We start from the raw sequence: 57,509 nt of genomic DNA, 5'->3' as shown, positions 1-57,509 counted from the left end.
ATCGTCATTTGAGCGGCGAGACACACCCGCTGGCAGCCTGTTGTTCAGTTCGGTATCGACGTAATCGTAGCGCCCGTTCAGCGTTACCAGCCAGCCATCGCCGAAACGCAGCTGGTCCTGTGCATAGATGCCGATCTGCTGCTGCGTCACCACGTTATTGGCGTAGACGAAATTCGTTCCCTGCGTCGAACCATAGACCGGGTTGAGCGCACCGATCGCATTCGATCCGCAGCACGCCTGCACCTGATCCAGCTTGTAGTATTTATAATCGAGACCGAAGAGCAACGAATGGCTGACAGCACCGGTATCGAACTGGCCTTCGACGCGGTTGTCGACGCCGAAACTGTCGACCTTCGACAGGCCGTCATAACCAAAGCGGGTCAGCATATAGTCATTGGTGGTGGCATCGAGGATTGGCTGGCCATTGGCGTCGGTATTGGCCCAGCCGCCCGCATAGGGTCCGGTTTCGTGCTTGTAGAGGTGGCCGTAGCGGGCGTTTTGGCTGATCTTCCAGCCATTGTCGAATTCGTGGCTGACTTCGTAACCCACCATGGACTGGTAGACGCGACCATTGTCGATATCAGGCTCGCCATAAAAGGCTTTGCGGTCGAGCTTGCCAAAAGGTGCGTCAACCACAGTCCCGACATAGGGCAGGAAGCCATTGCCGACATGGACCTGATCCAGCGCCGAGAAATAGCCGTAGAGCGTGGCACTGGTCTGAGCATCCGGCTCGAAGGTGATCTGCGGCATGATGAAGCCACGCAGATCCTCGGAGTAGTCGGTGTAATTATCGCCGCCCGAGACCTTGCCAGTGACGCGGTATTTCCACACGCCCTCACCATCGATCTTGTCGCCGAGATCAAAACCGAAGAAAGCGTTGCCGAAATTGTTGATGCCGATTTCCGTTTCGCGGACTGGCTCATCCTGCGGGCGCTTGCGAACCATCTGCACGATGCCGCCGGGATTGGCGCCGCCGTAGAGCACCGAAGCCGGTCCCTTCAGCACCTCCACCCGCTCCAAACCATAGGCATCCATCTGGAAACCGCCGAAACCGTAGCTGAACAGGTTCAGCCCATCCAGAAACACGCCGGTCTGGGTTGCCTGGAAACCGCGAATGTAAAACCAGTCCGTATCCGGGTCGGTGCCGAAAGGTTCCGCCGTTACGCCGGGCGTGTAGCGCAGTACCTCGTCGATCTTGGTCACGACGCCACGGTCATCCATTTCCTTTCGGCCGACGACCGATACGGACTGGGGAATGTCCTTCGTTTCCGTCTCAGTTTTCGAACCCGTCGCGCTTTTCTTCGCAACGTACCCCCGGACCGGACCAGTGGCGTTTTCCGCGCCCTGCCCCTCGACGGTGATCTCACGCAGGACGGTCGTCTGCTGTGCGTGACCTACCAATGGCGCCATCAAAACAATGGCAGCCGTTCCCAAAGCCAGGCGGCCCAAAAACATCTCATGCAAATTTTTCAAGATATGCCCCGAAACAGATCACGGCCGACGTTTATACACGGCAGGCCGCAGCACCTCAATTAAGCTGAGTATTTACATCAGGATTAAGGCCGGATGCTTGTCATTTTCTGGGGAGATTTGAAGCTTATTGGCTTCTCGCAAAGTTTTGCGCCTGTCATTTATGGTGCAGGCGTCAGCCCTTGCGCCGCCCGATCCTTGCAAGCTGCATGACTGGCAGGATGCCGATGACGACGATCGCCAGTGCCGCAATCGACGCTTCCTCGTAGGTGCCACGCGCCGCCTCACCGTAAAGATGGGTTGCGAAAGTCTCGAAATTCAGCGGCCGTAACAGGAGTGTGGCGGGAAGTTCCTTGACGCAATCGACGAAGATCAGCAAGGCGGCGGCGGCCAGCGATGCCTTTGAAAGCGGCAGATGGATCTGTCTGAATGTCTGTGTTGCGGATCGTCCCAGCGTTCGCGAGGCGTGATCGAAGGATTGCGGGATACGACTCAGGCCGGCATCAACGCCGCCAGCCGCAATGGTGAGGAACCGCGCCGAATAGGCGTAAATCAGGGCCGCACCGCTGCCGATGAAAATGAGACCGGTGGATATGCCGAACCAGTCGCGCATGGTCTGGTCGACAAACCGGTCGAAGCCGCCAAGCGCAATCAGCACACCTATGGCGATGACCGTGCCGGGGGCCGCGTAACCTACCGTGGAAAGCCGGTAGGACCAGAGCGAGAGGCGTCCCGGAGCAAGGCGCATCGCGTAAGCGACCGCAAGGCCGAGGACGAGGGTGATCGCCGTCGCCAGTCCGGCAAAGAGGATGGTATTCAGAGCCTCATCGGCAAAACGGGACGACAGTCCGCTGAACCGGAAACGCTTCCATGCCTCGGTGACGAGATAGCTTGCCGGCGCCACGAAGCCGATCAGAACCGGCAGGCTGCCGAGCGCAAAGGCACCGCAAGCTTTAAGACCAGTGAGACGCACAGGCTCCAGTTCCCTGCTTTTCTGCGCCGACACGGTATAACGCTGCTTGCGCCGCGCCCATCGTTCAAATGCCACGAGGGCAACCACGATGAATAACATGGAAAGCGCGATCTGCGCCGCACCGGGCAGGTCGGATTTCGTGACCCATGTGGTATAGACCGAAACGGTGAGTGTTCGGACACCAAGAAATTCTGATGCGCCGATATCGTTCAGCGCTTCCATCAGGGCAAGGCTGATGCCGACCGCGACGGCCGGGCGCGCCAAAGGCACCGCAACCTTGAAGAAAGCCGCGCGTCTGGAAACGCCAAGCGTGCGTGCCGCTTCAAGCAGGTTGCCCGCCTGCGTGAGGAACATGGCGCGCACGGGAATATAGACATAGGGAAACAGCACGAAACCGAGCAGGATGATGCAGCCCGTCATGGACCTTATATCCGGCAGGCGGAATTCACGCGGGCTGGAATAGCCGAGCAGCCAGCGGATCGCCCCCTGCACCGGCCCGATCGGATGCAGGATATCGAGATAGGCGTAAGCGACGATATAGGTGGGCATGGCGAGCGGCAGCAGCAGCGCCCATTCCAGTATTTTGCGGCCGGGAAAATCATAGGCCGTAACCAGCCAGGCGGCAAATGTGCCGATAACACCGGCCAGCAACCCGACGCCGAGCATCAGAACTGCGGTATCCGGCAAAGCCGTCAAAATCACGCTCGAACCAAGATGGGACCACAGGCCATCAGACCCCTGCACCGCCTGCGAGACGAGTGCCAGAACCGGCAGCATGGCGCCGCAGACCGCTGCCAGAGACAGGCTCAGCCACCAGAAGGAGGATGAAAACCTTGGTCTTGCGCGGGGCATCAATGGCTGGACGGCGTCTGGATTCATGAGCTTCTTGAAAATACAGGGAAGGCGCCCGCGGATGCGAACGCCTTCCAACTTGTTGTCGCCAATTGGCCTTTACTGGTCGAAACCGACCTTGTCGACCAGCTCGCTCGCCTGTTTGCGATGAGAGACGATCTCCGTCAGCGACTTGTTGTCAACCTTCAGGGTGCCGAAGGAGGCAACGATGTCGTTGAGTGCTGCGCCCTGCCTGACCGGATATTCGAAGTTGGCTTCGGCATAGATCTTCTGGGCTTCGTCCGAAACAAGGTATTCCAGAAGCTTGACGGCTTCGGCCTTGTTCGGAGCGTTCTTGGCAACAGCCGCACCGCTGATGTTGACCTGCGTGCCACCATTCTTGAACGTCGGCAGAACGACCTTGATCGCGTCGCCCCACTTCACCTGCTCCTCGCCGCCCTTGCCCGAGCGCATCAGGCCGACATAATAGGAGTTGGCGATGCCGATATCGCAAATGCCACCGAGGATATCCTTGGCAACGTCACGGTCGCCGCCGCCTGCCTTGCGGGCCAGGTTTTCCTTGACGCCGGCAAGCCACTTTTCGGTGTCCGCTGCGCCATAGTGAGCGATGTAGTCGGCAAAGAGAGCCGTATTATAGGGATGCTGGCCGGCGCGAATGCAGATCTTGCCCTTCCACTTCGCATCTGCCAGGTCTTCATAGTTGAAGGAGGCAAGGTCGAGATCCTTCGCCGCATAGAGAACGCGGGCACGCATGGAAAGTGCGAACCAGTGGCCCTTGGCGTCGCGAAGTTCCGCCGGAATAGCCTTGTTCAGCGTTTCGGATTCAACCGGCTGGGTAACACCCTTTTCCGCGAGATCGACGAGATTGCCGGCATCCACCGTCATCAGCACGTCGGCAGGTGAGCTTGCGCCCTCGCTCAGAACGCGCTCTGCAAGGCCATCCTTGAGGAACACGGTGTTGACCTTGACACCGCTGGAGGCCGTGAAGGATTCCAGCAAGGGCTGGATCAGGGCCGGCTCTCTCGTGGTGTAGATATTCAGTTCAGCAGCGCTGACTGATCCCGCTGCAAAGGCGACCGTGCTGGCAAGCAGGGCAAGTTTGGCAAATTTCGTCATGGTGTGTCTCCCTCTTCGATGCGCAATATAGGGGGAGCAAACATCATACATGACGTATCAAATCAAGTTTTATTTGGCCGTTTTCAGACGGGTTTCGATCACCAACAGTTGAAAATGGAGCGAAAATAAACATGCAAATCCGCTCATTCAACTTCAGGTAAATATCAGGACACCCTTCGGATCGATGCCGAAGCGGACGGCCTTGGTCTTGGCGGGTGTGCGCTGCATCGTCCTGACGCGCAGGTCGGCTGGAAGGCCGGGAACGGCTATGCCGAGTTGTTCGATCTCGCCGAGGAACACACGACTTGATATTTCGCCGGCAATCCCGTCTTTCGCAGCGCTGTCCTCGATGATCGAAATCGCATTGGGGCGAACATAGGCGGTGGCGGCAAGACCTTCCGCCAGACCGGACGCATCGCCCAGAGGCCCGAGCGGCGTTTCCACGCGCCCCTCCCTCACCCTGCCCTCGATCTTGTTGAAGGCGCAGAAAAAATCGGCGGCGTAGCGGCTTTTGGGATGATCGTGGATTTCGTAGCCCGTGCCGCTCTGGACGATACGACCGCGCTGCATCAGCACCACACGATCGCCGGCGGAAAGCGCTTCTTCCGGATCATGGGTGACCATGATCGCCGTCGTGCCCAGTTGCCGCAGGACGCCCAGCGTTTCCTCGCGCACAGTGTCGCGCAATCCCCGGTCCAGATTGGAAAAGGGCTCATCCATCAACAGCAGGCCGGGTTGCGGGGCAAGGGCGCGGGCGAGGGCTACGCGCTGCTGCTCACCGCCCGAAAGCGTGTGGGGATAGCGCTTGGCCAACTCCTGCAGATGAACGTGCTCGATCATCTCCGCAGCCCGGCGGCGGGCCTCGGCCTTTGGCAATGACCTGAGACCAAACATCACATTCTGTTCGACGGTGAGATGCGGGAAGAGCGCATAATCCTGAAAGACGAAACCGATATTGCGCTTTTCCGGTTCCACGAAACCAGCCGGACCAGCAACGACTGCGCCATTCACACAAACGCTGCCATGATCCGGCGTTTCCACACCCGCTATAATGCGCAGCAGGGTCGATTTTCCACAGCCGGAACGTCCCACCAGACAAATGATTTCGCCGCGTTCGACGGCCAGATCGATATCGGACAATACATCCGTATCGCCGAATCTTTTTCCGACCGATTTCAGTTCAAGCGCTGCGTTGCCTGCCATTTCCAATCCTGCCCTGCTTTGCGAATTATGTTGATCGCTCAAATCAGGATTAAAGTCAAAAGGCGGGGAAAATAGGTTTCCATTCACGAGGTTGCGAGATGTTCGGCAGGAATATTGACGTTTACGTTAGAGTTAAATAGGCTTTGCCGATACGATGGACGTCAAGTGATTAGACGTCTATCATTCGTCATCGGGGAGCGGAGGAGCAGTCGATCCGGTGACGCCACATGCGGTTCCCTCAATCCGGCCATTACGCCGGTTGATTGGGGGTCTCATGATGATCAGGCAGCTTATGGCGCCTTTCATGCGTTCCATCGAACGCACGGCGCGACAGAGACTCTGGGAGGAGAAGCATGAGTGAATTGTCCCTGGGACATCCGGAAAATGTCAGCGCAGAGAAGCGCTGGCTGGCATCCTACCCGCCGGGCGTACCTTCCGAAATCCCCGCATCCGCCAATACCTCCCTTGTCGAACTTCTCGAAAAGAGCTGCGCGAAATTTGCCGACAGGAAGGCCTTTTCCAGCATGGGAAAGTCCCTGACCTACCGGGATTTGGATATTGAAACCCGCGCGGTGGCCGCATGGCTGCAATCCAGAGGGCTGGAAAAAGGCGACCGGGTTGCGGTGATGATGCCGAATATCCTGCAGAACCCCGTCGCCGTATACGGAATTTTGCGGGCAGGCATGATCGTGGTCAACGTCAATCCGCTCTATACGCCGCGCGAGCTGGAACACCAGCTGAAGGATTCCGGCTCAAAAGCACTTTTCGTACTGGAGAATTTCGCCCATGTGGCGCAGCAGGCGGTGCCGAAAACCGCCGTCAGACATGTGGTCGTTGCGGCCATGGGTGATCTCCTCGGCCTCAAGGGACATATCGTCAATCTTGTGGTTCGCAAGGTGAAGAAACTGGTGCCGGCCTACGCTATTCCCGGCTCCATCAGCTTCAAGGCCGTGTTGAAGGAAGGTCAGGGTTTTTCCCTGAAGGCGGTCCGCCTCCTGCCGCAGGATATCGCATTCCTGCAATATACCGGCGGAACGACGGGCATTTCCAAAGGTGCGATCCTCACCCACGCCAATCTTCTGGCCAACAAGGCCCAGATCAGTCTGTGGCTGGATGCCGCTTTCACCCAACGCAAGGACCGTCCAGAAGTCCTCAACTTCATCTGCGCGCTGCCCCTGTGCCACATCTTTGCGCTGACAGTGAATTCGCTGATGGGCATCGCGCTTGGCGGCCATAACCTGCTGATCGCCAATCCACGCGATATTCCCGGCTTCGTGAAGGAGTTGTCGCATTATCGACCGCATATTTTTCCGGGTATCAATACGCTGTTCAACGCGCTGATGAACAATGAGGATTTCCGCAAGCTCGATCTGTCCTCGCTCATTCTCGTTCTCGGCGGCGGCATGGCGGTGCAGAGGCCGGTGGCCGAGCGTTGGCTTTCCATGGTCGGCTGCCCGATCGCTGAAGGTTACGGGCTATCGGAAACATCGCCTGTTGCCACCGTTAACAGACTCGATGCCACGGAATTCAGCGGCACCATCGGCCTGCCAATTTCCTCTACGGAAATCGACATTCGCGACGAGGAAGGCAAAAGCCTGCCGACCGGCGAGGTCGGCGAGATCTGCATTCGCGGGCCGCAGGTCATGGCCGGTTACTGGCAGAGGCCGGATGAAACCGCGAAAGCAATGACCGAAGACGGCTTCTTCCGTTCAGGCGACATGGGCTTCATGGACGAGCGCGGCTACACCAAGATCGTCGACCGCAAGAAGGACATGATCCTCGTTTCCGGTTTCAACGTCTATCCGAACGAGATCGAGGAAGTGGCCGCCAGCCATCCCGGCGTGTTGGAATGCGCGGCAATCGGGGTTCCCGACGAACATTCCGGCGAGACCGTCAAGCTTTTCGTCGTCAAGAAGGATCAGTCGCTGACGGAAGCGGAACTCAAGGCCTTCTGCGCCAAAAGCCTGACAAACTACAAACGGCCGAAAATCATCGAGTTCCGAACGGAGCTGCCGAAATCGAACGTCGGCAAGATCTTGCGGCGTGAGTTGCGCAATCTGAACTAAAGGACGAGAGCCGGGTAACCGGCTCTTTTCTTTTCTCCCAGTCCATTTCTTTTACCGAAGTCGCCTTGATTTGGTCGCCTGAAAAAGAATAGTTTCCTCATCCTTCCAGGAAGCCGAGGAGCACGAGATGCAGGCCACCATCGAAAAACTGAAAGCAACGGCAAGCAGCACAGCCGCAACCGATCTGCGCGCTGCTTTTGCGGCCGACGACAAACGATTCAGCCGTTTCAGCGCCAAATTCGATGACCTGCTGATGGACTATTCCAAATGCGCTGTTAATGACGAAATCGTCACGCTTCTCGAACAGCTGGCGCGCGACGGTGGCGTCGAGGCAAAGCGCGAGGAGATGTTCTCCGGCAAGGCGATCAATTTCACCGAAGATCGTGCCGTGTTGCACACCGCACTGCGCAATCGCTCCAACACGCCGGTTCTCGTTGACGGCAAGGATGTGATGCCGGATGTGAACGCCGTTCTTTCCGCCATGGGCAAGTTTGCCGACGCCATTCGCTCCGGTTCCCTGAAAGGTGCGACCGGCAAGAAGATCACCGACATCATCAATATCGGTATCGGCGGCTCCGATCTCGGCCCCGTCATGGCGACGCTGGCGCTTGCGCCTTTCCATGATGGTCCGCGTGCGCATTTCGTCTCCAATATCGATGGCGCGCATATTGCCGACACGCTGAAGCTCGTTGATCCCGAGACCTCGCTCTTCATCGTCGCCTCCAAGACCTTCACCACAATCGAAACGATGACGAATGCCGCGACCGCGCGCCGTTTCATTGCCGAAAAGCTGGGTGAAGAGGCTGTGAAGCACCATTTCGCCGCCGTTTCGACAGCATTGGAAAAGGTTGCCGCCTTCGGCATCGAGAGCGATCGCATCTTTGGTTTCTGGGACTGGGTTGGCGGACGTTATTCGATCTGGTCGGCTATCGGCCTGCCGCTGATGATCGCCATCGGGCCGGAGAATTTCGGAAAGTTTCTGGATGGCGCGCATGCCATGGACAAGCATTTCCGCGAGGCACCGATCCGTGAAAACCTGCCGATGCTGCTCGGTCTCATCGGATTTTATCACCGCAACGTGCTGAACTATTCCACGCGGGCGATCCTGCCCTATGACCAGCGCCTGTCGCGTTTCCCTGCCTATCTGCAGCAACTCGACATGGAATCGAACGGCAAGGGCGTGACGATCGACGGGACACCTGTCGAAGGCCAGTCCGGCCCGGTCGTCTGGGGCGAACCCGGCACCAACGGCCAGCACGCCTTCTACCAGCTCATCCACCAGGGCACGAGCGTCATTCCGGCGGAATTCATGATCGCCGCCAACGGTTTCGAACCGGAACTGCGCCATCAGCACCAGCTTCTCATCGCCAATTGCCTGGCGCAGTCGGAAGCCCTGATGAAGGGCCGCACGCTGGCCGAAGCGAAAGCCCAGCTCACCTCCAAGGGCACGGAAGACAGCCAAGCCGATTTCATCGCGCCGCACCGCGTTTTCACCGGCAACCGCCCGTCCATTACCTTCGTCTACGACAAGCTGACGCCATTTGCGCTTGGCCGTCTGATCGCGCTCTACGAACACCGCGTCTTCGTGGAAGGCGTGCTGTTTCGCATCAACTCCTTCGACCAGTGGGGTGTGGAGCTTGGCAAGGAACTGGCAACCGGCCTGCTTCCCGTCGTTGAAGGCAAGGAAAGTGCAGCCGGCCATGACAGCTCGACACAGGGTCTGGTGAAGGCGCTGTCGGGACTGGCGGGGTAAAATCCTTGCTCCCTTGATAATTACGAAAGCCGGAAGGAAACTTCCGGCTTTTTCAATTCAGCATTGATGGAACGCCGATTGGAGGCACATATGGCACTGCGGCAAGGCAAGGATTTTCTGGCGTTTCATGACCTGCCTGAAGATGCGGTGCTGTCGATCATAGACCGTGCAGGCAGTCTGGCGCAGGACTGGTCAAAGGGCACGATGCCACAGCTGCTCAAGGGAAAACGCATCGGGCTGATCGTCGACGACACCGGTTGGCGCAACACCGCTGCCTTCGATCTCGGCATTCAAGCCATGGGCGGTATTTGTGTCACCGTCCCGATCAGCTTTAATGGTCGCGAAGAAATTGCCGACCTGGCGGGCTATCTCGACAACTGGTTCGATCTAGTCATTATCCGCACGAAAGAACTCTCGACCCTCCGGGCGCTTGCGGGCGAAATGCGCGCACCCGTCATCAACGCGCGGACCAAGTCCAATCATCCCTGCGAGACGCTTGGCGATCTTGCCCACATCAAAAGCTTGAGAGGCCGGGTCGACGGTCTCAAGATCGTCGGCGTCGCGCCGGATGCCAATATTTTGCGCTCGTGGGTCGAGGCCTCGATGTCCCTGCCAATTCAGGTCACACAAGTTTACCCCGAACAATGGCACGTCACCGATGCTGCGCTCATCAACCCGAATTTCCGGGCCAGCTCTGATATGGCGGAGTTGCTCGACGCGGATGTGGTCATTACCGATTCCTGGCCCGCCGGTTCGGATCATATCCTGATCGACTACCGTATATCCGCATGCCTTCTCGACAGGATGCAGCCCGAGGTGATCTTTTTACCCTGCCCGCCGGTCGCCCGTGGTCAGGAAGTGACGGCAGACGCAATGACCCATCCGGCCTGTCAAAGCCGGCCCGCAAAGGCATTTCTTTTGCACGCGCAGAATGCCCTGATGGAATTTCTCCTCGCCTGAGGCGGCGCCGGTCGCCTCAGATATACAGCGCCGCCATCTTGCGCCAGGGGCCTGCCCGATGGGCACGTCCCTCCCAGACATGCAACTGATGCCCTATCTGCTTGTCATTAAGAACCCGGCTCAGGTGATGGTTGTTGTCCAAAAACGGATCGGCATCGCCGATGGTGAAAACCATGTCGATGCGGCGGAGGTTTTCAAGCCGCCAGCCGCAGGCGAGGTCCGGCAGAAAGTGGCTCGGCATGTGGAAATAGACATCGTCATCGTAGTAACCGTCGAACAGATCGCCGAAGGATTCCACCTTCATCGTCAGATCGTAGCGGCCGGAAAAGGCGACGAGCTTGCGGAAAAGATGTGGGTGACGAAAAACGAGGCTGGCGGCCTGAAACGCGCCGAGACTGCAGCCCTGCACGATGGTATCGCCATGCGGGTTTTTCTCAGCCATCAGCGGCAGCACTTCATTGAGAATATAATCTTCGAAGGCGGCATGGCGGCGAATGCGCTCGGCCGGGTGATTATAGGTCGCATAAAAGGTCTCTTTGGCCAGCCCCTCGATACAATAGAGCTGAAGATGACCGGCCTCCACTTTATCGGCCAGACTGTCGACAAGGCCAAGTTCCTCATATTCGAAGAAGCGCCCGTCGCGTGTGGGAAACATCAGCACCTTGGCGCCACAATGACCGAATATCAACAGCTCCATATCACGATGAAGCCTTTGACTATACCAGCGGAGATATTCGCGTTTCATGGCACCTTGAAAAACTGTCTGACCTTGTCCCTGTGGACCGCATCTTGGGATGCACTGTCAGCGTATTCGAAATGTCCCGCGTCTAGGATGAAGATTTCATTAAATTTTGAGAACGGCAGGGCATTGGCAACCGCAAACTGGCACGGCGGCGCCACCGCCGGATCGAACAGGGCGGGCGCGACCAGCATCGGCACTTTTATGCGGGAAGCCGCAGAAGCGGCATCGAACAGACGCAGCATTTCCAGCACATTGGCATGGGTCTTCTGATAGGTCTGGACCGCATCCGCGCTGCCGACGGTCGGCAGCGTCAGCCAGAACGGCCGGTGTCCGAATGTCGGTACGACCAGATGGCCCCGGTCTATGCGCGCATCATATGGTATCGCCAAAGCCCCAATCCCGCCGCCGAAGCTGATGCCGCTGTAGCCCACCTGCCCTTCCAGCCATGGATATAGCGTGACGAGCGTGGAGACGGCGATCCACAGATCATCGACACAGCCACCGATGATGTAGTCGTCTTTTCTTTCGATGTTGTAGAGGACATGAAGGGCCGGGTCGGACGAAATCGGCGGACAGGCGCTTAGCGAAAGCCCGCGAAAACAGAGAAACAGCACGGCCGTTTCTTCAACCGGCACATCGAAATCGGGCTCTCCCCGCCCACCATAACCATGGCCGACAACAAGTCCGCGCCGCACCTGTCCTTTGCGCGGCAGAAGCATCCATCCACCGATGCGGAAGCCGCCGGTGGATGTGTATGAGATATCGAGAACATGCCAGCGGGGATGGCTGAGTTTGCTCTTGCGCAGCACCGGTCGCGGATCCGTGGCCAGCGCGCGGCGATAACGCTTCTTCCAGAAATCATCAAAGCCCGGCGGCGCCTCAGGCGGGATAATGGCCTGCAACTGCTCGCGCCGCATGCTATAGGTCGGGTCGAAATCGAAAGGATGGGTTGTTGGAACGCTCATGCGATGCTTGTTTCGTGAAAGACCGGCCGACACAAGCTTCTTGATATCCAAATATCGGTTTTTTACGACCCTGACCCAGGCAGGAGTGGTGAACCGCCTTTTCAAAACGGTTCAACCATATACTTTACAATCCGATTTCATGCGCGAAGGGCGGATTTGCGCCAGCTCGCGAGACGGTCACCGCAGCAGCCTTTGCGCCGAGCGCCAAAGCCTTTCTGATCTGCTCTTCCGTCAGCGAAGCGACCTGCGCCTTCGTCAGTAGCCCCTGCATTTTCAGCGAGGCGAGAATGCCGGCGTCGAAGGTGTCGCCCGCGCCGACGGTATCGACGACCTCCACCCGCTCGGAAGCCACTTCCACCTTGAAATTGGCGGTGTAACCGACCGCACCCTTGGCGCCACGGGTGACGACGACCAGTTTCGCGCCGTGATGCAGCCAGTGGCGAGCGAGCGTGTCCTCGTCACCTTCCAGACCGAACCACTCGAGGTCTTCGTCAGAGAATTTCACGATATCAGACATGGCAGCCATACGACGGATGCGGGCCATATGCGACTGCTTGTCCTTGATGAAACCGGGGCGGATATTCGGATCGAGGGAGATGACTCGGCTTTGATGCTCGCGCACCATAAGCGCCTCATAGGTGCTGCCGCAGGGTTCCGGAATGAGGCTGATCGCGCCGAAATGCAGCGCCTCGCAATCGGCGCCCAAGGCCGGAAGCTCGGCCTCGGTGATCATCCGGCCGGCAGTGTTTTCGTCATAAAAGGCGTAGGTGGCATGGCCATCGACGAGCTTGACGAAGGCGATGGTGGTCGGGCGCGAAAGTGTTGCGCAATAGCTGAAATCCACGTTGCTCGCCCGCAGGGTTGTCCGCAGGATATCGCCCATCATGTCATCGGAAAGACCCGTGAAGAACGCGGACGGGACGCCGAGACGCCCGAGCGCAATGGCCGTGTTGAAGACTGCTCCGCCTGCATAGGGGGCAAAACCCGCCTCACCCAGCGTCGTCTGCCGGGGCAGCATGTCGATCAGGGCTTCACCACAACACAGGATCATTACGGTCCTCCTCAAACAGCAAATCAAATGGACTTAAATCGATTTAGACGAAGATCGATCGGAAGGCCAGCCACAAGCTGGCTGGCCGCATCCGAAATTAAGATTGCGGCAATTCGCTGACGCCGCCGCGCTTTGCAGACCATGGCAACGGGTTATCGAGGAAGGCCTCGACCTCCGACAGGGTCTTTTCGTCGAACAACTTTTCAGCCCGGGCAACAGCCAGAACATCGCGCCACGTCGTGAGATAATGCAGCTTGACATTGCCATTGGCAAAGCGCGCTTCGGCCTGTTCGAAAATGCCGTAATAGAAGAGCGCAATACCGTGATCGACAATGCCGCCTGCCGCGCGGATGGCGTCGATGAAGGTGAACATCGAGCCGCCAGCCGTCGTCAGGTCCTCGATGACGAGCACGCGGGCGCCTTCCGGCATATGGCCTTCGATCTGGGCGTTGCGGCCATGGCCCTTTGGCTTCTTGCGGCAATAGATCATCGGCAGGCCAAGACGCTCGGCAAGGAAAGCCGCGAAGGGAATGCCCGCCGTTTCACCGCCCGCGACACAGTCGAATTTCTCGAAACCGGCCTCGCGCATCACCGCCGCTGCCGCAAAATCCATTGCCGCAGAGCGAATACGCGGGAAGGAAATGAGCTTGCGCATGTCGATATAAACAGGGCTCTTCATGCCCGAAGCGAAGGTGTACGGGCTTTCCGAATTGAAGTGGACCGCCTTGATTTCCCACAACATCTTCGCAACCAGTTCTGCAACGACAGTGCGGTCAGTGAATGTGAAATGGTTCATAGGCGTTCTCCTTTTTCGGCCTTCATAACAAAACCGCCGGCAGTGCCGGCGGTCATTAAAAAAATCAGCTCACGTCCCAATGAAGCGGGAACATCGGATCAAATACGGTCACCGGCCCGGCGCCCGTCTCGATCTTGGCGGGAAACGACACCGGCTCCTCGCGCTTCACCAGCGTGATGGTCTCCTCATTTGGCGCCAACCCGTACCAGGCTGGGCCGTTGAGGGAAGCGAAGGCTTCCAGCTTGTCGAGAGCGTTTTCCTGCTCGAAGACATGCGCAAGACAGCTCATGGTGTTGATCGAGGTATAGATGCCGGCGCAGCCGCAGGCGCATTCCTTCAGCGGATCGACATGCGGGGCGGAATCGGTGCCGAGGAAGAAGCGGGCATCACCCGAAATCGCGGCCGCACGGAGTGCCAACCGGTGCTCCTCGCGCTTTGCGACGGGCAGGCAGTAATAATGCGGCTTGATACCGCCGACCAGAATGGCGTTGCGGTTGATGATGAGATGGTGAGTGGTGATGGAACCGGCGAGATTGGCCTTGGACGACTTGATGTAGTCCACGCCATCGCGGGTGGTAATGTGCTCCATCGTCACCTTGAGTTCAGGCAGGCGCTGGCGCAGCGGCTCCAGAACCGTGTCGATGAAGGCTTTCTCGCGGTCGAAAATATCGACCTCCGGCGTCGTCACCTCGCCATGCACGCAAAGCGGCAGGCCGATCTTCGCCATGCGTTCCAGAACCGGCATCGCCTTGTTGAAATCGCGCACGCCGCCGTGGGAATTGGTGGTCGCGCCGGCCGGATAGAGCTTCACGGCGGTGATAAGGCCACTTTTCTTGCCCTCTTCCACGTCGTCGGCCTGCGTGTCCTCGGTGAGATAAAGCGTCATCAGCGGCTCGAAACGGTCGCCCGCAGGAATGGCCTTGACGATGCGTTCGCGATAGGCGCGGGCATCGGCGCAGGTGACCACCGGTGGCACCAGGTTCGGCATGATGATTGCGCGGGCGAAATGGCGGCTCGTATCCCCGATCACGCCTTCCAGCATGGCGCCATCGCGCAGATGCAGATGCCAGTCATCAGGGCGGCGAAGGGTGAGCGACTTCATCGGGATACCTCGGAGCATGACGGAATTGGCGCCCGCTTAGCATCTTTCGTCACAGGAAAACAGCCGCCGAGAGGCATCGGGCGGCTGTAAATGTCATTTTTTTGAAGCGAGCCTCAGATGCCGCACGCTTCGGGACCCCACACATCCGTCATGGCAAAGCCGTCCGCAAAGGGATCGAAGGGGTCAAGGCCGACCTGGTGCAGCCCGAAGGTGAAACCGCGGCCGGCAATGGTGGGAATGACCGCCGGACGACCTGCCACTTCGGTGACGGCGGAAAGGCCGACATCGAATTCCGAACCGATGATCGAACGGGATTTGTATTCGTCTCCCACCTTCACCTTGCCGCGCGCATAAAGCGTGGCGAGATTGGCGGAATTGCCGGTACCGCAGGGCGAGCGATCCGCCCGGCCCGGCCACATGGTGGTGCAGGTGCGGATGGAACCATCGGCATCCACATCGCGGAACATCACATAGGCCACGCCTGATATGGCGGGGATTTCGGGATGCACGACCGTCATTTCACTGTTGACGAGGTCCTTGAGGATCATGCCCGCAGCAACCAGTTTCGCTGCATTGGCCTTTTCGATGGTCAGGCCGATCTGGCGCACATCGACCAGCGCGTAAAAGATGCCGCCATAGGAAATATCCATCGTCACCTTACCCCATTCGGGCGTGTCGATGGTCACATCCAGCTCATGCACGAAGGACGGTACCATGGTCAGCTTGACCTTTTCGCAGCGCCCGTCGCGGCAGGTGGCGGTGGCCTTGACCAGACCGGCGGCCGTTTCCAGAATGACGACCGTTTCCGGCTCCTGCATCTCCACCATGCCGCTTTCCAGAAGTGCTGTCGTCGCGCAGATGGAATTGGAGCCGGAACTGGCATGCGCCTGATCCGGCTGGAGAATGACGAAGGCTGTATGGGCATCCGGGTGTTTCGGCGGCAGCAGAAGATTGACTGACCCCATGGGCGTGCCACGCGGCTCCAGCGTCAGAAAGCGGCGCAGGGCTTCCCCTTTTGGATCGGTATTCATCCAGTCAAGCTGCTCGGCCACGGTGTTGCCGGGAATTTTCGGCGCGCCGCCGGTGACGACACGGCCGATTTCGCCTTCGCAATGAACATCGAGAAGCTGCAGGGTGCGTTTCCAACGCATGGGATCTTACTCCGGAAGTTGAGCTGTTGACCCGACCATATAGGTAAAAATACAAGCTGTATACAAATCTGCGCGAGCTGGATGGCGAAAATCGCTTATGGTTTTCGCCATCCAGTTCTCATCATGATCTAGCGATTTCGGCACTCCGCCCGGTTACGATTGGCGGCGGCGTCGCAATTCACTCGCGAAGACTGAACTGCCTGATCGTCCACCACGGAGCCGGCCGTATCACCAACCGATCCGACGGTGTTTTCGACAGAGCGACCGAGCCTCTCCACCTGCCTGCCGTAATTTTCACGCGTGCGCGGATCGAACACCGCAATGGGCGCGCTGACCACGACGCTTGCCGCCGTTCCAACCGTTTGCGCGGCACCGATGCTGACCGCGCCCAGCGCCTCCCCCAGACCGACATCGGAATCCGTCACAGTCTGGCCGGCAATGAGGCGGTCGCCGATCAAGCGCACGACTTCAGGGCTTTCTGCAAATTTGCCGTGGTTCAACCGGTCACCGGATTGCAGCTTGGTCAGATCGAGTACAGTGATACCGGCCTTTTCCAGCTGGCTGCGATAGGGTTCGACGGAAGGGTCGATCTGGCCCAGGCGGTCGACATTGCCGGAAATGCGGCGCGACAGGCTGAGCGCACGATCATCCTGCGAGACGAACAGGGTGAATTTCGGCGGCGCCTTGCCGAAGCTGGCGAACTGCCGGCTGAACACGTCCACATCGAGATCTGGTGCTGCCAGAATGACATTGCTGATCTTCGGATCGACGCGGCCGTTGCGGATGGCCATCTGGCGCAGCGCCTCCACGGCAAGCCATGTGCCCATGGAATGCGCCATGACCGTGACCTCGCCGATCGATTTGTCCTTTGCCAGACGGGTCAGCATTTCCTCAAGCGCATCGCGCGAGTAATTGGTGCTTTCCTTGTCGTAATTATAGTCGAAAATACTCGCCCGTGACGGCCATGTGAAAACCACAGGCACGACATCCGAGCCGGAATCATAGACGATCTGCGCAAAGCGATAGACCGATTCCTCGTAACGATTGTTGAAACCGTGCACGAAGACCAGAACGCGGCGGTCCTTATGGATATGTTTGCTGATCCAGCTTTTCGTCTCCGCTTCGGAACGAACAGGCTCAACCGCCACCGTGGTGAAATCCTTCATAGGGTTAGGCGGCAGCTTCTTCGGCCACTGCACCTGCCCGACCTTGCGGTTGGCCTTGGGCGGAATGGAGATGGTGACGGCATCGACCTTCAAGCCGGTTCCGCGTTCGCCGCCGAAAAGCACGGCGGCATTGTCCGAGGGCGCTCGCGTGGTGGCAACCAGGAGATTGACGGGCGTGGTTCCCGCCACGGTCTGCCCTGTTGGCGTCATGACCCCGATGGGACGCCCCCCGCAGCCAGCGAGCAGGGCAACAATCGCGATTATGGCTACGAAGCGGATGGGCATCACATCATTCTCCTGCAACCCAAAGGCAGCCGGATAGCGGCCAGAGGACAGGAATTTCTACCGGAGGCGGAACTGCCGCGCCAGCAACCATCGCGCAAGCGCGGAGATTTCCGCGCCGGTGTGTCCAAACAGACCCAATTTTCCCGCCTTGCGGAGCCGGGAGACGTGATTGTGACGTGCAGGCGAGTTCTATCGCTGCGGCAGCATCGTGCCCCTTTCGCGAAGGGCATTGTGCCAGGACAGCGCCTCTTCAATGAGGTGCGGCGTATGTCCGCCGCGTGCCACCGCTCGCTGGAAATAGTCCGTCAGGGCATCGCGATAGTGGGGATGCACGCAATTTGCGATAATGACAGCAGCGCGCTCACGCGGAGCAAGGCCGCGCAGATCGGCCAACCCGATTTCCGTGACCAGAATATCCACATCATGTTCGGTATGGTCGACATGGCTGACCATCGGCACGACGCTGGAGATGGCGCCGCCCTTGGCAATCGACTTGGTGACGAAGATGGACATGTAGGCGTTGCGGGCAAAATCCCCCGAGCCGCCAATGCCGTTCATCATGTGAGTGCCACCGACATGAGTGGAATTGACGTTCCCGTAAATATCGAACTCCAGCGCGGTGTTGATGCCGATGATGCCGAGGCGGCGGATGACCTCCGGGTGATTGCTGACCTCCTGCGGACGCAGGATCAGCCTGCTCTTGTAATCGGCCAGTCGCGGCATGACCCGTTCGTTCATGGCAGAGGAGAGCGTGATCGATGAACCGGAAGCGAAAGTCAGCTTGCCCGCGTCGAAAAGCTCGAAGGTCGAATCCTGCAGAACTTCCGAATACATTTTGAGATCGTGAAACGGCGTATCGATGAAACCGTGCATGACGGCATTGGCGATGGTGCCGATACCGGCCTGCAACGGCTGGAGTTCGTGGGTCATGCGGCCATGACGGACCTCATTCAGCAGGAATTCGGTGAGATGGCCAGCAATCGCCTTGGTCTCGTCATCAGGTGGCAGCACCGTCGAAAAACTGTCGCTCTTGTCGCTCAGGACGATTGCGGCGATTTTTTCCGGCGGCACCGGAATGAACGGCAGACCGACGCGACTGTCCGTTGCCACCACGGGAATGGGCATGCGGGTCGGGCGTTTTGCGGGGATGAAAATATCATGCAACCCCTCGAGAACGTCGGGTTGCGACAGATTGATCTCAACGATGACCTTTTCAGCCAGAATGGCAAAGCTCGCCGAATTACCAACGGATGTGGTGGGCACGATACCGCCGTCCGCCGTAATCGCAACCGCCTCGATGATGGCCACATCCACACCGTGGATCTGGCCGCCGCGCAATTGCTCGACCGTTTCAGAAAGGTGCTGGTCGATGAACATCACCTTGCCGTCATTGATCGCCTTGCGCAAAGCGGGGTCGGACTGAAACGGCATACGGCGCGCCAGCATGCCCGCCTCCACCATGGTCTTGTCGAGATCATTGCCAAGCGATGCACCGGTCATCAGGGTGATCTTCATCGGGTGCGTCTTCGCACGCTCGGCCAGCGCCAGCGGTACCGCCTTTGCTTCGCCGGCCCGCGTAAAGCCGCTCATGCCCACCGTCATGCCATCCTGAATAAGGCCGGCAGCCTCTTCGGCGCTGACGATCCTGTTCAAGAGGGACGCGTTGCGGATACGCTTTTCAAGCATGCACTTCTCCATGATCTGCATTCCAGATGGCGCGTCACGTGGCTGGCCACCTCACCAGTGACTATGGCGCGGAGTTTCAACGATGAAACTGACATAGATCAAGGGTGTGAACGGGACCATGGCTTTGATCCATCAAATCTGATCGACAGACCGCAAGTGGCGCATCGGCGCGACAGGCTGCAGGGCCATCGCAGCATCGCAGCCGACCGCAACCGCTGATGAGGCGTATGGATCGCCTCGTCGCATACCGGAGGGTTGCCTCAGCTATTGCCCGCAATCAGGGGCCTTCGCATGCGGAGGCCTGACCCAGCACGACCTGCCCTACTTCGACATCATAGGCACGCATGCCGAATGTACCGAGGCTGATCACCCGGTAACAGGGGTTGCCGCCGGTCCACAGGGGATCGACAACCTTGATATCGGTGATGAAGCGATGCGCGCAGGCCTGGCCGGAACTATAGGCGATGCCTTCAGCGCTGGTGCCCGCCATCGGAACGTGGATATGGCCAAAAACAATATGGCGCACGCCGGCCGGATGTCTGCCTAGACGCTGCATAACCGCGCCGTCATCATGCATGCCGATGTTTTCGAAATGCCGGATACCGCAATCCATTGGCGGGTGGTGAAGGAAAACCGTCACGGGAAGGTTGCCAGCGCCTTCAAGCGCCTTGTCCAGCCATGTCAGGCGATCCGCACCGTACATGCCGCCGATGACATCGGCCTCGTGGCTGTCGAGAAACAGCAGCCGGCCGAATTCGGTATCGATAAAGGACTGGATATAGCCGTTTTCATCCCTTGGCTGTTCGGGAAAGGCCGCCACGAATTCCGGACGGCGGTCGTGATTGCCGAGCATCAACCGCACGGGCAAGGACACGGACGCCAAAATGTCGCGAAGGAGTTCATAGGCCTCCGGCTCGCCGTAATTGCAAAGATCGCCCGTCATCACCAGAAGGTCGGCGTCTGCGTGTTTTTCGACAATATCTGATATCGCCGCGCGCAACTGCTTCTCGGGATCCACGCCGTTTATCGCAATGCCTGGCGGCAAAAGATGGGTGTCTGTAATCTGGATGATCTTCATTGTCGGTCTTTCTGCATAAAAATGGCTGCGGGAATGTGGTTCCCGCAGCCTTTTCCATGGTGTCGCTTACTTCAGCAGGGCGTTGGTCTGCTCGACGATCTGCTTGAGGCCAGCTTCCGGCGACACTTCACCGCGCATGACGGTGCCGATGATATCGCGCTGGGTGCGCCAGATGCGGACGGAATCGCCACCGGGATAACCGGCCCACGGCAGAGAACGATCAGCCTGCAGCGAAGCTGTCTTCACATTCGGGTTCTCGGCGTAATAGGGAGCCAGGAAGTCGGCGCCGGTTGCCAGCTTGTTGGTCGGCAGGTAGCCGGTGATGCGCACGATGGTGTTCTGCGCCTCGGGGCCGGTGATCCACTTCAGGTACTTCCAGGCAGCATGCTGCTTGGCTTTTTCCTGCGTCAGTATAACGGCAGAGTTGCCGCCGGTCGGCACGCCGCCCTTTTCCTTGTTGTCGAGCGGGAAGGTTGCCGTCTTCAATTTGAAGCGGTCACCAACCAGGCCGGTGATGGTCTGAACGTGGGCCGGGGTTGAGAAGATGAAGCCGGTAAGGCCTGCACCGAACTGCTGGCGCGACTGGTCCCAGTCGAGCAGGTTCTGGCCACCTTCGGTGACGAACTGGCGGGTCATCTTCAGGGCGTTGAGGCCGATCTCGTTGTCGAACGCAACGGTCTTGGTCTTTTCGTCAACGAGCTTGCCGCCCTGTTCGAAAACAAGCGCCTGCCACAACCAGTCATCCGGCCAGCCATTGATGTCGTAGCTCATGCCCGCAAACTTCGGGTCGAGTGCCTTGATCTTCTTGGCGAGAGCGATCAGCTCCGGGAAGGTCGTCGGCATCTTGTCCGGGTCGCCGCCAGCCTTGGTGACGAGGTCGGAGTTGATGTAGATGATCGGCGAGGAAGCGTTGACCGGCAGGCCGTACTGCTTGCCGTCGATCTGGCCGAGAGCTGCCATCTTCGGGCTGTAGTTCTTGTCGAGGAAGGCCTGACCGCCTTCAGCCTGGATGAATGGGCTAAGATCGGTGATCTGGTTGCGCGGTGCGAGCGTGTGCACCAGTTCCGCCGTCAGGTTGTAACCCGAGAAATAAACATCGGGCAGATTGCCGGTGACGGCCGAGCGCAAGACCTGCTGCTGGCCTTCATTGTAGCCTGCGGCCGGAGCGAGGAAGTTGATCTTCACATCCGGGTTCTTCTTCATGAATTCATCGGCCAGCGGCTGATGGAATTTCGTGAAACCCGGCAGGTTGTAGAGAACGTTCAGCGTGATTTCGTTGGCAAGAACCGGCGTTGCGAGGCCTGCAAACGCCACGCCGAGTGCCAGACCGCCCATCAGAGCGCGTCGGTTGATTTTCATGTCATTCTCCAAAATGGGTTGGGAGGAGGAGTTCGAACGACGTCACTTGACGCCGGTCATAGTAATACCGGCGATGAAATGCCGCCGTGCGAGGAGGAAGCACAGCACCATTGGCGCGGTAATCAGTGTTGCGCCCGCCATCAGGGCACCGTAATTGGCGCCGGATTCGACATCCGCAAAAAGCATCATGCCGAGCGGGGGCGGGGCGAGATTGGTGTCGGAGACCACGATCATCGGCCAATAAAGGTCGTTCCAGTGGGCGACGAGCGAGAAGATCGAGAAAGCCGCGAGCGAAGGCAGCGAGCCGCGCAGCACCAGTCCCCAGCAAATCTCCATTTCCGAAAAACCATCCATGCGGGCCGCTTCGATGATTTCATCCGGGTAGCTGCGGAAGGACTGGTTGAACAGGAAGATGGCGAAGACCGACAGGAAGAACGGCATCATCATCGCGAAATAGGTGTTCAGCAGTTCCGTCTTCGCCAGACCGACGAAAAGCGGCAGGGCAAGTGCCTGAATTGGCACGCAGAGTGCCGCGATGATGAGACCCAGCAGCAGCTTGCGGCCCGGAAACCTGAGCTTCGCCAGCGCATAGGCCGCCGGCACCGATGTCAGGACCTGTACGACGAGGATACCGACGCAGACGATGACGCCGTTCAGCATGAAACGTGCCATCGGCACCTGGCTCGCTGCGCGGGTATAGTTTTCGACGGCATCGAATTTCGCCGGGATCGGCCAGAGCGAGACGTCGAATATTTCCGCAGGCGAGCGGATCGACGTCAACATCATCCAGTAGAACGGCAGGAGCATCACGAAAGCGCCGAGTGCCAGCACGAGATGCGGGAAGTATTTGCGGAGCGCGGCCATCAGTAGTGCACCTTCCGGTCCATATGCAGCGTCTGGCCGATCGAGAGGATCAACACGATCGCGAGGAAGATCACCGTCAGCGCGGCGGCATAACCGGTGTTGGAATATTCGAACCCTTCAAGATAGAGGTCGAAAAGCAGGGTTTCGGAACCGAAGCGGCCCTTGGTCAGCACGGCAACCGTCTCGAACACCTTGAAGGCCGAGATCGAGGTGGTGACCACCACGAACATCGTCGTCGGCCCCAGCATCGGCCAAGTCACCGTCAGGAACCGGTCGATCGGGTTTTTCGCGCCGTCCAGCCTCGATGCCTCGTGCAGATCCTTCGAAATGGCGGTGAGGCCGGCGAGGAACAGCACCATGTTGAAGCCCAGAACCTGCCAGACACCCATCAGCGCCATGGTGGGAATGAGCAGGACCGGGTTGGAGAGGAACGCGACGGGCTCGAAGCCGAACCACTTGATCGCCGCATTCACCGGGCCAAGCGAAGGATGCAGCAGAAATTGCCACACGGTCGCCATGGCGACGAGCGTTGCGGTGACGGGCAGGAAATAAGCGACTTCCCAGAAGGCACGGCTGCGCTTGCGATTATAAACGAGCAAAGCCACGCCGAGCGCCAGGAACACGCCGAAGGGAATGACGATGACCGCATAAATGGCGGTATTCGCCAGCGCGCGCAGGAAGACCGGGTCGTGGAAAGCCTTCACGAAATTGTCGAGACCCACAAAGCGGGTGGAGAGTGCGCCGAGCTTGTAATCTGTGACGGAAAAACCGGCCAGAACGAATATGGGAACGATATAGATCGCCAAAAGCAGCAGACTTGCCGGTGCCGCGAACATAAGGCCACGCCAGATCATCCGCCGGTCCGCCTTCGAGAGGCGCGGGCGAGACTTTGCGCGCGTGGCCGAGGAAAAATCAACCGCCGTCATGCCGGCACCATTTCACGCACCGTCGTCTTGCGACGCAGGCCGTCCGCGGCAAAAAGATGCACGCGCTCCGGCGCAAAGCCGAGGTTCATCACGCCGTTCTCATCGGCGCCCAACACCTCGCCCGCGGCCTGACGCAGGGTAATGGCGACGGTCTCGTCGCTCAGAAGACGGCAGTTCACGAAACGGTCCGCGCCGTGGGTTTCGCTGCGGGTCACCCGCACTGCGAAGCCTTCGGCACCCGGGCGCAAATCCTCGGCGCGAAGACCAAGCGTCGCCGGGCCGGCATCACGACCAGAAGCCTCGACGCCAAGATCGCGACCGAAAGCCGTGACCTTACCTCCAGCATCGATTTCCACCGGCAGCAGGTTGATCGACGGCGTGCCAATGAAGCGCGCAACCGTCAGTGTCGCCGGTTTCCGGTAAAGCTCGTCCGGCGTGCCCAGTTGCTCTATACGACCTTCCGACATCAGCGCTATGCGGTCCGACATTGTCATCGCTTCGATCTGGTCATGGGTGACGTAGATAAACGTCGCGCCCAACCGCCGGTGCAGCCCGGCAAGCTCCTCGCGCATGTGGGCGCGAAGCTTTGCATCTAGGTTGGAGAGTGGTTCGTCCATGAGGAATGCGGCAGGCGAGCGCACCAGTGCCCGGGCTAGCGCCACGCGCTGCCGTTGGCCGCCTGAAAGCTGGGCCGGCTTGCGGTCCAGCAGATGCGCGATCTGCAGGGTCTCGGCCGCCTGCTCGACGGCAGCATCGATCTGGCGCAAAGTTTCGGCAGGCGCCGCAAATCTTCCGATCAGCGGCAAGCGTGCAGCAAGCGGCAGACGTCGCATCCGAAGCGGCGTCGCGATGTTCTGGCGCACGCTCATATGCGGATAAAGCGCGTAGGATTGAAACACCATCGCCAGATTGCGGTCACTTGGATCGATCTCCGTCACATCCTGACCGCCGATCGTCACCGAACCGCGATCCGGCGTTTCCAGCCCCGCGATGATGCGCAGCAGCGTTGACTTGCCGCAGCCGGACATGCCGACGAGGGACAAAAATTCTCCGGGACGGATGGAAAGATCGATCTCTTTCAGAACATCGTCAGCTCCAAAGCCTTTTCCGATACCCGAAAGTTCAAGTGATTGTGGCGTCATTCTGCGCTCCTTTTCTGGAGCGCATATGCTTATATTGTATGACAATATGACGAAGGTTTGCAGAAAGTTCCGTGACACTGAAAAGCCCGGCAATCCCGGCTCATCGCCACGCCTTGCGATGCCGACCTTCACAAAAAACCGCTAATATCAGGGGGCAGTTCGACTATCCGAGTTCGACGCTTGTTCACCGGCCCTGCGAGCCTCGCGGGCCCGGTTTCTAAACGGCTGCAAGAATCACATGAGCCTGAATTTTGGTGACGACTTCGTCGCTGCCATAGCGCGCTTCAATGGCGGATGCGGCGCAGTCCGTCGCGGCTTCAAGTTTTCCCGGCGCTCTGGCTTCGATTTCGGTCCGGAGAACGGTTCCCTGACAATAGGCGATGGCAGGAATGCGCGGTGACGATGCACGGCTTTGCGCCGCTATCGTCTCGATCACCACCCGAGAGAAGCCGGCACTTTCCAGCTCACCACGAATCAATGTCGTATCGTGGTAGCCGTGCGGGGTGCGGACCATGAAGCGCGGCGGATCGTCGGGAAACAGGCTTGCAAGGGCGTTCGTCACCTCATTCGCGAGATGATTCTCCTCGATGCGGTCCCATACGTTGAATAAATAATGGCCGCCGGGCTTCAGCACCCTCTTCGCTTCGCGATAGGCAGACGGGCGGTCGGGAAAAAACATCGCACCGAACTGGCAGATAACGAGATCGAAAGCAGCATTTTCGAACGGCAGCGCCTGAGCGTCGGCTTGGCGCCACTGGATGCGATTGTCGGGCACCTGGCGCGACGCCGCAAAGTCGAGCATCGGCTGGTTGAGGTCTGTCACGACATAGTTTGCGGCGGGCGGTAATCCTGGTGCCAGTTCACGCGTGACAACCCCGGTACCTGCGGCGATTTCCAGAACATTGATCGGCGTCAACGCCGCCGCCCGCCGTGCCAGATCGCGGGCGAATGGCTCGAAAATCAACGGCACCATATAGCGGTCGTAGTTTTCCGGGATAGAGCCGGCAAAAACCTTGTCCGTTTCCAACATGGCTTTCACCCTGCGGTCAGCTGATGACCCCGGAACTTTAGCACATATACGGGAAATTCGGAATCTGTTCGGCCACGTGGGTTTTACGGATATGCCAACGGTGCCGATATTCTATCGACACGACAAACAGGCTTCGGCAAAGGCCGTATCATAGTGTTTTTGCGGGAAGAGAAATGGCGCACCCGAAGAGATTCGAACTCCTGACCCCCAGATTCGTAGTCTGGTGCTCTATCCAGCTGAGCTACGGGTGCGTGCCGTTCCGGTCATTTCCGGTGGCGTGGCGATCCTCTAAAACGTCCTCATTCCGATTGCAAGCGATTTCGTTTCGAAATTGTCATTTTTCCGCAGCAATTCATATATCTTATTGATTATACTATAAATTCCATCAAGGGTATTTTTGAGTGGCCATATGGGGCGCATATTCCGGGAGGTGCGGCGATTGTGCAGGACCTTGTTCAGGCGAAGTCATCAGGCGGTTCGAGCGGCGTGTACGGAGGCGGCGCGGTCGGCGATCTCGATGCGAAACTGCGTGCCGGGACCGGGTTTTTCGACAAGCGCTATCGTGCCGCCATGGGCAAGCACAAGTTCACGCGCAATCACGAGGCCGAGACCGGTGCCGCCGGAGCGGGCCGATCCCCTGAAGGCGGAAAACAGGTTTTCTTTCGCCTTGCGCGGCATTCCCGGCCCGTTGTCGTCTATCACGATGCTGACGACGTTGCCGGCCCTCTGGGCTGCAATCGACAGATGCCGAGGCGACGCGTTCGCCGTGTCGGATTGCAGTGCCTGAACGGCGTTGCGACAGAGATTGTGGATCACCCGGAAAAGCTGCTCGGCATCCGCATCGACGGTGAGATCGGGCGGCACGCTATCGTGAAACTCGATGCCGCTTTCCGGATCGAGCGCCAGAATGTCACGCACATCCCGCACCAGAAGACTTAACTGCACCGTCTTGCGTTTCGGCGCGCCCTCCGTCGCCTGCCCGTAGGCCAGAACCTCGGTTGTATAGGCCACGGCGCGGTCGATCGTGCGCAGCAGTTTCGGCGCAAAGCTCCTGACCATCGGATCCTTTGCGTCCACCAGCCGGTCCGACATAAGCTGTGCGGATGACAGGATATTGCGCATGTCGTGGTTGATCTTCGAAACCGCCAGACCGAGATCCACGAGGTTTTTCTGTTGCCGCAGGGTTTTCTGCAACTCCGTCTGCATGTCGGCCAGGTGACGGCCCGCGACGGACAGCTCGTCGCTTCCCTCCTCCGGCACGAAAATCCGCTCGGGATTGCCCGGTTCCTCGGAAAAACGCTGCATGCCGAGCGTCAGGCGACGTATGGGCCGGATCATGATGCGGTTGATGGAAACGAAGATGAGACCGGCGGTGACAAGCGACAGGACGATGGAGATCAGGAAAACATTGCGGGCATAAGCCAGCATCGCCGCCCGTAGTTTGTTTTCACCCAGCACGAGTTCAATGATGGTGTCGCTGTCTCCGACCACATCGAAAACGCGGATGACGCGATTGCCGCCAAACAGCAATGTGGAGAAGGCATCCCGCACCGCTGCCAGTTGCGAGACATCGGAAAGATCATATTGCTCATCGACCCCGGGTGGCGTTTCCGCCACGGCAAGCAGGCGCGATGTGCCATCCTTGCGCAGCGCAATCAGCTTCGCCCCGGTGGCCATCAGCGTGTCGTTCTGCACGCTCCGCGGCAATTCGGCCTGCAAGCCATCGATCACCGCGCCGGCTGCTGCCGCCGTGTTCAGACGGTCCCGCAGCCATGAAAGGCGCATATTGGCGACCGAAGGCACGAAGATCAGCACTTCCGCAATCATCACGAAAATAACGGTGAGCAACAGCAGGCGCCCGGAAAGCCCCCCGGTCAATCCCGGCATGCAGTGCACCGGATTGTCTTCCGTGCCGTCCAAGCTGTCTACGCCTTTAGAAAACACCGGGCCCTGATCCTGTATGCGCGCCGCCGCTTCGGTGGAACGGCTCGGTTTATATGCAAGCACGATAATAGGGCCTAACAGATATTTTTCAAATGCGTTGCAAAACAAACGTTTCCATCGCCTGAAAAACAAAACGCCGCCCGGGAGGGCGGCGTTTGACTTAGAACCGGTCTCAAGCGAAATCGCAGGCGGAATGGCTTAGAACTCCTGCCAGTCCCCGTTCGCTACAGCAGCGGCTGGTTGGGCGTTGAGAGCGCGGCTGACGCTGCTCATCAATTTACGTGCCGGAGAGGCCACGGCCGCTGCCCTTCCGGACACCGCCACGGGCCGCATCGGCTGTTCTGCGCGAGAGCGGATCTGACCATCCTCTACGCCGACCTTGAAGCGCGACACCAGCGTGACGAGATGGCCCGCTTCACCGCTCAGCTTGTGGGTTGCGGCCGAGGTTTCCTCGACCATTGCCGCATTGCGCTGCGTCACCTGATCCATCTGGTTGATGGCGGTATTCACCTCATGCAGGCCGGTCGACTGTTCCCGCGCCGCCGTGGCGATCGAATGGATATGTTCGTTGATGGCCAGAACGCGGGTCTCGATCTCGCCCAGCGCGCTGCCGGTTCTCTGCACCAGCGACACACCGCGACCGACCTCTTCGCCGGATTTTGTGATCAGCGCCTTGATGTCCTTCGCAGCCGTCGCAGAGCGTTGCGCTAGTTCACGCACTTCCTGTGCGACGACAGCGAAGCCCTTGCCCGCCTCACCCGCACGCGCGGCCTCAACGCCGGCGTTCAGCGCCAGGAGGTTGGTCTGAAAGGCGATCTCGTCAATGACATTGATGATCTGGCTGATTTCCCGCGAGGCATGCTCGATCCGATCCATGGCGGAGACGGCATCGCGCACGACATTGGCGGATTCTGCCGTCTTCTGCTTGGTCTCGGCAACCATGGTGCTGGCTTCCTGAGCCCGATCCGTGGAATTGCGAACGACGGCGGTGATTTCGTCGAGGGCGGCGGAGGTTTCCTCCAGTGCCGCAGCCTGCTGTTCCGTCCGCTTCGAAAGGTCGTCGGCCGCCGAACGCAATTCGTTCGCATTGCCGCTGATGCCTTCCGTGCTGCTGCGCACTTCCCGCATCGTCTCCCGCAGCTTGGCCAGCGTCTCGTTGACATTGGTCTGGAGCTCGGCGAAGACGCCGCGGAACTCGCCATCCATCTTTTCCGTCAGATCGCCCCGCGCCAGACCTTCGATGACGCGGCTGGTCTCGGAAACACCATTGTCCACGCCGGTGAGCAGGGCATTGATCGTCGCAGCGAAACGATTGAGGTTTTCGTCGCCGTAATCCTTGTTGATGCGGCGGCTGAAATCGCCCTGGGCCGCAGCGTCGACGACAACGGCCATGCCGGCCTGCAGGTCATCGCTCTTGGCACGCATGGCGGTTTCCTGCGCATTCATGCGGCGCACTTCACGACCGTTCTTCTTGAAGACTTCGACTGCCGCTGCCATTTCGCCGATTTCGTCGGTGCGGCCGAGATAGGGAACGTCCGCGTCCAGATTTCCGTCCGCAACGGCATTCATCACTTCCGAAACCTTGCGGATGGGCGCGCTCAGCTGCCGCGCTCCGATGTAGAGGCCGAACGCCGCGCCGGCCAATATGCCGCTGCCGGTGACGATGATGACCAGCCAGAAGGTCGTCGTTACAAACCCGTCGATGCCCGCCTTGACGGCTTCAAGCCCGGCGATGTCATTCTTCACGACAGCATCGATTTCCGCCTGATAGGCTTTGCGGTTGGCCCGGTTCGCGTCGTTGTTACCCTGCTGGTTGGCAGCCTGCGGGCCGGCCTCGCGGGCAAGCCGCGCCGTTTCCAGACGGAAGGCCTTGAATTCCTTGAAGCGACTGGAGAGATTGTCGAAGGCCGCCTTCTGTTCTGCCGGAACGAGAGGGGTCCAGGTTGCGATCAGCTTCTCCATGGCGTCGAGGTTCTTGACGATGCCATCAGCAAAAGGTGCCGCCTTTTCGATATCGGGCGCAGCGTAGACCCCGCGCGCCTCCATGACGACCGCAGTCACAAGCCGGTTCAGCGCTTCACCCTTATAGGCGCGCTCCGCTGCCTTTTCGTATCCGACCGTGCGCACCTGAAATTCGCTGACCGCATATATGGACAGGCCGCCGATGGTGCAGGCCACAAGGCTCATAAGCCCGACAAGAAGATTGATACGACCGCGAATTCTCAATTTCGTTCCCCCAAAAGCCAGCCGCACGATGGAAAATGGGAAGCTGGCATAACTTTTCCCGTCACAACATTTATCAATGCCGCCTTAAGAAAGAATTTCAGAATTTACCGATCGTGCGATCGGAATGCGCGCGCAGCGCCCGTGAGCGAAGCCGATTTCATGGCGCTTCCGCAAAAGGTGAAGCGCGAAAACCCCTTCGGCAATTGACTTTGCTCGGCCTATGCCCTTATAAGCCGCGCACGCTCGGCCATTAAAAGCTCGCCCAGGCGGGGTTAGCCGTGCAAAAAACGAAACGCTCTTGCAAATAGTGCAAATTCAAGAAGGGCCGCACACCGCGGTATTAAATAAATGTCGAAGCGTACATTCCAGCCATCCAAGCTTGTTCGCAAGCGTCGTCATGGTTTCCGTGCCCGTATGGCTACTGCCGGCGGTCGCAAAGTTCTCGCAGCCCGCCGTGCGCGCGGCCGCGCAAGTCTGTCGGCTTAATTGCCGTCTCTGTGGCCCGATGAAAGTCGCGGGCACATGAGCAAGACAAAAAAACTGCCCGGCCGGCTTAAAAACCGGTCGGATTTTCTTGCCGTGCAGACGGGGGAAAAGCGTCGGGGAGGCACCTTTCTTCTGGAGGTTCTCGACAGGAAAACCCCGGAAACCGAACCTCGGGTCGGTTTCACCGTAACGAAAAGACAAGGCAACGCGGTCGAGCGAAATCGCATGCGCCGCCGTCTCAAGGAAGCCGTCAGGCTTTCTGCCGGATCTCGCAATGAAGCCCGGCCATGACTATGTGATTGTCGCCCGCAGGGACGTGCTCGAGACGGCCTTCCCGAAACTTCAGTCTCTCCTTACCGAGCGAATTGAAGGAACGGCGAAACCGAAACGGTCCCAGGACACCCGCTCCAGGAAAGAATGATGGAAAAGAACCGCAATTACTTCATCGCGATAGCCCTTTCGGTTGTCATCGTCCTCGCCTGGCAATTCCTTTACATGAATCCGCGCATCGAGCAGCAGCGCCGCGCCGAAGAGGCCCGCCAGGCGCAGCAGCAGACAACGCAGCAACAGCCGGCACCGGGTGCCGCACCCGGCGTGACCGTCGACGGCGCACCGCCTGCCTCCTCCACGCAGGCCGCCGCCACGGCGACGCGTGAAGAGGCGATTGCAAAAAGCCAGCGTGTCGCCATCGACACCAACGCCATCGCCGGCTCGATCAATCTGACCGGCGCCCGCTTCGATGACATCCGGCTCAAGGGCTACCATGAGACCGTCGATGACTCGAGCCCGATCATCACGCTGTTTTCGCCTTCCGACACCAAGGACGGCTATTTCACCGAACTCGGTTACGTTGGCGGCGCCGATGCCGGCAGCGTTCCCGGTCCTGCGACCGTGTGGACACTCGCAAGCGGCGACAAGCTGACGGAGACCACACCGGTTACCCTGAAGTATACCAACCAGAATGGCGTCGTTTTCTCCCGTACCGTTTCGATCGACCAGCATTACATGATCACGGTCAACGACAAGGTCGAGAACCCCGGGCAGGCGCCCGTCTCCTTTGCCACCTACGGCCGCGTGACGCGCAACAACAAGCCGGCAATACCGCCCGTTTTCGTCATCCATGAAGGCTTCCTCGGCGTCTCGGGCAAAGACGGCAGCCTGACGGAAGAAAAATACAAGGATGTCGAAGAAACCCCGGTAACGATTGCCAAGGCGACCGGCGGCTGGCTCGGCATCACCGACAAATATTGGGCCGCTGCCATTGTGCCGCCGCAGATGACGCCGTTCGAAACGCGTTACTCGCACATCAAGGGCAATCAGCCGAGCTACCAGGCCGATTTCAAGAGCGACACGATGACGGTCGAACCCGGCCAGTCCATCGAACTGAAGAGCCTTGTCTTCGCCGGTGCCAAGGAAGTGCCGCTGGTTGACCGCTATGAAACCGAATATTCCATTCCGAAGTTCGACCTGTTGATCGACTGGGGCTGGTTCTACTTCATCACCAAGCCGATGTTCAAAATGATGGATTTCTTCTTCCGTTATTTTGGCAACTTCGGTGTGGCCATCCTGCTGACCACCATCGTCGTCAAGGCTCTCTTCTTCCCGCTCGCCAGCAAGCAATATGCATCCATGGCGAACATGAAGCGCATGCAGCCGAAGATGGAAGAGCTGAAGGCCAAGCATGGCGATGACCGCATGGCCATGCAGCAGGCGATGATGCAGCTCTACAAGGAAGAGAAGATCAATCCGGTTGCCGGCTGCTGGCCGATGCTGCTGCAGATTCCGGTCTTCTTCGCGCTCTACAAGGTCATCTACGTCACCATCGAAATGCGGCATGCACCGTTCTTCGGCTGGATTCACGACCTTTCCGCGCCAGATCCGACCTCGCTGTTCAATCTGTTCGGCCTTCTGCCCTACGACGTGCCGCACTTCCTGATGATCGGCGTCTGGCCGCTCGTCATGGGCATCACGATGTTCCTGCAGATGCGCATGAACCCGACCCCACCCGATCCGACACAGGCGATGATCTTCACCTGGATGCCGCTGATCTTCACCTTCATGCTGGCTTCGTTCCCCGCCGGTCTGGTTATCTACTGGGCATGGAACAACACGCTGTCGATCTCGCAGCAGGCCCTCATCATGAAGCGTCACGGTGCCAAGATCGAACTGTTCGATAATCTCAAAGGGCTATTCAAGCGAAAGCCGGTGCAATCGAAATGAGTGAAACCGGCCCGGCAACCGAAAAGCCCCTCTTTGGGCGACCCTGGATATTCATTCGCGGCGTTCCCGCGATGAAATTCCTGCCGCCCGAAGGCCCGCCGGAGATTGCCTTCGCCGGACGTTCGAATGTCGGCAAGTCTTCGCTCATCAATGCGCTGGTGGGCCACAAAGGCCTTGCCCGCACCTCCAACACACCCGGACGCACGCAGGAACTGAACTACTTCGTTCCTGAGGGTTATTCCGGTGAGCCGGGCGACCTGCCGCCGATGGCGCTGGTCGATATGCCGGGTTACGGCTATGCGCAGGCGCCGAAGGACCATGTCGATGCCTGGACGAAGCTCGTCTTCGATTACCTGCGTGGACGTGCGACGCTGAAGCGCGTCTACGTGCTGATCGATTCCCGCCACGGAATAAAAAAGAACGACGAGGAGGTTCTTGGCCTGCTCGACAAGGCGGCCGTGTCCTATCAGGTCGTGCTGACGAAGACGGACAAGATCAAGGACGTTGGCGTTCCCCGGCTGATCAGTGAAACGCTGGAGAAAATCCGCAAGCGTCCCGCCGCCTATCCGGAAGTTCTCGCTACCTCTTCGGAAAAATCCTTCGGGCTGGATAGCCTACGCGCCGAGATCGTACGAACGGTCTCGCTCTAAAAGACCATCGCCTTCAGGCGATGGTGAAAAGCAGGACGGCGGTCCACAGCATCGCCGTCAATGCCAGAAGCCGCCAGAAACGCACGGAATTCCACACCTCCAGAAGCATCGCGGCGAATATGCTGCCATTGCGAAGCGGCTGGCCCTTGAATGGCAGACCGGAGCGAAGCGGATCCCTGTCAAGCAGGGCTGCAACGCCCGCTCTTTCGCGATATTCGGTTTCCGCCAGATTGTCCCGCCAGCGCCTGACCATGGCCGCAAACTGGCGGTCGCGTTTGACGCGTTTTGCAAGCTCCGCCATGCTTTCCGGTGGCAAGGCACCCAGCACATATTCGCCAGCGAGTACTTCGTCCCGCAAACCGCTTTGCTTGTCTCGATCCGGTACGGTCATATGTTTTCAAACTCCTCGGTCGTTCAGGCCAGCATCGTTTTTTGCGATGCGCAACGATCCTCCGTCGCCCTGCTGAATAACCCCTCCCCTGCTCGCCACAAGGCTGGTCCGATTGGTGCTTTATGTCAATCTTATTACGCGCCGCAGGCCGCCCAAAAGCGGAATTTTACTATGCGCCGACACAATATGGCCCGGAGGTTACTTCATTCATTCACCCCGCGCATTCACCTGTCCTTGCTAACGCATCGACATGCCGAATCTGCGCATCCTGCACCGCAAAAATCGATTCCGATTTTTGCGCCGATGCTGTAGAGCGATGAAAGGCTCTCAAGGGCCGCAACCACAGACCGAGGTTTTTCCATGACTGCTTCCGAAAGCGAGACTCAGGCGCGGCTGCTCGCACAGGCTCTGCCCTTTATGCAGAAATATGAGAACAAGACCATCGTGGTGAAATATGGCGGTCATGCCATGGGCGACTCCACACTTGGAAAGGCTTTTGCGGAAGATATCGCCCTGTTGAAGCAGTCCGGTATCAACCCCATCGTCGTGCACGGCGGCGGCCCGCAGATCGGCGCGATGCTGACGAAGATGGGCATTGAATCGAAGTTCGAAAGCGGCTTGCGCGTCACCGATGCCAAGACAGTCGAGATTGTCGAAATGGTTCTGGCCGGCTCGATCAACAAGGAGATCGTCGCGCTCATCAACCAGACGGGCGAATGGGCCATTGGCCTGTGCGGCAAGGACGGCAACATGGTCTTCGCCGAAAAGGCGAAAAAGACCGTCGTCGATCCCGACAGCAATATCGAGCGCGTTCTCGATCTTGGTTTTGTCGGTGAAGTCGTCGAGGTCGACCGCACCCTGCTCGACCTGCTTGCCAAGTCGGAGATGATCCCTGTCATCGCTCCCGTCGCTCCCGGTCGCGATGGCGCCACCTACAACATCAATGCCGACACCTTTGCCGGCGCAATTGCCGGTGCGCTCAACGCCACCCGCCTCCTGTTCCTCACGGACGTGCCTGGTGTTCTCGACAAGAACAAGGAACTCATCAAGGAACTGACGGTCTCCCAGGCGCGTGCGCTGATCAAGGACGGCACGATTTCCGGTGGGATGATCCCGAAGGTCGAGACCTGCATCGAGGCCATCAAGGCCGGTGTTCAGGGCGTGGTGATCCTCAACGGCAAGACCGCCCATTCCGTTCTTCTGGAAATCTTCACGGAAGGCGCGGGCACGCTCATCGTGCCCTGATACGGTTCATGTGGCGGACGGGAATGCCTGTCCGCCACGACAACACTTTCAGCCGAATATCAGAAGCGACAGCACGCCCAGAACGATCAGCAGGCAGCCCGAAAGTTCCAGCCGGTTGATCTTTTCCTTGAAGAAGAGCACGGTCGAGGCGAAGGCGAAGAGCATCTCCACCTGCGCCAGCGCCTTGACCACGGCCGCCTGTTGTAACGTCATCGCCGTGAACCAGCCGAATGACGCCGTGGCCCCCACGAAACCGACCGCAAGCGACGGTTTCCACGCCTTCGCGATCCGCCGCAATTCGTCCCTCTCCCGCCATACGATCCACAAGAACATCGCCAAGGTCTGCGTCACGATGACAACGACGAGGGTAAAGCCGGCCTGCATCACCGCATCCGGTGCCGGCAGGCTGGGTGCTAGCGCCAGCGAGGCCGAACGGTAAGCGACAGACGACAGGCCGAAAAAAGCCCCCGAGGCGAGGCCGATGCCCGCCGTCCGGCTGAAGATGGAGGTGAGAATGGAGGCAGGGGTCACTTCCGTGCGTGCAACCGAAATCAGCATGACGCCGGCCACCGAAATAGCGATGGCCGCAAGAGTGCCGCCATTGACGCTTTCGCCAACGAAAATCAGCGCAAACAATGCCGCCTGCGCCGGCTCAGTTCGGGAATAGGCCGTGCCAACCGCGAAGTTGCGGAAGGAAAACAGGTGCACCAACAGGAAAGTGGCGGCGATCTGCGCCATGGCCCCGACCATCGCCCAGACGGCGAATGACATGTTCGGCACCGGCAGCGGCCGGCCAAGTACACCATGCAGAAAACCGAGATAGGCAAGAGCGAAGGGCATTCCAAAAACGAAGCGCACGAAAGTTGCGCCCGTGGTGCCCATCATGCCCTTCAGGTGCTTTTGCAGGGTCGAGCGCAGGTTCTGCAAGAACGCGCTTGCGAAGGTTATGCCTATCCAGAGTTCCATGATCTTGGCGGTATCATGCGCTGGAGGCCGCAGCCAAGCCCGATTTTCCCGTCTGTCGTCGTCTTTTCGATTTTCTTCGGCATTCGAAACGGGCATAAAGCTGCCCATGGACACAAAGCCGAAAAACCTGCCCGATGCCGCCGATTTCGCCCACGTCAGCGAATGGGTCTTCGACCTCGACAACACGCTCTATCCGCATCACGTCAATCTGTTTTCCCAGATCGACCGTAACATGACGGCCTATGTTGCGGAGCTTTTAAAGCTCGAGCCCGACGAGGCTCGCGCGCTTCAGAAGCGCTATTACCACGAACATGGCACCACGCTTCAGGGCCTGATGATCCACTACGGCATCAGCCCGGACGAGTTTCTGGAGCGCGCGCATGCCATCGACTATTCCGCGCTCAGCCCGCATCCGGAGCTCGGCGAGGCAATCAAGGCGTTGCCGGGCCGCAAGTTCATCCTCACCAATGGCAGCGTCAAGCATGCACAGGCAGCGGCGGGCGCGCTCGGCATTCTCGACCAGTTCGAGGATATTTTCGATATCGTCGCCGCAGACTATCTGCCAAAGCCGGCCAGTGCGACCTATGAGAAGTTTGCCGCACTTGCGAAGCTCGACACCAGAAAAGCCGCCATGTTCGAGGACCTGCCGCGCAATCTCGCGGCACCCAAGGCACTTGGCATGAAGACCGTGCTGCTCGTTCCTTCGAACCTCGAAGGCGTCATCATGGAGCGCTGGGAGATCCCCGCCGCGACGGATGAGCATATCGACTACATCACTGACGATCTGACCGGTTTCCTGATCAAAACGATCGCCCGCTGACAGGTAACATCGAAATCGAGCGCAGACGACATTACCGAAGCTTCATGCACCTTACGGATGTTTAAGTAGTGAACTGCCACCTGCGCCACTATCTTCCTCCTCAGGGACACCAACGGAAGGTAATGACGATGTCTACACGAAAGATCGCACTCTCTGCTCTTGGCGCAGCCCTCTTGCTCGGCTCGGCCGCTACAGCCAGCTTTGCGGCCCCGCCAGCGCACGGCAAAGGCCACGGCGAACGCATGCCGTTCCGCCCGGAACTGGCGTTCGTTCAGCTGCTGAAGGTGGCGGACACCAACAAGGACGGCAAGATTACCAAGGAAGAGTTCGCCGCACGTCAGGACGCACTTTTTGCCGAGATCGACAAGGACAAGGACGGTTCGATCACGCCAAAGGAAATGCGTGAATACCGCCAGGCCAAAATGGAGGCGTTCCGTGCGGCTCATCCGCGCCCAGAGGCTGCTGACGCCAAAGCGGGCGAAGGCAAGGGACCTGAAGGCAAGCGCGCCGAACGCGAACATGGCGGTCGTCAGGGCTGGGGCAAGCATGGCGGCAAGGGTGGGGCGTTCGCGATGATGCGCATGGCCGACACCGATGAAAACGGCCAGGTCAGCAAGGCCGAATTCACCGCAGCCGGCGAAAAAATGTTCGAACGGCTGGACAGGAACAAGGACGGCGTCATCTCTATCGATGATATGCCAGACCGCCCGTTCCTTTAATCACATAAGAAAAAGCCCGCTCAATCGGCGGGCTTTTTTCCTTTCAATGCAGGCTGACGGTTTTCAAATCGTCTTCGGCAGCCTTGAAAAACGTGCTGGAACGATTGTCTGTCAGGAGGATCGGCGTGCCATCCGCGCCAAACAGGGCCCAGAGATCGAGTTGCGGATCGAGATCAGGCGCTTCCGGGAAACAGCGGCTTACGTCTTCCGCACGGATTTTACGGATATAGCCCACTTCTCCCTCGCCGATATGAGCGAGCTGGGACCGGGTGAGACGCGCATGCGCTTCTTTTAAAAGCATATTTCAGCCTCCTTCTTCACGCCGAGCGATTCGTGTCGGATTCCGGCGTTCACGTTCTACTCTGAGACGGAAATATTAATTTTCTTTACCACGTTTGAAATTTCGGGCTTCACCAGATCGATGGCAAGAAGGCCATTGCGCAGGCGCGCGTCCCTCACCTGCATGCCGTCTGCAAGCACGAAGACCCGCTGGAATTGCCGGGCAGCGATACCCCGGTAGAGAAAATCCCGCTTTTCCTGCTCCTGCTGGCGACCGCGAATGACGAGCTGGTTGTCGGCCGTCGTCACATCCAAATCGTCCTGCGAAAAACCGGCGACTGCAATCGTGATACGCAGGCGTTCCGGCACGTCTTCAGTGCCGGGCAGGCGCTCGATGTTGTATGGAGGATAGCCATCATTGGCCTTCGCCATACGCTCCAGCGTTTTTTCCATGGCATCAAAACCCAGCAAGAGCGGGTGGGTGAATGGCGTCATGCGGCTCATATCGTCTCTGTCCTTGCAACCAAGCGACGTTTCGCGGTCCCGCTTCCGGCAACCCTGCCGGTCAATCTTACCGGCTCTACGCAATATGGGAAGCAAAACCACGATGCGCAAGGCGGGGCCACAAGGCAAAGGCGGGCACGCCGAGGAATGAGACTTGACAAGTGAGCGTCCTCCGCTCGAAAAAAGCGCCTTATCTCAACGGCGGGCAAGACATGGCAGAACGCAGAAAAATCATCATAGACACGGATCCAGGTCAGGACGACGCGGCAGCGATCATGCTGGCTTTCGCAAGCCCGGAAGAAATTGAGATTCTCGGTCTGTGCGCCGTCGCCGGCAATGTTCCGCTGAAACTGACCAGCCGCAACATCCGCATCATCTGCGAATTGTGCGACCGCACCGATATTCCCGTCTATGAGGGTGCCGAGCGGCCACTGGTGCGAAAGCCCATCACTGCCGAGCATGTTCACGGCAGCACCGGCCTTGATGGCCCGGTTCTCGACGAGCCGACGATGGAGGCACAAAAGCAGCACGCCGTCGATTTCATCATCGAAACGCTGCTGCGGGAGCCTGCGGGCACCGTGACGCTCTGCACGCTCGGCGCGCTGACCAATGTGGCGCTGGCTTTGCAGAAGGCCCCCGAGATTGCACGCCGCGTCAAGGAACTGGTGATGATGGGTGGTGGCTTCTTTGAAGGCGGCAACATCACACCGGCTGCGGAATTCAACATCTATGTCGATCCGCAGGCTGCCGATATCGTCTTCCGTTCCGGCGTGCCCATCGTCGTGATGCCGCTTGACGTAACCCACCAGTTGCTGACCACCAAGGCGCGTGTCAGCCGCATTCGCGATATAGGCACACGCCCGGCAATCGCCATGGCGGAAATGCTGGAATTCTTCGAGCGTTTCGACATCGAGAAATACGGTTCGGACGGCGGCCCCCTGCACGATCCAAGCGTCATCGCCTATCTCCTCAAGCCCGAGCTGTTTCAGGGCCGCGATTGCAATGTCGAAATCGAGGTCAATTCCGAACTGACCATGGGCATGACGGTGGTGGATTGGTGGCGGGTGACCGAGCGCCCGGTCAACGCCCGCGTGATGCGAAATGTGGATGCGGACGGCTTTTTCGAATTGCTGACGGAACGTTTCGCCCGCCTCTGATGGGAACGCAGACATGAAAAGGGCCGCTGGCATGACCAGCGGCCCTTTCATTTGGAACCACGGGATATTCTCAGAACTCGGTCCAGTCGTCCTGTGCCAGCGCGTTTGCGCCGCTGGTTCTTGGGCGCGAACGTTGGGTCGCAGCCGAGCGGCCCGATGCCTGTGACGGGGCGACAGGCGCACGCATTGCCGCCGCGGTGGCGCGCAATTGCTGGCTCGACTGGCTGGAATGACCGCCGGATACGGAGAAGCCGGCAACGAGCGATTTCAACGTTTCCGCCTCGCTGTTCAGCGTCACGCTTGCCGCCGTTGTTTCTTCCACCATGGCCGCATTCTGCTGGGTGACCTGATCCATCTGGGTGACGGCGGAATTGATTTCCTTGAGACCGACCGCCTGCTCGCTGGCGGAGGCCGAAATCTGCCGTATCAGCTGGTTGATCTGCAGAACCTGATCGGCAATCTTTCTCATCGTCTCGCCGGCCTTGCCGACCAGCTGGACGCCCTCGCCCACCTGCCTTGCGGAGGTGTTGATCAGACCTTTGATCTCCTTCGCAGCCGTCGCGGAACGTTGCGCCAGTTCACGTACTTCCTGCGCGACGACGGCAAAACCCTTGCCAGCCTCGCCCGCACGGGCAGCTTCCACACCGGCATTCAGCGCCAGAAGGTTGGTCTGGAAAGCGATTTCGTCGATTACCCCGATGATGCGGGAGATTTCCGCCGAGGATTGAGCGATGCCTTCCATGGAACTGACGGCCTGCTGCACGACCTCGCCCGACTTGCCGGCGTCATCGCAGGCATTGCTGACAGCTGTCGCCGCCTGCGCTGCGTTTTCCGCACTGGAATTGACCTGCGCAGTCAGCTGGTTGAGGGCGGCAGCGGTTTCTTCCAGGCTTGCAGCCTGCTGTTCCGTGCGGTGGGAGAGATCGCTCGCAGCGCGGGTGATCTCGCCCGTGCCGTTGCCGATGCTGGCAACGGTTCCGTTGACGGTGGAAACGGTTTCCTCGAGGCTGGCGAGCGCCGAGTTGAAGTCGTTGCGCAGCTTTGCATATTCACCGGGGAACTGGTCCTCGATACGATAGGTCAGATTGCCCTGCGAGAGCGCATTGAGACCCGCGCCGAGTACGCTCACGATGTGTTGCTGCATCCGGCTGTTCTCATTGCGCTCGGATTCGGACCTTTGGCGCTCCGTTTCCGCATTGCCACGCTGCACGGCGGCATCCGCTTCCATTTCGCGGATACCGGCAAGCTTCGCACGGAAGCCTTCCAGAGCCGTTGCCACCGCGCCCGTCTCATCCCTGCGATCCTGTCCGGAAACCGGCACATCGTAACGACCGTCGCTCAGTGTTTTCACATCGGAGACCAGGGAGGCGAGCGGATTGCGGACGAAATAGCGGACGGAGAAATAAAGCGCGGCAATAACCGCCGCAAGAATGACGATCGCCCCGAGGATCATCAGATAAGTCTGCTCCTGCACTGGCGCGTTCAACGCCTGATGCGGGATATCCACCAGAACCACCCAGGTGGCATTGAGGCCCGGAACCGCAAACGGATAGACAAGGCGGTTATAGGGCGCGTCTGTATCAAGGCCGAGATTTTCGATCAGGCCCTGCTTGCCGGATGTGATCGCCGCCTGAACGGTGCTTGCACCCTCTCCGTCATAGGCCTTCATGTTCTGCTCGGGCGTCGGCGGTACCAGCCATTGGCCGCCCTGCGAAATGAGTGTCACACGGCCGGTTTCGAAAGGATGCAGAGCCTGCAGCTTCTGCGACAGAGCTGCCAGAGAGATATCGACCCCCGCCACACCAATCATCTTACCATCAGACATGACGGGATAGGCAAGCGAGGTCATTGTGGTGGGCACTTCCGTGCCTTCGGCCAGATAGGGCTGGGTAATGGCGCCCTTGCCGGATTTGGCAGCCAGCGAATACCACTCCGCCGCATAGTCGTTCTTGAAGGTCGAAAACTGGATGTCGCCTTTCTGGGTCTTCGACCAGTAGGGGGCAAATGCACCCGTTGCATTGGTGCCGAGATCGAGCCTGTTGGCGATCTCGGTGGTCTGTCCGTCGAAAAGGCCCAGCTGCTCACAGAACCAGCTTCCGAAAGCGAAAGCATTCTGCTCGACATTGGCCTTGAGGATGTTGACGATGCCGGGGCGGTCCATCGATTTCGCCTGGTGCGCACGGCCGATGATACCGGCCATGGAGCGGGCAGCACTGCCGAGTTCACCGACATCTGCGGCGATGACGTTGGCGATGGCGCGTGCCTCGGTGTTCGCCTGATCCATGGTCAGCGAATGGACACGGTCGCTGGTCTGGGAAATGAGGAAGGAATTCGATGCGACAAGGACCGTGGTGATTGCACAGCCGGTTACAAGGATCAGCTTGGTCGCAAGCGACTTCACTTTGAAATTGAACATTTTGGCCTCGATCAAATCGCCGGCCGAAAAGGCTGGCGTCAACGGATGAGAAATCTCCGTCATGGAGGCCCGCCCGCTGGGGGCAGTGCGCTGCAACGCGACGAGGGGAAATTAGAATATCTTTGCTAATTAACCCCTAAAATTCCCCCGTCGCATCGAGCCGAAATCAGTGCTCGTAATAGGCGGATACGATGTTCCATGCATCGTCGGCCGTTTCGGCGAAATGTAGCAGCTCCATATCTTCGGGCGCAATGGTTCCGAAATCCGCGAGGAATTCGAAATTGACGACGGAGCGCCAGAATTTCTCTCCGAAGAGAATGAGCGGGATGGGCGCCATGCGCTTCGTCTGGATCAGCGTCAGCGTCTCGAAGAGTTCATCGAGCGTGCCGAAACCGCCGGGGAAGATCACCACGGCCTTGGCCCGCATCAGGAAATGCATCTTGCGGATGGCGAAATAGTGGAAGTTGAAGCTCAGCTCCGGCGTGACATAGGGGTTGGGCGCCTGCTCATGCGGCAGAACGATGTTGAGGCCGATGGACGGGCCTCCGACATCGGCTGCGCCGCGATTGCCTGCTTCCATGACGCCGGGACCACCGCCGGTGACCACGACATATTCCAGATGGTCCGATTTCGCGCCGTAGTCGGTGCAGAGCCGGGCGAACTTGCGCGCCTCCTCGTAATAAACCGAGGATTGCTCCAGATTGCGTTTCTGCGTCTCGTTGCGGGCCGCCCAAGCCTCGCCGCCGGGCTCGGGAATGCGCGCGCCGCCGAACATGACGACGGTGGACTTGATGCCCCGCTCGGTCAGCGCCATTTCCGTCTTCAGAAGTTCGAGTTGAAGCCTGACGGGGCGCAACTCCTCGCGGCAGAGAAAATCCATATCCGCGTAGGCAAGCCGGTAGGATGGGGAATCCGACTGCGGTGTTTTGGGAATGACATCGGCCTGCTGCTTGTCCGCAGAGCTACGCTTCAACGGGTCCCACACCCCATCCTTGCGCCGCAATTTGCCGTTTTTCAGTCGTGTCATTTCCAAGCCTTTCGTCTGGTGCGCCAAATCACCCAAATCACATTGACGCCTTTCCAACACTCCCTTAGATCAAATGACCATAGCCTTCCAGCGGCGCGGGACCATCCGTGGCCAAGAACACACGCGACATTCAAGGAATTTTCCATGAGCCTTCCGGATCTCACCTCTCTCGAAACCACCATCGAAACAGCCTTCGACAACCGTGACGGTGTGAACGTATCGACGAAGGGCGAGGTTCGCGACGCGGTGAACACATCTCTTCAACTTCTCGACAGCGGCAAGGTCCGCGTCGCCGAAAAGCAGGCGGACGGGAACTGGAAAGTGAACCAATGGCTGAAAAAGGCCGTGCTCCTCTCCTTCCGTCTGAACGACATGGAAATCGTCACCGGCGGCCCCGGTGAATCCACCTGGTGGGACAAGGTGCCGTCGAAGTTCGAGAACTGGGGTGAAAACCAGTTCCGCGCTGCGGGCTTCCGCGCAGTGCCTAACGCCGTCGTGCGCCGCTCGGCCTATGTGGCCAAGAACGTGGTGCTGATGCCTTCCTTCGTCAATCTCGGCGCCTATGTCGATGAAGGCACGATGGTCGACACCTGGGCGACGGTCGGCTCCTGCGCGCAGATCGGCAAGAACGTGCATCTGTCCGGCGGCGTTGGCATCGGCGGCGTTCTGGAGCCGCTTCAGGCCGGCCCAACCATCATCGAGGACAATTGCTTCATCGGTGCCCGTTCGGAAGTCGTAGAAGGCTGCATCGTGCGCGAAGGCGCCGTTCTCGGCATGGGCGTCTTCATCGGCAAGTCGACCAAGATCGTCGATCGCGCCACCGGCGAGATCACCTATGGCGAAGTGCCACCCTATTCCGTCGTCGTTGCCGGCACCATGCCGGGCAAGCCGTTCCCGAACGGCGAGCCGGGCCCAAGCCTTTATTGCGCCGTCATCGTCAAGCGCGTCGATGAAAAGACCCGCTCCAAGACCGGCATCAACGAGCTTCTGCGCGACTGATAAAAGCTGATACCATGACCACGACCGATCCCGTTGCCAATCTCGCCGCCCTCATCCGTTGCCCTTCGGTGACACCAGCCGAAGGTGGCGCGCTATCCCTGCTAGACACCCTGCTTTCACCGCTTGGCTTTGCGGTGGAAAAGATGGTGGCGACGGAAGCGGGAACGCCTGACGTTGAAAACCTCTACGCCCGGCTTGGCACGGAAGGTCCGCACCTGATGTTTGCGGGCCATACCGATGTCGTTCCGGTGGGCGACGAGGCGGCATGGAGCCATCCACCCTTTGCCGCTGAAATTGCCGGCGGCGAAATGTTCGGCCGTGGTGCGGTGGACATGAAGGGCGGCATTGCCTGTTTCGTTGCCGCCATCGCCCGCTACATCGAGAAACACGGAAAACCGAAAGGTTCCGTTTCTTTCCTGATCACCGGTGACGAGGAAGGCCCCTCGATCAACGGCACCTCGAAGTTGCTGGAATGGGCCGCCGCCAAAGGCGAGGCATGGGATGCCTGCGTGGTGGGTGAACCGACCAACCCCGACCAGCTGGGCGACATGATCAAGATCGGCCGCCGGGGATCGATTTCGGGCCGCATCACCGTGCATGGCGTGCAGGGTCATGCCGCATATCCGCATCTGGCCGACAACCCCATTCGCGGGCTGCTGCAACTGACCCACGCGCTGATGCATCCGCCCTTCGATCACGGTACGGACGACTTCCAGCCGTCCAATCTGGAAGTGACGACCATCGACACCGGCAATGCCGCCACAAATGTCATTCCGGCGCGGGCGACGGCGTCGTTCAACATCCGTTTCAATGACAGCTGGACGGTGGAGAGCCTGCGGGCGGAAATCATCCGCCGCCTCGATGCCGCCGCTGCCGAGGGAGAACTTCGTCCCGACCGCAGCCCGGTCAAATATGAGATCGTCTGGGCGGACCGTCCGGCCCATGTTTTCCTGACCCGGAACAATGCGCTCATCTCATCGCTTTCCGGCGCCGTGGAAGCCGTGACAGGCAAGGAGCCCAAGCTTTCGACCACTGGCGGCACGTCGGATGCGCGTTTCATCAAGGATTATTGCCCCGTCGTGGAATTCGGCCTCGTCGGGCAGACCATGCATATGGTCGATGAGCGCGTGGAAATCGCCGATCTGGAGACTCTCACAAACATCTACGAGACCTTCATCGAACGCTGGTTCTCCCATGCCGACGGCAAGTGAAGTAAGGCTCTATCTGAAAGGCCTCTGGCTGCTGCTGCTCGGCGACCATACCGGCGCGCGTTATCTGGATCTGTCCGAACGCGGCATGTGGCGGTCCTTCTACTCCGCCCTCTGGTGCCTGCCCGCCATGCTGGTGTCCTGGCTGTGGCTGCGCGCTGCGTTCCTGGCAAGCTATCCGCCCGGAACAGGAACGGGACTAATCTACTTTTTCCGCCTTGCGATGGTCGAGGCTATCTGCTGGATCGTGCCGCTGCTGTTGATCGGCATGCTGCTGTTCGCCTTTGGCGCACGGGAAAAATTCACCGCACTGGTCACCACCATGAACTGGCTGTCGCTGCCATTTTCCTATGCCTATGCGGTTCTGATCCTGATCGCGTTTTTTCTGCCGCCCTTGCAGGGGCTGATCGCCATTCTCTGGCTGGCACTCCTGCTGTCGCTGGTCTTCGCCTTTTCGCGGATCGTGCGCTTCTTCATCCGCGACCAGTCGTTGCTTGTCTCGGCGATCGTCATGACCCTGCTGGTGCCGGGCATGCTTCTGTCCGAGGCACTGCAGCGTTTTCTCGGCGTTTATCCGGCCTGAGAAACGAGACGGACTTCAGTCCGTGTCTTCGACCGTCTCGACCTTTGAATAGACACGCGGCGGAATGACGTCGGGATAATCGACCTGCATGAAATAGAGACCATCCGGCGGCGCGACTGGGCCGCAGGCTTTGCGATCCCGTGCTTCCAGTGCCGCGCGCACGTCTTCCGGTGTCATGCTGCCTTCACCGGCCATTTTCAGCGTTCCGGCAAAAGAGCGTATCTGGTTGTGGAGAAAGCTCTGCGCGGTGGCGCGTATCTCGATAAGATCGCCATTGCGCGTCACATCCAGCCGGTCGAGCGTTCTGACCGGGCTGCTCGCCTGACAATGAACCGAGCGGAAAGTGGTAAAATCGTGCCGGCCGACGAGCATCTGTGCAGCTTCATGCATGTGTTCGTGGTCCAGATCTTTCGATACCCACCATGCGCGCTTGTGCTCGAGTGCCAGCCGCGCTTTCCGGCAAATGATGCGGTACAGATAATGGCGGCGAAGCGCGGAGAAGCGCGCGTCGAAATCCTCGGTCACCGCCGTTACGTCGACAACCGAGACGGCCTCTTTCGCCATGGCCAGATGGGCGTTGAGAGCATTGCGAAGCTTATATGGCGCCCAATCGCGGGAAAGATCGACATGGGCTACCTGTCCCACGGCATGCACGCCGGAATCGGTGCGGCCAGCGCCGCGAATAGAAACGGTTTCGCCGGTCAGCGACCGGACGGCAGCTTCAAGCGCGCCCTGAACTGAAGGGCCGTTATCCTGTCTCTGCCAGCCGAAGTAAGGCGTACCGTCATATTCGACGGTCATGCGGAAACGCGGCATCAGCCGAGCCTCGTTCTGGCGGGAACGGGTGTGCCACGAACGAAATCGGCAGCCGACAGCGGCTTGCCACCCGCCTTCTGCAAACGGGTAAGCCGCACCGCGCCACTGCCGCAGGCGATGGTCAGGGCGTCATCGAGCACAGCGCCCGCTTCGCCCATACCGCTCGCCAGTTCTGACGCCAGAACCTTCACGCGCTCGGCCTTACCGCCGATTTCCATTTCCAGCCAGGCGCCGGGGAAAGGCGAAAGGCCGCGGATATGGTTATGGACGTCCTGTGCCGGCCGGGGAAAATTAATCCGGGTCTCGCCCTTGTCGATTTTCGAGGCATAAACGACGCCTTCTTCCGGCTGCGCAACGAGAGGAAGATCGTCTGCTTCCAGCTTGTCCATCGCCTGCCGCATCAGCCGCGCGCCTGTCAGCATCAGGCTGTCGTGCAATTCACCTGCCGTGGTATTCTCACCGATCGTGACCTTGGCGGTCAGCGCCACCGGGCCGGTATCCAGCCCCTTTTCCATTTTCATGACCATCATGCCCGTCTCGGCATCGCCAGCCATGATCGCTCGCTGAATGGGAGCAGCGCCGCGCCAGCGCGGCAGCAACGAGGCGTGGCCGTTATAGCAGCCAAGACGCGTACCGCTCAGGATAGCCTCGGGCAATAGCAGCCCATAGGCAACGACAACCGCGACATCGGCGTTGAATTCCCTGAATTCCTGCCGGTCTTCCTCGGCCTTGAAATTTACCGGCGTCAGCACGGGCAGACCCAGCAGTTCGGCCGCCTGATGCACCGGCGATTTCTGCAGATCGAGGCCACGGCGACCGCCTGGACGCGGCGGCTGCGTATAAACGGCAACGACCTCGTGACCAGCGTCCACCAATGCACGCAGCGTGGGAACGGAAAAATCCGGCGTGCCCATGAAAATGATGCGAAGAGCCATATCGCCCCCTGCCCTCTATGCCGGTCCGTCTACGTAATTAAGACGAATCAGACCTTAGCGCGGGCTGCTTTGGTGAATTTCTTGATGACCATTTCTCGCTTCAGCCGCGAAATATGGTCGATGAACAGAATGCCGTTCAGGTGGTCGATCTCATGCTGCAGACACGTCGCCAGAAGTCCGTCCGCATCGACCGTCTGCTGCTTGCCGTCACGATCGACATATCGCACTGTCAGGGATGCGGGACGCTCTACCTCGGCATAATAATCGGGAATGGAGAGACACCCTTCCTCATAGGCCGAGACGTCGTCCGACACTTTGAGGATTTCCGGATTGATGAAGACGACCGGCTTTTTCTCCTCGTCCTCGCGCGAAACGTCGATCACCAGCATGCGGCGCGGCACGCCCACCTGAATGGCGGCAAGGCCGATACCCGGCGCATCATACATGGTTTCAAGCATATCGTCGGCAAGGCGCAACACTTCGGCATCCACCTGTTCGATGGGCCTTGATTGCTGGCGCAGCACGGGATCGGGCAAAATGATAAGCGGTTTGATAGTCATGGCTTCCCATAACGTATCTCTTGCGCGGAGGAAATAAAAAATACGCGGTCGAAATGAGACCTTCGTCCGGTTTTGGCCGACTCAATTCCGCCGCATGAATGTTCTTGTTTTGATCTTACGAATCACTGGAAATCTGGTAGATTTAGCCATGAGCATCGATTTCTCTTTTCTCCTCGATCCCGCCTTGCGGGCCGGCTCCGTCGACATCAGCTTCGGCGGGCTTCTTGCGGCTCTCGTTTTCGGCCTTTCCGCTTTCTGGATGGTCACGAAAAGTCGCGGGAAAAAAGCGGAAGCCGATGGTGAAATTTCCGATCTGTTGAAAACCCAGTCGGAACTGCACGGCCGGATCGCGGCGATGGCCGAGACGCTCGGCACGCGCCAGAGCGAGATGGGCCAGACGATCAACCAGCGCCTCGACGGCATGTCGCAGCGGCTGGGCGAGACGCTGACCGAGCAGACGCGGTCGACACACGAGAATCTAAGCCGCCTGCAGGAGCGGCTTGCGGTTATAGATGCCGCACAGGGTAATATTCAGGATCTGGCAAAGGACGTGGTCGGGCTTCAGGCGATCCTCTCCAACAAGCAGACGCGCGGCGCTTTCGGGCAGGCGCGCATGGAAGCGCTGATCGCCGATGCGCTTCCCGCCGGGGCCTTTCAGCTTCAGCCCACGCTTTCGAATGGCTACCGACCAGACTGCATCATCAGGATGCCGAACAACGCCCCGTCCCTCGTCATCGATGCCAAGTTTCCGCTGGAGGCGTGGAATGCGCTGAAGGCGGATGAAACGCCCGAGGGCAAACGGGCTGCGACCCAGCAGTTCCGCCGCGATATGGAAGTGCATATTCGCGACGTGGCGGAGAAATATCTGATACGCGGCGAAACGCAGGATACGGCCTTCATCTTCGTGCCGTCGGAATCGATCTTCGCCGATATTCACCAGCATTTCGAATATCTCGTGCAGCGTGCCCATCGCGCCCGTGTCGTCATTGTCTCGCCATCGCTTTTGATGCTGTCGGTGCAGGTTATCCAGTCGGTGCTGAAGGACCAGCGCATGCGCGAGCAGGCGCACCTCATTCAGGGTGAAGTCGCGCTTCTCATGGATGACGTGCGGCGGCTGGACGACCGGACGCGCAAGCTGCAGGCCCATTTCGGGCTGGCGCAGAAAGATGTCGACATGATGCTGATTTCCTCCGACAAGGTGCTGGCGCGTGGCCAGAAGATCGAGGGCCTCGATTTTTCGCCGACGGAAAAGGAGACCTCCCACAGCGAAATCGAGCAGGCGCGACGCTTTGCAGAGAACAGGGCAGGAACGGCCAAGTTGCGGGTGGTTGACGACGAGTGATCCCCTCGGGCAAAGTCGCCGCCTTGCTTTGAATTTCATACGGACATGCCCTGATGATTACTGTTTTCGGCTCCATCAACATGGATCTCGTCGCCACCGCCAAACGCCTGCCCAAACCCGGTGAAACCGTGACGGGAGAAACCTTTTCCACGGCGGCCGGCGGAAAGGGAGCCAATCAGGCGCTTGCCGCACGGCGCGCAGGTGCAACGGTCAAAATGGCGGGCGCTACGGGTGATGACACCTTTGCCGCGCCAGCGCTGACATTGCTGCGCGATGCCGGCACCGATCTGTCGCTCGTCAAGACCGCGCCCGGCCCCACGGGAACCGCCGTAATCCTGATCGGTGAAGGCGGGGAGAACATGATCTCGGTCATTCCCGCCGCCAATGGCGAAGTTTCCGCATCCGACGCCGCAAGAGCCGTGGCGGAGATGGCAGCGGGCGATATTCTGATGCTTCAGTTCGAGGTGCCCGCACCCTCAATCGAAGCAGCACTGACGGCCGCGAAGGCTAAACGCATCACCACTATCATCAACACCGCGCCGCTGACCGCGGACGGGCCGCGCCTTGCCAGCCTTGCCGAAATCGTCATAGCCAATGAAACCGAGTTTGAACTGCTGATCGGCAAAAACGGACTTTCAGCCTCCGAACGGGAAAATGAACTCAAATCCCTGCATGAGCAGACCGGCCAGACATTGATCGTGACGCTTGGTGCTGATGGCGTGATCGCCATTCGCAACGGCAAGGTCTTCAAGGCGTCCGGTCTCAAGATCGAGCCGGTCGATACTGTTGGCGCTGGCGATACCTTCTGCGGTTATCTCGCCGCCAGCCTCGATCAGGGTATGGATTTCGAAAAGGCGCTGAAGCGCGCCGCCGTCGCAGGCTCGCTCGCCTGCACCCGCGCCGGCGCCCAGCCTTCCATTCCGGTTGCTGCCGAAGTGGACGCGAATATCTGACGGTTCGAGCTGTTAAATGCGAATGAAAGTGAGATAGGCCGAGCTGCGGCCTTCTCTTTTCGCCTTGTTCTCATAACGCGTGCCCGGCCAGTTGGCATAGGGGGTGTGCCAGTCCTCGGCACTTGCCGCCGTCCACTCGAAACCGCCGTGGCGGGCGCAATGCTGTAGCGTCCAGTTGACGTAGGTATCGATATCGGAAGCAAAGCAGAACTTGCCACCGGGTTTCAGGACGCGATGGAAACGGGCAAGATTGACGTCGGAAACGAAACGGCGCTTCCAGTGCTTCTTCTTCGGCCAGGGATCGGGATAGAGAAGATCGATGTGATCGATCGACCCATCCGGCAGCCAATCCAGCAATTGCGTCGCGTCATCATCGTAAAGGCGGATATTCATCAACTCGCCTTCACGCACGCTTGCCAGCAGCTTGGCCATGGAATTGACGAAGGGCTCGACGCCGATAAAGCCGGTCTCAGGATTTTCAACCGCGCGGTGGGCAAGGTGCTCGCCGCCGCCGAAACCGATTTCCAGGCGGACCGATTTCACATCCGCCGGAAAGAGAGCGACGAGATTTTTCGGAGGCGCGCTTTCCAGATCGATTTTCAGCAAAGGCAGCAGGTTTTCGATCGTATCGATCTGCTGATTGCGCAGGGGCTTGCCCTTGCGTCTGCCAAAAAACGCTTCCGTTGCGCGCGAACGCCGCTCTTCCGTCATGTCATACTCTCAAGAACAAATAGACTAAACCCGCACAGGGCCGCTTGAATGGCACTATGCGGGTTACAAATGGTGCAACCGGTATCTCTCAATCCCCGTCCAATGACAAGGCTTAGAACAAGTCCCCGCATTTTCCGAACGTAAAATCGCTACGCAATTTTACTGGAAATGCTTCAAGCGCTCAAAGCTTCCTTGAGCGGCTTCACCAGATCGAGCTTCTCCCAGGAGAAGGAACCGTCACGGCCCGCCTTGCGACCGAAATGGCCGTAGGAGGACGTCTTGGCATAGATCGGCTTGTTGAGATCGAGATGACGGCGAATGCCCGACGGCGAGAGATCCATGACCTTGCGGATGGCGCCTTCGACCTGATCTTCGCTGACCTTGCCGGTACCGTGCAGATCGACATAAATCGACAGAGGCTGGGCGATGCCGATCGCGTAGGAAATCTGAATGGTGCAGCGCTCGGCCAGACCGGCAGCCACCACGTTCTTGGCCAGATAGCGGGCAGCATAGGCCGCGGAACGGTCGACCTTGGTCGTGTCCTTGCCGGAGAATGCACCGCCGCCATGGGGGGCAGCTCCGCCATAGGTGTCCACGATGATTTTGCGGCCGGTCAGACCCGCATCGCCATCCGGACCACCAATGACGAATTTGCCCGTCGGGTTAATATACCACTGGCAATCATCGGCGATCTTCAGGTCACCCAGCGCTTCGCGGATATAGGGTTCGACAACTTCGCGAACCTTCTTCGAATCCCAGCTGGCATCGAGATGCTGCGTGGACAAAACGATGGATACGGCTTCCGAAGCCTTGCCGTCGACGTAACGAACCGTCACCTGGCTCTTGGCGTCGGGACCGAGTTTCGCAGCTTCGCCTTCGCCGCTTTTACGGGCGGTCGCGAGCAGCTGCAGAATACGGTGGGAATAATAGATCGGAGCCGGCATCAGGTCCGGCGTTTCCTTGCAGGCGTAACCGAACATGATGCCCTGGTCGCCGGCACCCTCGTCGCCCTGCTTGTCGGAGGCGTTGTCCACGCCCTGCGCGATATCCGCCGACTGCGGATGCAGAAGAACGTCGATCTTCGCCGTCTTCCAGTGGAAACCATCCTGCTCGTAGCCGATGTCGCGGATCGCCTTGCGGGCAGCCGACTTGAACTTCGAGGGATTGATGACCGGGTGGCCGGCAGCATCCTTGAGAACCTTGCCGTCCTTGTCCTTTTTCAGCAGGGTATCGGGAACCCGAACCTCACCGGCGATAATGACGCGGTTCGTCGTCGCAAGCGTTTCGCATGCGATGCGCACGGTCCAGGGGTCGACACCCGTCTTGGATGCCTCACGATAGATGAGATCCACGATTTCATCGGAAATACGATCACAAACCTTGTCCGGATGACCTTCGGCCACGGACTCGCTGGTGAACAGGTAATTGGCACGCATGCGGGATTCCCCTCAAAGAACGGTCTTCGAGTTTGTTAGTCATTTCGGCCATGAAAGACAAGGACACAACCACATAAATATATCTTTATGTGAGAATTCCTTTCTAATTGGGCACAAAAAAACGGCCCTTGCGGACCGTTGAGTGTCCAGCGCCGTACGCTGGAAAATAAAGCAGTCGCCTGCGAGTGCTACTCAGCATCCCCTTCGGCGGCGAGCGACTTGACGAGATCAACGAGGCGGCGGCGAACCTTCGGGTCGGCGATCTTCACGAAAGCGCGGTTCAGTTGCAAGCCTTCGGCAGACGACAGGAAATCCACCACGTAATTGGAACTCGATGCTTCTGCCATGCCCGTCGTGCCGACGGCCTGATCACCCGGCGCGTCCTCGAAGAAGAAGGAAACCGGCACATTCAGGATCGCGGAGATATTCTGCAGGCGGCTGGCGCCCACGCGGTTCGTGCCCTTTTCATACTTCTGAATTTGCTGAAAGGTAATTCCGAGGCTTTCACCCAGCTTTTCCTGGCTCATGCCCAGCATGGTTCTGCGAAGACGAATTCGGCTTCCGACATGAATGTCGATGGGGTTAGGCTTTTTCTTATTTTCGGTCATCATGCGGTCCTGACACTCGGAAAGGGTTGATATCTCGTTTCATTGCTTATTCGAAGAAATGAGCTGGTATTTCGACAGCGTCTAAACTTGTTTTACGACTGACGTATTCACTATGCAATTGTAGGGGTTCCCGGTCAATTCTGGCGCCGGGCAAAACGCCAGGCAGAAAATACCGAAACGGTCAGCATGATAGAAAAAATCAACCAGAAATACGTCCGATGTATGTCGTAAGTAACAGCGTCATTTGACCCACCACTCAAGGTGGCGTCAACAATTCCGACCCGGCCGTAGTCCAACCCGGCAATAATACGACCATAGGGATCTATAACGGCGGAAATTCCGGTATTAGCGCCGCGAATCACCGGCACTCCCGTTTCAACGGCCCGTACTCTTGCCTGCAGAAAATGCTGATAAGGGCCGGGTGTATCGCCGAACCAGCCATCATTCGTGACGTTCAGGATTGCTGCGGCGCCCGCCAGACCAGGGGTCATCTCTTCGGGAAAAATGATCTCGTAGCAGATCAGGGGATAGAGGGTTTTACCGGAAGGAAGCGTCAAAGGCGTGCGCGAAGACGCGGCTGAAAAGCCGCCCGGCAGGCTGATGACATTATTGATGCCGAATCCCCGTAGAATATCTTCGAAAGGGACATATTCTCCAAAGGGTGTCAGATGGACCTTGTCGGTCGCGCCGATGATCTCGCCCTGACTGTCAATCGCATAGACCGAATTGTAGTAACGCGGAGGCCGGCCGGCACCGGCATCTTCCATTCTGACCGCACCGGTAAACAGGACCTGCCCGTCTTCAAGCGTCTTGGCGATTTCCGCCAGAGCGTCCGGATTTTGCGTCAGGATGAAAGGCACGGAGGTCTCCGGCCAAACAATGATATCTGGGCGTTTTTTTCCTTCGCCGGGCGGCAGGCCCGTCAAGCGCAGATGCTCGCTGAAAATCTCGGCCCTGTCTGCATTCAGCATCTTGCGGGACTGGTCGATCGACGGCTGCACGATCCTCACGGTCAGCGCGTCCGCAGGTGTCTCCAACGGTGTCTGAAGGCGATAAAAGCCATAACCAAAATGGCCAGCCAGCAGCAGGCCCGCCACAATGAGACCCGGCCACATGCCTTTTTTCGTGCCGATCAAGGCAGGCGAGGCGAAGATGAAAACGGCAAGCGTGGTGACACCAAAAAGACCGAGCAGATGCGCCGACTGCATCATGATCGGCACAGGCATGATGCCATAACCGATGGCGTTCCAGGGAAAGCCAGTTGCTATGAAGCTGCGGAGCCATTCCAAAAGGCCGAATGCGGCCGCAAGTGCGGCGATACGGCCGAGACCGTCCGACCAGACGATATTGGCGGCTGCGACCGCAAAACCGTAAAACACGGCGAGAACAGCCGGAAGGCCGAGGATGGCGAGCGGTAGCGCCCAGGCGAACTCGTCAGCTTCCAGCAGGAGCGCATTGCCCAGCCACCACAGGCCCGCCACGAAATAACCAAGGCCGAAACACCAACCGATGCCGAAAGCGGGCATGATGCGGCTGAAGATGCCGCCGCCCGGCTTGCCGGTGCAGCCATCGACCAACCAGACAAGCAGGGTGAAAGACAAAAAAAGCGCTGCGAAAAAGCCAACCGGAGGCAAGGCCAGCGCTCCAACCGCGCCTGCGGCAATCGCCATCACTGCGCGGCTTTTGCCGCCGGCCAGCATTACCCTGCCTGCAAGACGCTCCATGCCATCTCCGTTTAATGCCCACCCGGAAAAGCCCAACCCGGCATGGCCGCGCAAAGGAATTTCCCTTTAGACTCGACGTAAAGGAAAAAGATTCGCAGTCCACAGAAGGGATGGTCGCCGGAGCACCGTGCGTCCTTTTGGACTCTTGATGACGCGTTCAAGGAGCGGCGGCGACGGGGAGCATCCCGTCGCCCACCTCAGTCAGCGTTTTGCTGGTGGGTGATGAGGCGAACATCCGGCGCGGGCAGCGGAATAACCTCATCGGCATCGGCATCGCCCGGCGCGCGGTCATCCTGCCCTTCCGAGCCATGATCGCGGACGATACGGACACCCTTGATACGCCTTGTATCCGCATCGAGGATCTGGAACTCGAAGCCAGGTACGGCCCTGACCACTTCACCCTTGGCCGGAATGCGGCCGAGTGCGAAGAATATCAGGCCGCCGAGCGTATCGATTTCTTCAAGATGTTCGCGGACATCGAATTCCGGTCCGATTGCCTCGGCAAGTTCTGTAAGCTCTGCGCGGGCATCCGCCACCAGCACGTCGGCGGATAGACGGGAAAACATCGTCTCGTCCTTGTCGTGCTCGTCATCAATGTCACCCACGACCATCTCGACGATGTCCTCATGGCTGACGAGACCGTCCGTGCCACCATATTCGTCGATCACCAGGGCAAGCTGTGTTCTCTGTGCCTGCATGGTCTTCAAAAGATCGGAGGCCAGCATGGAGGGGGGTGCAAAAAGAATTTTACGCACCAGCCCGGCATCGGCGACCGTCTGTTCCAGATCCACCCGCGCCAGGTCAAAATTCGGTCGCGGCGAGCGCGGAGCCTTCGCCTCGCCATAAGCAACACCACGCGACCCCACCCGGCGCTTGTTGCGCGCCTGCTTGGCGACATAGGCCAGCAGATCGCGAATGTGGATCATGCCCTTCGGATTATCCAGCGTCTCATCGTAGACCGGCATGCGGGAGCGCCCGGTTTCCTCAAAGAGGATCAGAGCTTCGCCGATGGTCATATTCTGGTCGAGACCGTCGATATCCACGCGTGGGATCATGATATCTTCGACCCGAACCTCCCGGAAACGCAGGATATTGTTCAGCATCGCCCGCTCTTCGGGCGAAAAGGCGGCACCGATTTCGGTGTCGTCCATCAGCGCGTCGGTCAAATCCTCGCGCAGGCGCTCGCCCTGTGACGGCTTCAGCAACCGTCCAATGCGCGACCAGATCGTCGATCTCGGCTTTGCATTGGAGTCGTTCCGTAAATGACTACTGCCCTCCTCCGAGGAGGACTGCTCGCCGTTTTCTCTGCCCTCATTGGCAGGTCGTGCAGAATGTTCGTTCATGGCTCCAGACAATATTCAAAGCGGTTCCTGTCCCGCGTAAGGATCAGATAGGCCAAGGACCGCCAAAATGCGAGTCTCAAGCGACTCCATTTCTTCCGCCTCCTCCTCATCCATGTGGTCATAACCGAACAGGTGCAGGAACCCATGAACAAGAAGATGGGTCAGATGATCCTCGAAACTCTTCTCAAGTTCAAGAGCCTCGCGTTCAACCGTCTCGCGCGCGATGACGATATCGCCCAGCATCGGGCCGGGCATGCCGCCCGGTTCCAGCGGAAAAGCGGGGAAAGACAAGACATTGGTTGCCTTGTCCTTGTCGCGCCATTCGGCATTGATTTCCCGGATATTTTCATCGTCGGTAAAGACCAGCGACAGTTCCACCGGCATTTTCGGGAAGGGTTGGTTCTCTTCCCGCTTCAAAAAATCAACCGCTGCATCCAGCGCCTTGGTGGCGAAGGCAAGAAGGTCCTCTTCCGAGGACCAGCCTTCGGCCTCGACGCTGATTTGAATATCCAGAGCTGTCATTGTCTTGCGTCAGTTGCCCTTCACGAGGCTTTCATCCGGCACCGCCGTGTGGGATTCGTACGCCCGCACGATGCGCGCCACCATCGGATGGCGCACGACGTCCACATCCTTGAAGCGCACGACGGATACACCTTCCACATCGGTGAGGATTTGCAGGGCCTCGACAAGACCCGACTTCACGCCGCGCGGAAGGTCCACCTGGCTTGGGTCGCCGGTCACGATCATGCGGCCTTTCTCACCAAGACGGGTAAGGAACATTTTCATCTGCATGGTCGTGGTGTTCTGGGCTTCGTCCAGAATGACGGCGGCGTTGGCAAGCGTGCGTCCGCGCATGAAGGCCAGTGGCGCAATTTCGATGACGCCCGCCTGAATGGCGCGCTCCACCTTGTCACCCGGCATCATGTCGTAAAGCGCGTCGTAAAGCGGGCGCAGATAAGGATCGACCTTCTCCTTCATGTCGCCCGGCAGGAAGCCAAGGCGTTCGCCCGCTTCTACTGCGGGACGCGAGAGGATGATGCGGTCGACCGCGCCACGCTCCAGAAGTTGCGCTGCATGCGCCACGGCAAGATAGGTCTTGCCGGTGCCGGCGGGGCCGACGCCGAACACCAGTTCGGATTGCTCCAGCGCCCGCATGTAGACATCCTGGGTGGGCGTTCGGGCAGCGACGGTCTTCTTGCGCGTGGAAATCTGCGCCATGGAGATCTTCGCCTTGCGCTCCATCGTCGGCAAGGTCAGCTGGTCATCTGCCGCCATGGCCATGCGGATCGCGCCTTCCACGTCGGAAACCTCGGCGGTTCCGCCCTTGAGCAGACGCTCGTAAAGGAAATCCAGCGCCCGGCGAGCCTGATTGGTGGCAACGACATCGCCGGTGATGGCAACGGAATTGCCGCGCGGGCGCGCATCGATGTTGAGGCGTTGTTCCAGCAATTTGAGGTTCTGATCGAACTGACCGAATAGCTCTCCCGCTATCCTGTTATTCTCGA

Annotated in this window: 51 protein-coding genes, 1 tRNA gene and 1 pseudogene (2 of these 53 cut by a window edge); 16 read left to right on the top strand and 37 right to left on the bottom strand. The window is 59.0% G+C overall.

Translation table 11 applies throughout. The annotated features are described in order from the left end of the window. From RBH71_RS14700 to RBH71_RS14685, 4 genes are all read right to left on the bottom strand, one after another. Positions 1-1,473: the 5' portion of a TonB-dependent siderophore receptor gene (locus RBH71_RS14700; RefSeq protein ID WP_075807505.1), read on the bottom strand. It extends 717 nt beyond the left edge of the window; only the first 1,473 of its 2,190 coding nucleotides appear in the window; the start codon lies at positions 1,471-1,473; its stop codon lies off the left edge, out of view. Positions 1,474-1,645: 172 nt separating this feature from the next. Continuing rightward, a complete protein-coding gene (locus tag RBH71_RS14695) occupies positions 1,646-3,322 on the bottom strand; it encodes an ABC transporter permease (RefSeq protein ID WP_065659891.1) in 1,677 nt (558 codons plus the stop codon). A gap of 72 nt (positions 3,323-3,394) precedes the next feature. After that, positions 3,395-4,411 carry an extracellular solute-binding protein gene (locus RBH71_RS14690; protein ID WP_003514886.1) on the bottom strand — a complete coding sequence of 339 codons (1,017 nt, stop codon included), beginning with the start codon at positions 4,409-4,411 and terminating at the stop codon, positions 3,395-3,397. 153 nt (positions 4,412-4,564) lie between these two features. Then, positions 4,565-5,614, bottom strand: coding sequence for an ABC transporter ATP-binding protein (locus RBH71_RS14685; protein ID WP_003514885.1), 1,050 nt, complete (start codon positions 5,612-5,614; stop codon positions 4,565-4,567). 353 nt (positions 5,615-5,967) lie between these two features. Between RBH71_RS14685 and RBH71_RS14680 the strand changes: the two genes are divergently transcribed. The 3 genes from RBH71_RS14680 to RBH71_RS14670 all read left to right on the top strand — a co-directional run bounded on the left by RBH71_RS14680 (position 5,968) and on the right by RBH71_RS14670 (position 10,393). Continuing rightward, positions 5,968-7,680, top strand: a complete 1,713-nt coding sequence (locus tag RBH71_RS14680) for a long-chain fatty acid--CoA ligase (protein ID WP_003514883.1) — start codon at positions 5,968-5,970, stop codon at positions 7,678-7,680. Positions 7,681-7,807: 127 nt separating this feature from the next. Further along, on the top strand, positions 7,808-9,433 hold the full coding sequence (pgi, locus tag RBH71_RS14675) for a glucose-6-phosphate isomerase (protein WP_003514881.1): 1,626 nt from the start codon (positions 7,808-7,810) through the stop codon (positions 9,431-9,433). 90 nt (positions 9,434-9,523) lie between these two features. Then, positions 9,524-10,393, top strand: a complete 870-nt coding sequence (locus tag RBH71_RS14670; RefSeq protein ID WP_003514879.1) for an ornithine carbamoyltransferase — start codon at positions 9,524-9,526, stop codon at positions 10,391-10,393. A gap of 16 nt (positions 10,394-10,409) precedes the next feature. On the opposite strand, the gene RBH71_RS14665 is transcribed toward RBH71_RS14670, so the two are convergent. From RBH71_RS14665 to RBH71_RS14585, 17 genes are all read right to left on the bottom strand, one after another. Beyond that, a complete protein-coding gene (locus RBH71_RS14665; RefSeq protein WP_003514878.1) occupies positions 10,410-11,138 on the bottom strand; it encodes an esterase family protein in 729 nt (242 codons plus the stop codon). Further along, positions 11,135-12,100 (bottom strand): acetylxylan esterase, encoded by a 966-nt coding sequence (locus tag RBH71_RS14660; RefSeq protein WP_003514877.1) that lies wholly within the window; start codon positions 12,098-12,100, stop codon positions 11,135-11,137. The genes RBH71_RS14665 and RBH71_RS14660 overlap by 4 nt, the downstream gene beginning before the upstream one ends. Before the next feature lie 124 nt (positions 12,101-12,224). Next, entirely contained in the window at positions 12,225-13,151 is a 927-nt protein-coding gene (locus RBH71_RS14655) for a carbohydrate kinase family protein (protein ID WP_003514875.1), read from the bottom strand. A gap of 97 nt (positions 13,152-13,248) precedes the next feature. Next, positions 13,249-13,947: an orotate phosphoribosyltransferase gene (locus RBH71_RS14650; RefSeq protein WP_003514873.1), complete on the bottom strand. Its 699-nt coding sequence runs from the start codon at positions 13,945-13,947 to the stop codon at positions 13,249-13,251. Between the two features lie 64 nt (positions 13,948-14,011). Then, positions 14,012-15,049: a dihydroorotase gene (pyrC, locus tag RBH71_RS14645; RefSeq protein ID WP_003514871.1), complete on the bottom strand. Its 1,038-nt coding sequence runs from the start codon at positions 15,047-15,049 to the stop codon at positions 14,012-14,014. 113 nt (positions 15,050-15,162) lie between these two features. After that, positions 15,163-16,200 carry a 4-hydroxyproline epimerase gene (locus RBH71_RS14640; protein ID WP_003514869.1) on the bottom strand — a complete coding sequence of 346 codons (1,038 nt, stop codon included), beginning with the start codon at positions 16,198-16,200 and terminating at the stop codon, positions 15,163-15,165. A 128-nt stretch (positions 16,201-16,328) separates the two neighbouring features. Continuing rightward, positions 16,329-17,651 (bottom strand): alpha/beta hydrolase, encoded by a 1,323-nt coding sequence (locus tag RBH71_RS14635; RefSeq protein ID WP_003514868.1) that lies wholly within the window; start codon positions 17,649-17,651, stop codon positions 16,329-16,331. Positions 17,652-17,840: 189 nt separating this feature from the next. After that, the gene (locus tag RBH71_RS14630) at positions 17,841-19,337 is read right to left on the bottom strand and encodes an acetyl-CoA hydrolase/transferase family protein (RefSeq protein ID WP_003514866.1); all 1,497 of its coding nucleotides are present in this window, start codon (positions 19,335-19,337) and stop codon (positions 17,841-17,843) included. Between the two features lie 277 nt (positions 19,338-19,614). Then, the gene (locus tag RBH71_RS14625) at positions 19,615-20,415 is read right to left on the bottom strand and encodes a phosphodiesterase (protein WP_003514864.1); all 801 of its coding nucleotides are present in this window, start codon (positions 20,413-20,415) and stop codon (positions 19,615-19,617) included. A gap of 66 nt (positions 20,416-20,481) precedes the next feature. Further along, complete coding sequence (locus RBH71_RS14620; protein WP_003514862.1) at positions 20,482-21,774, bottom strand: ABC transporter substrate-binding protein; 1,293 nt, start codon at positions 21,772-21,774, stop codon at positions 20,482-20,484. A gap of 42 nt (positions 21,775-21,816) precedes the next feature. Next, on the bottom strand, positions 21,817-22,638 hold the full coding sequence (locus tag RBH71_RS14615) for a carbohydrate ABC transporter permease (protein ID WP_003514860.1): 822 nt from the start codon (positions 22,636-22,638) through the stop codon (positions 21,817-21,819). After that, positions 22,638-23,564, bottom strand: a complete 927-nt coding sequence (locus RBH71_RS14610; RefSeq protein WP_003514858.1) for a carbohydrate ABC transporter permease — start codon at positions 23,562-23,564, stop codon at positions 22,638-22,640. The genes RBH71_RS14615 and RBH71_RS14610 overlap by 1 nt, the downstream gene beginning before the upstream one ends. Further along, the gene (locus RBH71_RS14605; protein ID WP_003514856.1) at positions 23,561-24,706 is read right to left on the bottom strand and encodes an ABC transporter ATP-binding protein; all 1,146 of its coding nucleotides are present in this window, start codon (positions 24,704-24,706) and stop codon (positions 23,561-23,563) included. The genes RBH71_RS14610 and RBH71_RS14605 overlap by 4 nt, the downstream gene beginning before the upstream one ends. A gap of 217 nt (positions 24,707-24,923) precedes the next feature. Continuing rightward, positions 24,924-25,736, bottom strand: a complete 813-nt coding sequence (locus RBH71_RS14600) for a class I SAM-dependent methyltransferase (protein WP_003514854.1) — start codon at positions 25,734-25,736, stop codon at positions 24,924-24,926. Between the two features lie 174 nt (positions 25,737-25,910). Beyond that, positions 25,911-25,987, bottom strand: a tRNA-Arg gene (locus tag RBH71_RS14595). Positions 25,988-26,204: 217 nt separating this feature from the next. Then, a complete protein-coding gene (locus RBH71_RS14590; protein WP_034501842.1) occupies positions 26,205-27,623 on the bottom strand; it encodes a sensor histidine kinase in 1,419 nt (472 codons plus the stop codon). A 255-nt stretch (positions 27,624-27,878) separates the two neighbouring features. Then, positions 27,879-29,906: a methyl-accepting chemotaxis protein gene (locus tag RBH71_RS14585; protein ID WP_003514848.1), complete on the bottom strand. Its 2,028-nt coding sequence runs from the start codon at positions 29,904-29,906 to the stop codon at positions 27,879-27,881. Between the two features lie 348 nt (positions 29,907-30,254). On the opposite strand from RBH71_RS14585, the gene rpmH reads away from it, so the two are divergent. The 4 genes and pseudogenes from rpmH (at position 30,255) to yihA (ending at position 33,262) form a co-directional block, all read left to right on the top strand. Then, the gene (gene rpmH / locus RBH71_RS14580) at positions 30,255-30,392 is read left to right on the top strand and encodes a 50S ribosomal protein L34 (protein ID WP_013635393.1); all 138 of its coding nucleotides are present in this window, start codon (positions 30,255-30,257) and stop codon (positions 30,390-30,392) included. A gap of 36 nt (positions 30,393-30,428) precedes the next feature. Then, positions 30,429-30,813: pseudogene (gene rnpA, locus RBH71_RS14575) on the top strand (ribonuclease P protein component). Beyond that, positions 30,813-32,612 carry a membrane protein insertase YidC gene (gene yidC, locus RBH71_RS14570; protein ID WP_003514840.1) on the top strand — a complete coding sequence of 600 codons (1,800 nt, stop codon included), beginning with the start codon at positions 30,813-30,815 and terminating at the stop codon, positions 32,610-32,612. Before rnpA ends, yidC begins: the two are co-directional and overlap by 1 nt. After that, on the top strand, positions 32,609-33,262 hold the full coding sequence (gene yihA / locus RBH71_RS14565; protein WP_003514838.1) for a ribosome biogenesis GTP-binding protein YihA/YsxC: 654 nt from the start codon (positions 32,609-32,611) through the stop codon (positions 33,260-33,262). Before yidC ends, yihA begins: the two co-directional genes overlap by 4 nt. A gap of 13 nt (positions 33,263-33,275) precedes the next feature. Here the strand turns inward: yihA and RBH71_RS14560 are convergent, their stop codons facing one another. Further along, positions 33,276-33,653, bottom strand: a complete 378-nt coding sequence (locus tag RBH71_RS14560; protein WP_003514836.1) for a hypothetical protein — start codon at positions 33,651-33,653, stop codon at positions 33,276-33,278. A gap of 360 nt (positions 33,654-34,013) precedes the next feature. Between RBH71_RS14560 and argB the strand changes: the two genes are divergently transcribed. Then, on the top strand, positions 34,014-34,898 hold the full coding sequence (argB, locus tag RBH71_RS14555) for an acetylglutamate kinase (RefSeq protein WP_003514834.1): 885 nt from the start codon (positions 34,014-34,016) through the stop codon (positions 34,896-34,898). Positions 34,899-34,946: 48 nt separating this feature from the next. Here the strand turns inward: argB and RBH71_RS14550 are convergent, their stop codons facing one another. Then, entirely contained in the window at positions 34,947-35,864 is a 918-nt protein-coding gene (locus RBH71_RS14550) for a DMT family transporter (protein ID WP_035252051.1), read from the bottom strand. Positions 35,865-35,970: 106 nt separating this feature from the next. Here RBH71_RS14550 and RBH71_RS14545 point away from each other — a divergent pair, with 106 nt between their 5' ends. Next, positions 35,971-36,684, top strand: coding sequence for a pyrimidine 5'-nucleotidase (locus RBH71_RS14545; protein ID WP_003514831.1), 714 nt, complete (start codon positions 35,971-35,973; stop codon positions 36,682-36,684). 122 nt (positions 36,685-36,806) lie between these two features. Then, the gene (locus RBH71_RS14540; protein WP_025592284.1) at positions 36,807-37,403 is read left to right on the top strand and encodes an EF-hand domain-containing protein; all 597 of its coding nucleotides are present in this window, start codon (positions 36,807-36,809) and stop codon (positions 37,401-37,403) included. A gap of 43 nt (positions 37,404-37,446) precedes the next feature. Here RBH71_RS14540 and RBH71_RS14535 read toward each other — a convergent pair whose 3' ends face one another. Together RBH71_RS14535 and RBH71_RS14530 are read right to left on the bottom strand one after the other, a co-directional pair. Next, positions 37,447-37,704, bottom strand: a complete 258-nt coding sequence (locus RBH71_RS14535) for a DUF1150 family protein (RefSeq protein WP_003493591.1) — start codon at positions 37,702-37,704, stop codon at positions 37,447-37,449. Between the two features lie 56 nt (positions 37,705-37,760). Then, positions 37,761-38,186: an Hsp20 family protein gene (locus RBH71_RS14530; protein WP_003514826.1), complete on the bottom strand. Its 426-nt coding sequence runs from the start codon at positions 38,184-38,186 to the stop codon at positions 37,761-37,763. 212 nt (positions 38,187-38,398) lie between these two features. Here RBH71_RS14530 and RBH71_RS14525 point away from each other — a divergent pair, with 212 nt between their 5' ends. Continuing rightward, positions 38,399-39,343, top strand: coding sequence for a nucleoside hydrolase (locus tag RBH71_RS14525; RefSeq protein ID WP_003514824.1), 945 nt, complete (start codon positions 38,399-38,401; stop codon positions 39,341-39,343). Positions 39,344-39,413: 70 nt separating this feature from the next. On the opposite strand, the gene RBH71_RS14520 is transcribed toward RBH71_RS14525, so the two are convergent. Together RBH71_RS14520 and RBH71_RS14515 are read right to left on the bottom strand one after the other, a co-directional pair. After that, positions 39,414-41,759, bottom strand: a complete 2,346-nt coding sequence (locus RBH71_RS14520) for a methyl-accepting chemotaxis protein (RefSeq protein WP_026330650.1) — start codon at positions 41,757-41,759, stop codon at positions 39,414-39,416. Positions 41,760-41,925: 166 nt separating this feature from the next. Further along, on the bottom strand, positions 41,926-42,786 hold the full coding sequence (locus RBH71_RS14515) for an LOG family protein (RefSeq protein WP_034501844.1): 861 nt from the start codon (positions 42,784-42,786) through the stop codon (positions 41,926-41,928). A 144-nt stretch (positions 42,787-42,930) separates the two neighbouring features. Between RBH71_RS14515 and dapD the strand changes: the two genes are divergently transcribed. The 3 genes from dapD to RBH71_RS14500 are packed head-to-tail and all read left to right on the top strand — an operon-like array spanning position 42,931 to position 45,576. Next, positions 42,931-43,785, top strand: a complete 855-nt coding sequence (gene dapD / locus RBH71_RS14510) for a 2,3,4,5-tetrahydropyridine-2,6-dicarboxylate N-succinyltransferase (protein WP_003514821.1) — start codon at positions 42,931-42,933, stop codon at positions 43,783-43,785. A gap of 14 nt (positions 43,786-43,799) precedes the next feature. Further along, positions 43,800-44,996, top strand: coding sequence for a succinyl-diaminopimelate desuccinylase (dapE, locus tag RBH71_RS14505; protein ID WP_003514819.1), 1,197 nt, complete (start codon positions 43,800-43,802; stop codon positions 44,994-44,996). Further along, complete coding sequence (locus RBH71_RS14500) at positions 44,980-45,576, top strand: hypothetical protein (protein WP_003514818.1); 597 nt, start codon at positions 44,980-44,982, stop codon at positions 45,574-45,576. Before dapE ends, RBH71_RS14500 begins: the two co-directional genes overlap by 17 nt. Positions 45,577-45,591: 15 nt before the next feature. Here the strand turns inward: RBH71_RS14500 and truA are convergent, their stop codons facing one another. From truA to def, 3 genes are read right to left on the bottom strand one after another with little or no spacing between them, the layout of a single operon-like run. Then, positions 45,592-46,392 (bottom strand): tRNA pseudouridine(38-40) synthase TruA, encoded by an 801-nt coding sequence (truA, locus tag RBH71_RS14495; RefSeq protein WP_003514816.1) that lies wholly within the window; start codon positions 46,390-46,392, stop codon positions 45,592-45,594. Continuing rightward, entirely contained in the window at positions 46,392-47,327 is a 936-nt protein-coding gene (gene fmt / locus RBH71_RS14490) for a methionyl-tRNA formyltransferase (RefSeq protein ID WP_003514813.1), read from the bottom strand. Before fmt ends, truA begins: the two co-directional genes overlap by 1 nt. A 47-nt stretch (positions 47,328-47,374) precedes the next feature. Next, on the bottom strand, positions 47,375-47,887 hold the full coding sequence (def, locus tag RBH71_RS14485) for a peptide deformylase (protein ID WP_003514812.1): 513 nt from the start codon (positions 47,885-47,887) through the stop codon (positions 47,375-47,377). A gap of 148 nt (positions 47,888-48,035) precedes the next feature. Here def and RBH71_RS14480 point away from each other — a divergent pair, with 148 nt between their 5' ends. Both RBH71_RS14480 and RBH71_RS14475 read left to right on the top strand, forming a co-directional pair. Continuing rightward, complete coding sequence (locus RBH71_RS14480) at positions 48,036-49,229, top strand: DNA recombination protein RmuC (RefSeq protein WP_003514811.1); 1,194 nt, start codon at positions 48,036-48,038, stop codon at positions 49,227-49,229. Positions 49,230-49,282: 53 nt separating this feature from the next. Further along, positions 49,283-50,182 (top strand): ribokinase, encoded by a 900-nt coding sequence (locus RBH71_RS14475; RefSeq protein WP_003514810.1) that lies wholly within the window; start codon positions 49,283-49,285, stop codon positions 50,180-50,182. Positions 50,183-50,194: 12 nt separating this feature from the next. On the opposite strand, the gene trmB is transcribed toward RBH71_RS14475, so the two are convergent. From trmB to RBH71_RS14440, 7 genes are all read right to left on the bottom strand, one after another. Beyond that, the gene (gene trmB / locus RBH71_RS14470; RefSeq protein WP_003514809.1) at positions 50,195-50,893 is read right to left on the bottom strand and encodes a tRNA (guanosine(46)-N7)-methyltransferase TrmB; all 699 of its coding nucleotides are present in this window, start codon (positions 50,891-50,893) and stop codon (positions 50,195-50,197) included. Positions 50,894-51,066: 173 nt separating this feature from the next. Further along, complete coding sequence (gene metK / locus RBH71_RS14465; RefSeq protein WP_003514808.1) at positions 51,067-52,329, bottom strand: methionine adenosyltransferase; 1,263 nt, start codon at positions 52,327-52,329, stop codon at positions 51,067-51,069. A 188-nt stretch (positions 52,330-52,517) separates the two neighbouring features. Beyond that, a complete protein-coding gene (locus tag RBH71_RS14460; protein WP_003514807.1) occupies positions 52,518-52,937 on the bottom strand; it encodes a helix-turn-helix domain-containing protein in 420 nt (139 codons plus the stop codon). Positions 52,938-53,071: 134 nt separating this feature from the next. Further along, positions 53,072-54,661: an apolipoprotein N-acyltransferase gene (gene lnt, locus RBH71_RS14455; protein ID WP_003514805.1), complete on the bottom strand. Its 1,590-nt coding sequence runs from the start codon at positions 54,659-54,661 to the stop codon at positions 53,072-53,074. A 197-nt stretch (positions 54,662-54,858) separates the two neighbouring features. After that, the gene (locus RBH71_RS14450) at positions 54,859-56,004 is read right to left on the bottom strand and encodes a hemolysin family protein (protein WP_003514803.1); all 1,146 of its coding nucleotides are present in this window, start codon (positions 56,002-56,004) and stop codon (positions 54,859-54,861) included. Positions 56,005-56,019: 15 nt separating this feature from the next. Beyond that, positions 56,020-56,526, bottom strand: coding sequence for an rRNA maturation RNase YbeY (gene ybeY, locus RBH71_RS14445; protein ID WP_003514801.1), 507 nt, complete (start codon positions 56,524-56,526; stop codon positions 56,020-56,022). A 9-nt stretch (positions 56,527-56,535) separates the two neighbouring features. Continuing rightward, a protein-coding gene (locus tag RBH71_RS14440; protein WP_003514799.1) for a PhoH family protein crosses the window boundary here: on the bottom strand, positions 56,536-57,509 show its 3' portion. 82 nt of this gene lie beyond the right edge of the window; 974 of the gene's 1,056 nt are visible here — the last part of the coding sequence; the start codon falls outside the window, past its right edge; it ends in the stop codon at positions 56,536-56,538.

Source organism: Rhizobium sp. AN68 (assembly GCF_030758035.1).
GTDB classification, from domain to species: domain Bacteria; phylum Pseudomonadota; class Alphaproteobacteria; order Rhizobiales; family Rhizobiaceae; genus Agrobacterium; species Agrobacterium tumefaciens.
Note: the sequence above shows the minus strand (reverse complement) of the source record. Positions and strands in the feature narration are given on the sequence as shown.

Excerpts from the sequence above, each read along its gene's own strand:
- RBH71_RS14690 (WP_003514886.1), bottom strand. The coding sequence starts at position 4,411 with ATGACGAAATTTGCCAAACTTGCCCTGCTTGCCAGCACGGTCGCCTTT.
- RBH71_RS14695 (WP_065659891.1), bottom strand. The coding sequence starts at position 3,322 with ATGAATCCAGACGCCGTCCAGCCATTGATGCCCCGCGCAAGACCAAGG.
- pyrC (WP_003514871.1), bottom strand. The coding sequence starts at position 15,049 with ATGAAGTCGCTCACCCTTCGCCGCCCTGATGACTGGCATCTGCATCTG.
- RBH71_RS14640 (WP_003514869.1), bottom strand. The coding sequence starts at position 16,200 with ATGCGTTGGAAACGCACCCTGCAGCTTCTCGATGTTCATTGCGAAGGC.
- fmt (WP_003514813.1), bottom strand. The coding sequence starts at position 47,327 with ATGGCTCTTCGCATCATTTTCATGGGCACGCCGGATTTTTCCGTTCCC.
- RBH71_RS14625 (WP_003514864.1), bottom strand. The coding sequence starts at position 20,415 with ATGAAGATCATCCAGATTACAGACACCCATCTTTTGCCGCCAGGCATT.
- argB (WP_003514834.1), top strand. The coding sequence starts at position 34,014 with ATGACTGCTTCCGAAAGCGAGACTCAGGCGCGGCTGCTCGCACAGGCT.
- yidC (WP_003514840.1), top strand. The coding sequence starts at position 30,813 with ATGGAAAAGAACCGCAATTACTTCATCGCGATAGCCCTTTCGGTTGTC.
- RBH71_RS14610 (WP_003514858.1), bottom strand. The coding sequence starts at position 23,564 with ATGACGGCGGTTGATTTTTCCTCGGCCACGCGCGCAAAGTCTCGCCCG.
- RBH71_RS14460 (WP_003514807.1), bottom strand. The coding sequence starts at position 52,937 with ATGACCGAAAATAAGAAAAAGCCTAACCCCATCGACATTCATGTCGGA.
- RBH71_RS14630 (WP_003514866.1), bottom strand. The coding sequence starts at position 19,337 with ATGCTTGAAAAGCGTATCCGCAACGCGTCCCTCTTGAACAGGATCGTC.
- RBH71_RS14670 (WP_003514879.1), top strand. The coding sequence starts at position 9,524 with ATGGCACTGCGGCAAGGCAAGGATTTTCTGGCGTTTCATGACCTGCCT.
- RBH71_RS14550 (WP_035252051.1), bottom strand. The coding sequence starts at position 35,864 with ATGGAACTCTGGATAGGCATAACCTTCGCAAGCGCGTTCTTGCAGAAC.
- ybeY (WP_003514801.1), bottom strand. The coding sequence starts at position 56,526 with ATGACAGCTCTGGATATTCAAATCAGCGTCGAGGCCGAAGGCTGGTCC.
- dapD (WP_003514821.1), top strand. The coding sequence starts at position 42,931 with ATGAGCCTTCCGGATCTCACCTCTCTCGAAACCACCATCGAAACAGCC.
- RBH71_RS14620 (WP_003514862.1), bottom strand. The coding sequence starts at position 21,774 with ATGAAAATCAACCGACGCGCTCTGATGGGCGGTCTGGCACTCGGCGTG.
- truA (WP_003514816.1), bottom strand. The coding sequence starts at position 46,392 with ATGCCGCGTTTCCGCATGACCGTCGAATATGACGGTACGCCTTACTTC.
- RBH71_RS14600 (WP_003514854.1), bottom strand. The coding sequence starts at position 25,736 with ATGTTGGAAACGGACAAGGTTTTTGCCGGCTCTATCCCGGAAAACTAC.
- RBH71_RS14535 (WP_003493591.1), bottom strand. The coding sequence starts at position 37,704 with ATGCTTTTAAAAGAAGCGCATGCGCGTCTCACCCGGTCCCAGCTCGCT.
- RBH71_RS14590 (WP_034501842.1), bottom strand. The coding sequence starts at position 27,623 with ATGCCGGGATTGACCGGGGGGCTTTCCGGGCGCCTGCTGTTGCTCACC.
- RBH71_RS14660 (WP_003514877.1), bottom strand. The coding sequence starts at position 12,100 with ATGAGCGTTCCAACAACCCATCCTTTCGATTTCGACCCGACCTATAGC.
- RBH71_RS14525 (WP_003514824.1), top strand. The coding sequence starts at position 38,399 with ATGGCAGAACGCAGAAAAATCATCATAGACACGGATCCAGGTCAGGAC.
- dapE (WP_003514819.1), top strand. The coding sequence starts at position 43,800 with ATGACCACGACCGATCCCGTTGCCAATCTCGCCGCCCTCATCCGTTGC.
- RBH71_RS14515 (WP_034501844.1), bottom strand. The coding sequence starts at position 42,786 with ATGACACGACTGAAAAACGGCAAATTGCGGCGCAAGGATGGGGTGTGG.
- RBH71_RS14540 (WP_025592284.1), top strand. The coding sequence starts at position 36,807 with ATGACGATGTCTACACGAAAGATCGCACTCTCTGCTCTTGGCGCAGCC.
- RBH71_RS14650 (WP_003514873.1), bottom strand. The coding sequence starts at position 13,947 with ATGAACCATTTCACATTCACTGACCGCACTGTCGTTGCAGAACTGGTT.
- RBH71_RS14665 (WP_003514878.1), bottom strand. The coding sequence starts at position 11,138 with ATGAAACGCGAATATCTCCGCTGGTATAGTCAAAGGCTTCATCGTGAT.
- metK (WP_003514808.1), bottom strand. The coding sequence starts at position 52,329 with ATGCGTGCCAATTACCTGTTCACCAGCGAGTCCGTGGCCGAAGGTCAT.
- rpmH (WP_013635393.1), top strand. The coding sequence starts at position 30,255 with ATGTCGAAGCGTACATTCCAGCCATCCAAGCTTGTTCGCAAGCGTCGT.
- RBH71_RS14605 (WP_003514856.1), bottom strand. The coding sequence starts at position 24,706 with ATGACGCCACAATCACTTGAACTTTCGGGTATCGGAAAAGGCTTTGGA.
- RBH71_RS14545 (WP_003514831.1), top strand. The coding sequence starts at position 35,971 with ATGGACACAAAGCCGAAAAACCTGCCCGATGCCGCCGATTTCGCCCAC.
- RBH71_RS14560 (WP_003514836.1), bottom strand. The coding sequence starts at position 33,653 with ATGACCGTACCGGATCGAGACAAGCAAAGCGGTTTGCGGGACGAAGTA.
- RBH71_RS14655 (WP_003514875.1), bottom strand. The coding sequence starts at position 13,151 with ATGATCCTGTGTTGTGGTGAAGCCCTGATCGACATGCTGCCCCGGCAG.
- lnt (WP_003514805.1), bottom strand. The coding sequence starts at position 54,661 with ATGGAGCGTCTTGCAGGCAGGGTAATGCTGGCCGGCGGCAAAAGCCGC.
- RBH71_RS14475 (WP_003514810.1), top strand. The coding sequence starts at position 49,283 with ATGATTACTGTTTTCGGCTCCATCAACATGGATCTCGTCGCCACCGCC.
- RBH71_RS14685 (WP_003514885.1), bottom strand. The coding sequence starts at position 5,614 with ATGGCAGGCAACGCAGCGCTTGAACTGAAATCGGTCGGAAAAAGATTC.
- def (WP_003514812.1), bottom strand. The coding sequence starts at position 47,887 with ATGACTATCAAACCGCTTATCATTTTGCCCGATCCCGTGCTGCGCCAG.
- RBH71_RS14450 (WP_003514803.1), bottom strand. The coding sequence starts at position 56,004 with ATGAACGAACATTCTGCACGACCTGCCAATGAGGGCAGAGAAAACGGC.
- RBH71_RS14480 (WP_003514811.1), top strand. The coding sequence starts at position 48,036 with ATGAGCATCGATTTCTCTTTTCTCCTCGATCCCGCCTTGCGGGCCGGC.
- RBH71_RS14500 (WP_003514818.1), top strand. The coding sequence starts at position 44,980 with ATGCCGACGGCAAGTGAAGTAAGGCTCTATCTGAAAGGCCTCTGGCTG.
- RBH71_RS14615 (WP_003514860.1), bottom strand. The coding sequence starts at position 22,638 with ATGGCCGCGCTCCGCAAATACTTCCCGCATCTCGTGCTGGCACTCGGC.
- RBH71_RS14680 (WP_003514883.1), top strand. The coding sequence starts at position 5,968 with ATGAGTGAATTGTCCCTGGGACATCCGGAAAATGTCAGCGCAGAGAAG.
- pgi (WP_003514881.1), top strand. The coding sequence starts at position 7,808 with ATGCAGGCCACCATCGAAAAACTGAAAGCAACGGCAAGCAGCACAGCC.
- RBH71_RS14635 (WP_003514868.1), bottom strand. The coding sequence starts at position 17,651 with ATGCCCATCCGCTTCGTAGCCATAATCGCGATTGTTGCCCTGCTCGCT.
- trmB (WP_003514809.1), bottom strand. The coding sequence starts at position 50,893 with ATGACGGAAGAGCGGCGTTCGCGCGCAACGGAAGCGTTTTTTGGCAGA.
- yihA (WP_003514838.1), top strand. The coding sequence starts at position 32,609 with ATGAGTGAAACCGGCCCGGCAACCGAAAAGCCCCTCTTTGGGCGACCC.
- RBH71_RS14520 (WP_026330650.1), bottom strand. The coding sequence starts at position 41,759 with ATGTTCAATTTCAAAGTGAAGTCGCTTGCGACCAAGCTGATCCTTGTA.
- RBH71_RS14530 (WP_003514826.1), bottom strand. The coding sequence starts at position 38,186 with ATGAGCCGCATGACGCCATTCACCCACCCGCTCTTGCTGGGTTTTGAT.